We start from the raw sequence: 57,671 nt of genomic DNA on the forward strand, positions 1-57,671 counted from the left end.
CAGGCTCAACAACTGGTTCAGGCTCAACAACTGGTTCAGGCTCAACAACTGGTTCAGGCTCAACAACTGGTTCAGGCATAGCACTAGTCATTGACTGTGCTAAATTGTCATTATAATCAATACCGCTTTGCAGCTCATCGTGACTTGGTGTCTGATAATCAGCATTATAAAGCTCTGGCGGCGGTGCTGACGCTTCATGTGCAACAGCATCTGGAGCTGATGTAGAAGATACTGGTTCTATAGCTGGTACTTTGGTAGCAGACCCATCACTATCATAAGTATTGCTCAAGACTTCATCGACTGGTAATGGACGAAACGCCAGTAAACGCAAAATGCACATCTCAAGCGCTTGCATCGGTGTACTTGCCAACTTAACACCTTCACGGGCTTGTACAACAATCTCATAATACAGCTGCAGGACATCAGGGCTAATATGCTGAGCTAGCGTATAAATATCTTTTGCTTGCGCCTCATTGACATTGAGAGCCACCTCAGGCAACAGTTGGGTCAATGCCAACTGATGTAACAGCTCAGCGAGCCCATCAAACATACTAGTCGCATCGACCATTTGCGCGCGCATTTGTTCAATATGAGCAGCAACCGCCGACTTATCATGATTATAAATATCTGTGATTAGACGCACTAAGTCAGCGGCATCAATGAGGCCAAGCATTGCGTTGACAGTCGCATCATCCAGTGCGCCTTGACCAAAAGCAATGGCTTGATCGGTCAATGATAGCGCATCACGTACAGAACCCTTGGCTGCACTTGCCAACTGCCAAATGGCTGGCTGAGTATAGCCTACCTGCTCTTTGGTCAAGATATTTGCCAAGTGCTCGCTAAGTAACGTTTGAGGTAATGGTCGCAGTACAAACTGCAAGCAGCGCGAAATAATCGTAATTGGTAGCTTTTGTGGATCAGTCGTCGCTAATAAAAACTTCACATGTTCAGGTGGCTCTTCTAACGTTTTTAATAGCGCGTTAAAGCTGTGCGTAGACAGCATATGTACTTCATCAATCAGATAGACCTTATAACGCCCTTGGCTTGGCGCATAAGGCACATTGTCTAATAGCTCACGCGTGTCTTCGACCTTGGTACGAGATGCGGCATCAATCTCGATAAGATCAATGAAACGCCCCTGATCAATAGCAACGCAGTTATCACATACACCGCAAGGAGTACTAGTAATACCAGTATCACAGTTCAAGCATTTAGATAAAATACGCGCAATCGTTGTCTTACCCACACCGCGCGTACCTGTAAACAGATAGGCATGATGCAAACGATTATAATCAATCGCATTAATTAGCGCTTGAGACACATGCGTCTGCCCAATCAGCTCGTGAAAGTTTTTTGGTCGGTATTTGCGAGCTAAAACTTGATATTGCTGCGTCATAAGAAATGCCAATGTAAATAATACAAATATAAAGGAAGCGTCGGGTTAGTGAATCGTACTATGTTTAGGTTATAACTGAGCTTGAAGTTGAGCCAAACGGTCATATAAGCGTTGAGTGCTTTCATCAATCAATGAGCCTGCTTGATGAAATATATCCAGATAAACCTCAGTATTTACACTGTTTTCGCATGGCCTAAACTCTACGCCCAGTAAAAACAAATCATCCATTACTGGCTCTTGTAACTGGACATTGATATCTGACAATAAATCTTTATAAGAGAGCCGAACATTCTCTGCGCTTAGCGAACTGCTATCGTCTTGCGCATAAAACACCATGAGATAATGGCGTCCAAATACATGATAAGAATGCTCATGACGGACATAACCATTCCAGCGCGAGTCTTGATCCATGGTTCTATAAGCTAAGATTTTTTCTACTAGACATGCATAGGTATACATTGACTCATCTACCAAAATATCAATCTGCTTATTTGGTAAAGGTCTACCCGCTTCATAATAACGCTCAAGCACACTGTTGAATAGCTTGAACCACATTCCAGTATTTTTTTGCATCTCAGCCATTAAGGCATCGGCATACACGGTCTGATTCGGCTCTACTGCTTTAAGTAAGCGTAATTCAACTTGCTCAATTAACTCGTTATCAATTAGCTGTTCTTGTACCCTAATCGCTCTTTGGTGAAAGTCAGGTGATTGTAGAAACTGTTTAAGCAATGTCGATTCGTTTTGAAATGATGCAAAGCTAGATAGTTGACGACGATGGAAGTCTAAAAAGGTTGTCAAATCACTTGGAGTAACCAACTGATTGAGGATATCAACGAAGTTTTGATGACTAAAGACTTGTAAGATATTTTGCTCATCATCTAAGTCTAAAACACAATCCTCTGCAAAAAACCGACTGCCATATTCGTAGCCAACTGCATAAGATGAATGGCCCGACTGATCGTCTTGATGATTAATAGACAATGACGTCAAGCCAATAAAATAAACTGCTTTATCAGTTGTCGCGGCACTTCTATCTACAACTAGGCTATCGTTTTTTTGATAAATCTGAGCGTGGCGTTTGATGAGTTGGTTAACAACTTCTTTTCTCCACTCACGAACTCTAGGATTATCCACTTCTTGTCTATTCGCTTGCATCACAACCGTATTGACGAGCAGATAAATAGTAGCGCCAGAAAACTCAAAAACAAAATCATGACCCTGAAAATGATCAGAGTCAGTGATTTTGTCATCAGGCAACTCATACAATGATAAAAAACATTGCTGAATCATTTTTTGCCATGGCGCATGTGATGCTTGCTGAATATCCATAATACCTCTATAAACGATATTTCACAAAAAAGCTGATACCCATTCTGTGAAAATGAGCAAAAGCTTTTTATGCTGAGTTAAGTATCAGTTTGGATTTATAGCAAGCAAATCCACCTTAGCTATCTTGTTTGCGGCGCATATGCGGGAACAAGATCACATCACGGATACTAGCAGAGTCGGTAAATAGCATTACTAGACGGTCAATACCAATACCCTCACCGGCTGTCGGTGGCAAACCATAAGACAATGCTTCGATATACTCTTCATCGAAATGCATAGCTTCATCATCGCCCGCGTCTTTTTCAGCAACCTGACCACGGAAACGCTCGGCTTGGTCTGCTGGGTCATTAAGCTCACTGAAGCCATTAGCCAACTCACGACCACCAACGAACAGCTCAAAGCGATCGGTAATCTCAGGATTGTCATCACTACGACGCGCTAGTGGCGAGGTCTCAGCTGGGTACTCAGTGATGAACGTTGGCTGACGTAATTGATGCTCAGCCGTTTCTTCAAAGATAATCGTTTGTAGTTTACCCACACCGAACACATCTTTGACTTGTTGCTTAAGTGTCGTAGATGCATATTCTGCTAGGTATTCACGATCATTGATACGTGTCATGTCAAAGTTTTCAGCATATTTTGCAATCGCATCAGACATTGATAGACGAGCAAATGGTGCTTTTAGGCTAATGGCTTCCTCTTGATAAGTCAGCTCTGTTGTACCCAACACATCTATTGCTAACTGATTAAACAGACGCTCAGTCAAATCCATCAGGTCATGATAATCAGCGTAGGCTTGATAGAACTCAATCATGGTAAATTCTGGGTTATGACGGGTTGAAACCCCTTCATTACGGAAACTACGGTTAATCTCAAATACGCGCTCGAACCCGCCAACGACCAGACGCTTAAGATAAAGCTCAGGCGCGATACGTAGATATAAAGGCATGTCTAATGCATTATGATGTGTCTCAAACGGACGAGCTACTGCGCCGCCTGGTATCGGATGCATCATTGGCGTTTCAACTTCCATAAAACGTTCATTAAGCATAAATTGACGAATACCACTAACGATCTGACTACGAACCATAAAGGTATTGCGAGTCGTCTCATTGGTCATCAAATCAAGATGACGATTACGATAGCGCGCTTCGACATCAGCCAAACCATGGAACTTGTTTGGCATTGGACGTAGTGATTTGGTCAGTAGCGTAATTTCTTCAATATGCACATACAAATCGCCTTTACCTGAGCGACCGATATAGCCTGATACACCAACGATGTCACCCAAATCTAGTGATTTGATGCTCGCACGCGTTTCCTCATCAAGCTCTTTACGTGCTACATATAACTGAATACGGCCTGTCATGTCTTGGATCACGATAAACGAACCACGGTTAAGCATGACTCGACCTGCCACGTTGACCTGTGTTTTTTCACCATTCGCTGCTTTTTCTTCAATTTCCTGCTTTGAGACACCATCAAAAGCCGTCTGTAAGTCTTGCGCATAATCAGTGCGTTTGAACGTATTAGGATACGGCTGTTTACCTGAAGCACTGATATCATCTAGCTTGGCTTGCAGTTGTGCGATTAGCTCGTTAGCATCTTCTACGACTGGGGTTTGATCTTGGTTCTGATTATTGTGCTTTGACATAACACTCTCAATATTTTTAGGTAATTAAATGGATAAACGAAAACAGAAAAATTAAATCAATACTTATTATTATAAGAACAGACATGGTGATAAAAACGATAAAACTACTGGTACTCTTAAAGACTAGCTACTAGTCATTGCCACCGATACTGGCCATCAAATCAGCCTGATGCTCACGCAGTAGTGCATCAAGAATCTCGTCCAAGTCGCCTTCCATAATGGAATCAAGCTTGTATAAGGTAAGGTTGATACGGTGATCGGTCATACGACCTTGTGGAAAATTATAGGTACGGATACGCTCAGAGCGATCGCCACTACCGACCAAGTCACGACGTATAGAGTCCGCCACATCGACCTGTGCTTGCACTTTGGCTTGTTGAATTTTAGAGACCAGCATTTTCATAGCATGCGCACGGTTTTTGTGTTGGCTACGCTCTTGCTGACACTCTACCACGGTACCTGTCGGAATGTGTGTCAAACGTACGGCAGAGTCAGTCGTGTTCACGTGCTGACCACCAGCGCCGCTTGAGCGGAAAGTATCCATTTTGATATCAGCAGGATTGATATCGACGGTATCATCAATCTCAACTTCCGGCATGACCGCAACCGTACAAGCTGACGTATGCACACGACCTTGGCTCTCGGTTTCAGGGACACGCTGTACGCGGTGAGCGCCTGATTCAAACTTTAGACGACCATATACACTATTGCCAGATACACGAGTGATGATTTCTTTATAACCGCCATGCTCACCTTCATTTGCAGAGAGCACTTCTAGTGTCCAGCCTTGGCTCTGCGCGTATTTTTGGTACATACGGAACAAGTCACCAGAGAAAATCGCTGCTTCATCGCCACCTGTCCCTGCACGAATCTCTAAAAATGCTGGTACTTTATCGTTAGGATCTTTTGGTAGCATCATCAGATTAAGCGCTTCTTCCATCTCTACGATGGTATCACGCGCACTCTCAATCTCATCGATCATCATCTCTTTCATGTCAGGATCTGTTGCATCGGCTAGCATCGCTTCTGCATCAGCCTGATCCGTTTCTGCACCCACGTAGTTTTGCCACAGCGTCGTGATCTCCATCAAGTCGCTGTGCTCAACAGACAATTCACGGAACTTATTATTATCACTAATGACACTAGGATCTGATAATAAAGCGGTGACCTCTTCATAACGGTCTACCATCTGGTCTAAACGCAGGCGTAAGGATTCTTTCATAAAAGGACTTTTAATTAGATAAGAGGAATAAGCTCGTGATTATAGCAAATTTTTTGGGGTAAATTAAAACCTCTAATCATTCTTGTTGATATTGTCGGTAATCTCGATGTTATCTTCTCCAACATCTCTGTTTATATTTAGATGTCACAGCTTAATTTCAATAGCAAAAACAACAGACAAAAAAATAGCTAAGAATATTCTTAGCTATTTTTATCAAAACAAGTAGTCAAAGTATTAGACCTTGCGAACTAAGACCGATCCAATAGAGTAACCTGCACCAAATGAGCAAATAACGCCCAGATCGCCTGATACTAAGTCATCTTTGTGGCGATGGAATACAATCATAGGACTCGCTGAGCTAGTATTGGCAAATTCAGCAATAACACTCGGAGCAATCGATTTATCGGCATCTTTACCAACCACGGTACGTAGAATCAAATCCAACATATTGGCATTGGCTTGATGCAACCACATCATCTTAACATCAGATGTTGGGATGTCGTTTTCTTGCAAGTGCTCAGTGATAATCTCTGACACTTTCGGACAGACTTCACGGAATACTTTACGACCGTTTTGCAAAAACAGCTTGTCAGTGACCGGTGCTTTGATATCTGGATACATTTCAGTCTGTGCTGCTAGATACTCTGAGCGATCCATAAAGCCATATTCGTTTTTAATGTTGGTCGAAAACTGAGTAAATAGCTTAGAGTTTAGAATCTCATAACCTTTTGGCGTATCTAATTCTTCAACGATAGAAGCAGTCGCTACATCACCGAAGATAAAGTGGCTGTCACGGTTGCGCCAGTTTAGATGCGCTGAGGTAATCTCAACGTTGACCACAGCAATACGCTTGGCCAAACCAGAGATGATAGAACCATGTGCTTGTGACAGACCAAACGTCGCCGCACTACACGCAACGTTCATATCATAAGCAAAGCCGCCAATCATACCAATTTCGTTTTGGATTTCGATAGCAACCGCAGGATAAGTACGTTGGAAGTTTGAGCAAGCAAGGATGATACCATCTAAGTCGTTGGCCTCAAGTCCAGCATCAGCCAAAGCGTCTCTCAGTGCTGCTGCACCCATTTCGGCCATGACTGACAACTCTTCGCCCAAGTTGCGGTAAGGGATAACTGGCGCCATGATTTCAGTATTTAAGATACCTTCTTTTTCCATCACATAACGTGATTTGATACCAGATACTTTTTCGATGAAAGCAGCTGAAGAAGGCTCAAGTGCCGTCACTGTCTCTGCAGCTATCTCTTCAGCATGTTCGGTATTATAGTTTTCAACATACTGGTTAAATGACTCAACTAGCTCTTCGTTACTAATGCTGTAAGGTGGGATATAAAGACCAGTGCCTGTGATACAAGTCGTCATGATAAGCTTCCTTGTCTACTACTGTGGTGCTTGGAATAAGCATAAAAGTGGAAAAATAATAGCCATTCAAATTCAGTGAATAACTGTAAACTTAAAATCAGTGTGTTTATTATGCCTGAATATTATAATTTTTCTAATACTTTGTTACAAATAATCTGTTTCTTGCCATAAATTAGCAAAGACTGCCGTCCTTTTTCGATAGCTACGTTATAATTAGCATCATTTTGGTCTGTACTATTCATCGAACTATCTTGATTATTCAGAATATTGATACGCGCTCATATTTAGGAATACTAATGGCAGAACTTCTCAACTGGTTATTTGGTCAATACGCTGACTACTCTACAATATTCATCATTCTTGAACTGATTGCCGTTGTCTTCGGCGTAGCAAGTGTCTTACTCGCCAGCAAAACCAATATTTTAGTCTTCCCTATCGGTCTGGTCAGCACTGCTATATTTGTGTACCTACTGTGGAAGTGGCAGCTGTTTGGCGATATGTTCATCAATGCTTACTATACCGTGATGAGCTTGTATGGCTGGATTAACTGGTCAAAGAATAAGAAAAACCAGTCTGTTGAGCACAAGCAGTCAAATGCCAATAATGTCCGTATTGAGCATTTGCATGCAGGTGACATCCCGATACTATCTGCTTTGGCAGCAGGAACGATAGCTTTTGTAGGATTGGTTTATTACTTCCGTCCAGTGATTAATAATGGCTTCAGTTTCGATGGTGCGGTACTTGGAATCCATCTATTTACTTGGGTCGATTATACTGACATGCTCACTACTGCTTTATTTTTGATGGCAATGTGGCTCATGGCACGGCGCAAAATCGAGCATTGGATACTCTGGATCATCGCTGATGCGATATCGGTACCACTATACTTCTATAAAGGTTTTACTTTTACCGCGCTACAATATGTAGTCTTCACTCTTATCGCAATCTGGGCATACTATGAATGGCAACGACGCTACCGTGTACAACCTCGAGCAGCATACGCCTAAATCTGTCATCAACGTCGCGGTTTTAGGGGCAGAAAGTACGGGTAAGACGACCTTATGTCGTGATTTGGCCGAGCATTTTGATACTCCTTGGGTGTCAGAATACATGCGCACCTACTTACAGGCAAAGTGGGATGATGAGCAGCTGACTTGTACGTGGGAAGATCTGCTCCCTATCGCACAGGGGCAGGTTACACTAGAGAATACCTTAGCCAAACAAGTCGCTCAGTCGTCTAATGCCAGTCATTATTTGTTTTGCGATACCAGTTTGTTTGAGCTGATGGTTTATTCTTATTGGTATTATGGCGACTGCCCTACGACCCTTGAGCAAGCAGCGTTGGCGCATCACTATGATTTGATATTATTGACTGAGGTTGATACGCCATGGGTGGCTGATGACCTGCGAGACAGTCCACACCAACGCGATGAGATAAGCGACTATTTCGCCAGTCAATTAAGCAAGCATCAAAAACCATTTCAACGCATTAGTGGCGATAGAAAAGCGCGCGTTCAGCAAGTAGTAGCGCAGCTCGCTAATATAGATAATATATCGCCTGACTAAAGCTAAATAGCTATACCCAAAAAATTATTCATATTTGTGTCTTTAAGACGTTCTTGTCTTTAAAACTTTTTTGTATTTGAAACCTAAGAGATACCCATGCTAAAGAAGTTTGAGCTTTATTTAGAAAAAACCATATTTAATAGCCGCTGGATACTGGCGCCTTTTTATCTAGGATTAGTGCTAGGCATTATTTTATTATTTATTAAGTTTGTCCAAAAACTATGGCACATGTTTGCTGACATTCTGACGGCTTCTGAAGCCAGTGTGATTGTAGATATATTGGTATTGGTTGATATCTCTCTAGTTGCCAGTTTACTGCTTATCATTATATTCAGTGGCTATGAGATTTTTGTCTCAAAAATCGATACTGGCACCCATGATGATCGTCCTAGCTGGATGGGCAAAGTGGACTTTTCGGGTCTAAAGCTCAAAGTCATCGGAGCGATCGTCGCTATCTCGGCAATTGACCTTTTGAAATCCTTTATGGATATCTCTAGCGGAATGAGTGAACTTGATGCCGACAAACTCATGTGGAAGGTTATTATTCATATGACCTTTGTATTGTCTGGCTTGTTATTCGCTATTATGGATAAAGTCGTTGGCGATACAAAAAAGCATTAACACTTGAAAGTAGTTATCCGAAAATATCAACTTTCGCCCTTTCACTGTTTTTCCATATTTCCTGCACATCTTCTCGTTATGCCCTCTCTATGATGTCTTTTAAAACCACGGTCTGCTATTTCGGCAGCTGTGGATTAAAGGCACTTAGGAGGCGACAACATGCAAAAAACATTATTGACTAAGTTATCCATCATTGTAGGACTTTGTATTGTCTTTTCAATCGGGCTCACTATGATTAGCGATATCATATACGAGAGGCAATACTACGCAGAATCAGTGATAAAAGAAATCACACAGCAGCATGTCAATCCACAAGAAGTGATTAATCCATTTATCGCTATTCCCACGACAGTCACACCGGCATGTCAGTCAAATGCATCTGATACACCAAATATAAAGAGCAAATGCGAACCGTCATACTCGAAAATTGAGACGATTTTTGCCTCTCAGACGCAAGCTGCACAAGACCTAAAAGTGAACACAGACACTTATAAACGCGGTATTTATAGCGCTACTAGCTATGATGGTCAGCTGACATTCGATCAGAGTTATACCTTTGCTGAGACTTTAGAAAATTTAGATCAGATTGGCACTACAATTGACAATGATACAGATAAGACACAGCTAGCCAAAACCATTACCCACTGGAACAAGGCAAAACTTATCATTCCTGTGTCTGATTTGCGCGGTGTCGCCACCCTGCCTACTGTCACAATTAATCAAAAGTCGATTGCAGCAAACTATCCGCAGATACCAATGATAGAGAACTTAAGCTATGTCGAAGTAGATATTCCTGAAGACGTATTGGAGCAATTAATCAATCCTACTAGCCAGCAGAATAAAGAACCTCGTGTTGTCGCAGGCTCAAAGGATACAAATTTAGATAAATCAGGGGTAAGTAGCCAGTTACCCAACCTTAAAGACAATCAAGCACTCAATATTGTGATCGACTTGCCGTTAGCTGGCATTAGCGATTTAACGACTGTCCCAACTGGGCAGAACTTTACTCTATCTATGCACAGTGACTGGCAGACACCAAACTTTATCGGTAAAGCATTACCAAACACTAAGAACATTATGAATAAAGGATTCGATGCCAGTTGGCAAAATCAGTATTTAACCGTTGCAAATAATCAGTACCTCTCTCAATGTCTCAGCGTGCCTAACCATCAATGTACTGTCATAAGTGAATCAACGCTCAATATCGATAGTCATTCGTACAATCCTGATTCGCTTGAGGCATCAAGAGGTCTGACGACAGACAGTACAGCAGTAGCTGGTAGTAATCAAAGTGTTCTGCTAAACAGCTTTGGCGTTAGTTTTGCAAGCCCCAACGATGTCTATCTACAAACTGAAAGAGCCATGAAGTACGCCTTGTTATTAATGTTGGTATCGTTTGGCACTTTCTTTTTATTTGAAGTGCTCAAATCAAGTCGTATTCACCCTATTCAGTATCTGCTCGTCGGCTGCGCACTATTTGTCTTTTATGTCTTATTACTACCACTTGCAGAACAAATCGCATTTTGGCAAGCCTATATGGTAGCGGCCAGTGCTTGTGTTGGGCTTATTGGCTGGTATAGCTATTATGTATTTGGCGGTTTAAAACGGGCAGTAATCTTTACCGCGACACTTGCTGGGCTATATGCTGCGTTTTTCGGTATTTTAAGTACAGAAGATCTCAATCTATTACTGGGTGCGATATTCTGCTTTGTGATACTTGCCTGCGTGATGGTGATGACTCGCAAACTTGACTGGTACAAAGTGACATAAATGATGAGAGCCATGCGCTGTATAAAGAAAGTCAGACAAACTGTCAGTAAATGAGAGGTTTTTATCTGATAATTTGAAAAAAATTGGCTGCCTTAGCTTATTAACTGAGCTAAGGCAGCCAAGTAGTCATATTATTTGACGATATGATTGTTTAACGCTTTAGCCCAATTATTGCAATTATCCTCGCAGCGCGGGCAACACTGATTGGGGTCAGAGATTTCATCAACGTAACCGCAATACATACAAGCATAATAAACACCTGCTTCTACTTGCTCGACCGGTCGGTATTGCTTGGGGAAAAGCGGCATCCCGTAGTCTGTTTTTTCAGAGGTGTGCAATAAAATACTAAAATTGCCATCAGCTTCGAGCAAACCAGTACGCACTTGACCTAAATGCTCAACCCCTTGTTGGCGCATTTCAGCAAAAAACTCATCGTGTGACATTTCACCTTTTTTGATTTTATCAAGCACCAGCATGCCATCTTCTACAATATACATTGAGCGCCCCTCTAGCAGGTCTTCAAAAGGCTGAAATTTCATCATCGCCCAAGTACAAAGCCTATAGAGCGAAATGACAGTACCCATGATTAATACCGCTTGAATGATGGGCAGGTCTTCGGTGAACATGGGATCACCTGCGATAGAGCCTAACGATAAAATGATGGTTAACTCAAAAATAGAAAGCTGACGAACGCCGCGCTTACCAGTGAATCGCAAAAATGTGATAATTAATACAAACATTACAGTGACACGTATTAAAATTTCTACGGCAAACCACCAAGTTGTGTCATGAATAAAAATACTTGCCCAATTCATACTATCTTTCCTATTTATTTATCTAATTATTGTGTTTCATGAGTGTTGTTCTAATAGTTCATTTGACGCGAAGCACATCATCCCTATTTTTAGACCTTATCGTCAATACAACTATCGTTATTCTGATTTAAAAGAGACTTTTTGCCATAAGTACGACAAAATATCCTGTCTTGTGAAATGGCTATAGATTAGATTAATCAGTTATAAATCTATTATCTTTGCTAAGAATAAACGTTCGTTATAACAGCGTATCTTAAGACCTAAAACTAAAATCCTATGTTTGCCTGTTTTGTGCCATTTATTCATTGTAGGAATTACTTTTGAAAGCCACGATTTATACCATTATTGCGTTAATCGCCTTTGCCGCAAACTCTCTGTTTTGCCGAATGGCATTGGCAGAAGGCTATATCGACGCTTGGAGCTTTACCATCATCAGGCTAGTGAGTGCGACGGCCTGTCTAGGCATTATCATGGCTATACATGCTTACAGACTGCGACGCCAAACGTCTAATCATGACGAATCTACTGTCCACGCTATATTAAATGACAAAGGCAGTTGGTTAAGTAGTCTCAGCTTGGTGATTTATGCGCTGTGCTTTTCAATTGCGTATGTAGAGCTGGATACTAGCACTGGGGCATTGATTTTGTTTTCAGCGGTTCAGCTGACGATGATTGGCTGGGGTATCTATAAAAAAGAACAGCTCAGCGCGCTACAATGGTTAGCGTTTGTCGTTGCAGTGGCGGGGTTTGTATATCTGATGTTGCCATCCGCTGCCATACCGTCACCATTGGCTGCAGCGTTAATGGCTATGAGCGGCATAGCTTGGGGAGTATATAGTATACGCGGCAAATCATGTGTCTCACCGCTGCGAGCGACAGGGTTTAATTTTGTGCGTAGTTTAGTCGCTGTGCCTATACTACTACTGGTAGGTATGACGTATCTAGATGACTTAGGTTTGAAAAATATCAATTTGGATGGTATTACCATTGAAGGTGTACTACTCGCCTGTGCATCCGGAGCGATCGCCTCAGGGTTGGGCTATAGTATCTGGTATACAGCGATGCCACTATTGAAAAACACACAAGCCGCTATCGTTCAGCTATGTGTCCCTGTGATTGCTGCGTTGCTAGGTGTGATATTTTTATCTGAGCAGTTAACTATGCCCTTTATTATCGCAAGTACGGTCATTTTGGGTGCGGTCTTGGTGTTTACCTTAAATAAAAAAGTAACGGTATAAAATAATGCTATTAACAACCTATCATTAGCTAAACTGCTCAGAAAAAGTTCCAGCTTATGATTCTACCAGACAACATAAAACGCCCCGACTCTTATAAATCGAGGCGTTTTATATTCGAGTTATTATTTTAATATTGCTAGTCTACGGTCAACAGTCGTTGAACAACAGCATTTAAGCAACAGTAACTTCTAGACGAGTATCGACATTGCCGCGAGTAGCATTAGAATACGGGCACACCTGATGCGTAGCTTCGATCAACTGCTGCGCCTGCGCTTCATCAATACCTGATACTTCTACAGACAGCTCTATCTCTAGGTTGTAGCTACCGTCAGCTTTCATACCGATACCTACTTGCGCAGAGGTTTTTGAAGCGGTAACAGGCAATTTCATGTGCTGTGCAGTCATGCTCAAAGCGCTATCAAAACAAGCCGCGTAACCCATGGCAAAAAGCTGTTCTGGATTCACGCCTTCTTTGTCTTGCTCTTGAAAAGATACCAAGTCAAATCCTAAAGAACCATCGTCTAATCCAGTATGGCCAGAACGTCCACCAGTAGCGGTTGCACGCGTTTTATAAAATATTTTCATGAGTAATTATTCCTTGTTTCATATTATTAGAGGTCGTACTTACGCTGTTGCGATGAGATTATTATAGAATCCTCTGCATTTATACGTTAGAACAAACCTCTATAACTCTTGCCTAATCCTACAAATATTTATACTATCAGGCAACTCTATAAAATAAGCACTCGTGATGAATCAAACGACTATTGACCAACTTTTAGCAGTACTACCTAGAAATAAAACCATCGAATCTGCTGTTTCAGGTTTGTTCTTTTACTGCGCGGACAAACCAAGCAAAGCCGTAAGCTATATTCAAGAGCCAAGTATTTGTATTGTACTGCAAGGTGAACGAGAGATTTACTTGGGTGCTGACTGTCAAAGGTTTGACAATAGTAACTTGATGTTCTGTCCCGTTAATATACCGCTAAGTATGCATATTAAACACGCTTCGATAAAAAACCCTGTCATTGTTTTATCAATGAAATTAGATTTAGCTATGATTAGAGACGTCTTATCACAAATACCCACGACACAACCAATGACAGGTAGTCATTTAGGGATAAAGTGGCACTTAGATGACACCATAATGGACGCATTTGAGCGATTGATACGCTTGCTTGATTATCCAAACGATATTAATTTTCTGTCTTCTTTAATTCAACAAGAAATATACTATCGCCTACTCTTGGCTGAACAAGGCAACAAACTTAAGCAATTGGTCGTTAGCGGTAGCCATACACACCGCATTGCCCAAGCGACTGACTGGATAAAGGCACATCTGGATGAACCTATCATGGTTGAGAGCTTGGCTAGTAGATGCGGCATGAGTGTCTCAGGGTTTCATCAGCACTTTAAAGAAATAACCCAGCTGAGTCCGCTACAGTATCAAAAAAGCTTACGTTTAATGGAAGCTAGGCGCTTAATTAAGATGCATGGGACGCAAATATCACAAGTAGCAATGCAAGTAGGCTACGAAAGCCCTAGTCAGTTCAGCCGAGAATATAAGCGATTTTTTGGTGTGAGCCCGAGTAGTGAGTTGTAGTTATAATTTTATTTTTTAATAAAAAAAATTTTTTGCTTAGGCTATTTACTATTATATTTACGAAAGCATTCCTTAAAAAATATCATTTTTAAGTTGAATAATTTGCGGAGTATTTTAAATAAATAGAAAAATTGGTTGACGTGACTATATATTCGTATTATAACATATTGTGTATATTTAAAATAATGAATGTATAGGAGCAGCTTTACTCTGCGTACGATCGATGTAAAGCGATCAATAGAAAGCTTAGGGAGGAGATAACATGATTCGTTTAAGCTACACTCTCAAATGCTGGGCACTTGGCATCACGTTTTTTACAGTGTTCTACTTTATGGTAGTCATGAGTGACCCTGGCTTTAGCAAGTACATTTATATGTTAGCTTTTAGCACCTTGCTATTCCCTATTGCTAAGCGTGCCGTCGATGTCATGACCGATTTTTTCGCACCAGATATTGAATTGTTCAATGGATTGCTACCATCACTTTTAATCAATATTGCGATTTGGATGCTTACTCCATTTATCGTCGCATTAACCGTGATTGCCTATGTACTTTATAGCATGGGTGTACTGACAGAAAAGATTAGCCATTAGATATTATACAAATAGAAAGGCTAGATTAGTGCTTGCTAACTTAAACTTTCTATTTGTGCATTAAAGTTCTAAACAAATACCTGATAAGATCTTTTATATCACGTCTCAATCCGCTCACTATATGTAATATGGATTTTTAAATGCTTACTTACTAACTTCATTTCCTCATATATTTCCCGTGTATGAGACTTTCTCTGTAATGTGTCTGAAGAGTTTTTTATAACGAGATAAGAAATCAAATTCAAACTACGGCAACCTTCAATAAGATTTGATTCGCTTGGCATTCTCAATATTTTTGCAAAAACACTATAAAGTAAAATAGCTTGTTTCTTTGCCAAAATCATTGAAGATAATCTTATAACTTCGTTTTGTACATCCTTGTTGACATTATCATTTATAAAGCCAGATTGTTCTCGAAGGAATAGAGATGAAACTTCTCCAAGTATTTCTTTTAACCCTACTATGGGTTCTAAAATCAACTTTAAAGTAAACTGACCTATGACAAAAATTGTGACACCTGCAATTATAGTTAGAAACATTTTATAAACCTCACAATTAAAGAGAATTATATACAACCTTCTAACTCACCTTGTCCCACATTTTGCTTAGACGCTTGGGCGACACTGCCATACGAGTTTTCATAGGCTGGGCAAACAATTGGATACGATATTCCTCCACCATCCAACGATACTCACTGATGGCTTCTTTGTCCGCACGTCCTGCTAGCCGCTCCATATGCAAGTCAAGCGCGTAGACGCCATCAAGGTCAGCGTCGAGGTTATGCTCCAGACGCTCTAGTCGAATCTGTAGCGCTTCAAGATAGCGTGGGTACTGTTGCCAGTGGCTATAGTCCATCCGATAGACAAAATCAGCCAAATGTAAGTCTTCTAGCTGATCTTCGATATCATCGATAGACTCACCAAATATCTCGCGATCTAGCATCAGTAGTCCTTGGCGAATACGTTGCCAACGAGTATAAACATTCTTAAGCGTTTTGATAACGCTTTGACCAGTTAATAAAAAGTTATTCACTACCACTTCGAGAGTCTGGGCATACTCTTCAGAGGTAAACGGTAGCTCTTCGCTCAATCCGACTGCAATATCATCGGCGCTTTCTGGTAAATTTTCAGCATGATCAAATAAGACGTAGTGCTCTTCGAGAGCCGCGTCTAACGCAGCATCTATAACGATCGTTTTGAGTTTATCCATGTCGCCAAGTGGCGCAAATGCCAGTTTAAATATACTGTCGATTTGGCTCGTTAACTGCTTTTTCTTTGCACCAAGTTTTCCTTTGATTAAAGTCAGCACCCCGATGCGATGTGCTTGAAGTGCTGCATTGACATCAGTGTATTGATGAATCGATACAGCTTCTCCCGCTTCATCAGCGACAAGCGCTGCAAACTGTTTCATCACCACACCTGCGCTATGATGATTTTTGCTAAAAGCAAAATGCTCAGGGAACTCAGTATGCACGCCTTGCTGCTCATTTACCGCTTGACTGGTTTCAGATGCATGACGAATCTGTAGAGTTTGCAGGTCACGGCCTTTTTCGATGATACGGTTTTTCTCATCGACCACGCAGATTTGTGGCTGCAAATAGCGATCAATCGTAGATGGATTGAAGTTCTCTGGCGTCACCGACATAATGCCGCGACGATGCAATGCCTGACACAGCTGCTTCAGCAATCCTTGTCCACCCTTTGGCTGCAACTCATCAAACAAACTGTCTGCGGTATTGGGTATCGGTACGATTTGACGACGTATCTCTTTTGGTAGCGACTTGAGCAGCTGCAATACCAATTCATAGCGCCAACCGGGCACGCCCCACAGTAGCTCAATAGCGTCGAGCTGCGGTAATGCGGCAAGCGGTACACGTATGGTCACACCATCATCATCGCTGGCTGGATCAAAGATATAGCGGAGTGGCAGCTTTAGATCGCCCAGCTTCCACACTTCTGGGAAGTCCCCTGTGGTCGGCGCTTGGCTATTAAGTACGTCTTCATCAGTAAAGAATAGATGCTTGGCATCATGTTTCTCCACTTCTGCACGCCAATCTTCAAACGCTTTGCGACTGGCAACGTGCTCAGGAATTTTCTTATCATAGAACTGATACAGCGTCTCTTCATCTACCAATAAATCGCGGCGACGCAGCTTGTCTTCGATACGCTCAACATGAGCAATCTTATCCATGTTATGTTGTAAAAATGGTGCATTGCGACCAAAGTTGCCCGTCACTAAGCCATCACGGATAAAGATCTCTCGTGATTCAACTAAATTAACTTGCTCATAGTTAGTCAGCTGCTTACTAATAATAATCAGCCCAAACAAACTAATCTGTGCGTAAGCTTTGACGCGTCCTGTTTTCTTGGACCAATGTGGTTCGAAATAGTGATATTTCAGCAAGTCACCTGCCGCTGAAATAATCCATTCTGGTTCGATTTTGGCAACAGTACGCATAAAGACTTGTGAAGTCTCCACCATTTCAAACGCCATCACCCAAGGGGGTATTTGTTTAAACACCGTACTGGCTGGGAATATCTTGGCCTTTTGCTGACGCGCAGCCAAATACTCACCGCGGCTTTCAGTCTTATGCGCGATGATAGACAACAAACCCGTCAATAACGCTCTATGCAGATTGGCATATTTGACCGCTTTTAGCTCTTCATCTTCGATCGCTGTCGGATCATTGACAGCCACATTTTTATCAGCAGCTTTTGATTCATTGACATCAGTTAATTTCAGCTCAGTGACCATTTGTACCAATTGACGGTGTGTCTGATGCCATTCACGTACACGTGGGAAGCTTAAATAGTTTTTCTTAGCAAACTGCTTACGCTGATTACCAGACAGTTTATTGCCGTCTTCATCTTTTTCAAACAGCGCCTTCCATAGGCTCAGATAAAACAAAAAGTCAGAGTCGTCTTGACGGAAGACCGCATGCTTTTGATCCGCTTGTGTACGTTTATTGGCAGGACGCTCGCGTGGATCCTGTACAGCAAGCGCGGCCACAACGATCAGCATTTCACGAATACAATCAAAATCAGAACCAGCCACCAGCATACGTGCCAGCCTTGGATCGATTGGCATACGTGCCATTTTCTGACCAGTCGCTGTCAAACGTAGGTGATCAAGCCCTTTTCTCGCTTTTGGCTTGTTAGCTTTGTCTTGAGCAGCAATGTCTTTCTTAGAAGTAATAGCGCCCAATTCATCTAGCAGTTTATGACCATCAGTAACCAATCGGCTATCAGGCGGCTCAATGAATTCAAAGTCATCCACACTACCTAGACGTAGATTGGCCATTTGCAGGATTACTGACGCTAAGTTAGTACGTAAAATCTCAGGCTCAGTAAACTCAGGGCGGCCACTAAAATCTTCTTCACTATAAAGACGAATACAAACACCTGGAGCAACACGCCCACAGCGACCTTTACGCTGATTGGCAGCTGCTTGTGAAATTGCTTCAATCGGTAAACGCTGTACGCGTGAGCGATATGAGTAACGCGAAATCCGCGCAAAACCCAAGTCAATAACATAACGAATACCCGGTACGGTTAATGCGGTCTCAGCAACGTTGGTCGCGATAACAATACGGCGACCTCGACCCGATGGTTGAAAGATACGCTGCTGCTCTTCATAAGTCTGCCGTGCAAACAATGGCAGTACTTCTGTATGGCGAGGGCCATGACGCTCAAGCACTTCCTGCGTCTCACGAATCTCAGCTTCAGTTGCAGCAAATATCAAAATATCAGCCTGATCGGCGTGACCTTTACTCTGCGCGTCGCTAAAGCACTCTTCGACCGCAGCAACCACAGCGCGCGGCAGGTTCTCTTCAAAATCATCGTAGCTGTCATCTTCTGAGCTGTTCACTGGCTCATCTGTCAACGGACGATAACGGACTTCTACTGGAAAGCTACGCCCTTCTACATTAAAAATAGGCGCAGGAACTTGCCGTTTGAGCTTATTGTCATAACGGCTGAAGTATTCACTAAAGCGCTTAGTATCGAGGGTAGCTGACGTAATAATGACTTTTAAATCTGGGCGCTTGGGCAGCATCTTTTTGAGATAACCCATAATAAAATCGATATTTAAGCTACGCTCATGCGCCTCATCGATAATAATCGTATCGTACTTACTCAAAAACCGATCATGACCCAACTCAGCGAGCAGAATACCGTCCGTCATGAGCTTTACAATAGATTGCGCTGTCCCTTGCTCATTAAAGCGAATCTTAAAACTGACCGTATTACCTAATGGCTCACCCAGCTCTTCTGCGATACGGTTTGCCACACTACGAGCAGCCAATCGTCTCGGCTGTGTATGCCCTATCTGCCCTGTAATACCGCGCCCTGCTAGCATTGCAAGCTTAGGCAACTGCGTCGTTTTACCAGAACCCGTCTCACCAGCAACGATAATAACTTGATTATCGATAATCGCTTGTACTAAGTCTTCTGCGCGTTGGCTAACAGGCAGATCCAGATTTAGCTTGGCAGGTAAATCACTTGGAATACTATTGATACGTGCCTGCACAGCTTTTTGAGAACGCATTTTTATTTTCTCGTACTGAGCACGTTTTTTAGCGAGTACATCATCTAGCTTCTTTTCTTGCTCAGAATCATGATTAGATTTTTTATTCTTAGGCACAGCAGCACGTGCCAGCTCACGTTCAAGACGGCTTAAGTAATAGCTATCCTTGGCAAGTACTGGTAGATCCGCCAGTGGTACTGCTGGCTTCTTAGTATCTTGAGTTTCATTTACAGTAGATGTATCTGAATCGCTGTTTTCAGGAATATTGGGCTTAGAAGTATTGGGCATATTTGCTTAGGCTATTTATTATGTAGAATTGGTTAGATTATGGGGGTAATTGGGGTATGATTCAAGTTAGTCGAGTCCTGATTGCTCTCGTAAGCTGTCCATTAGGTTTATTTAATCAAGCGTGTATTGAGTTACTTTTATGAAATTTAGATAAATCTATTATAGCGCCAATTTCTTTAAATTCTTGATGCTTAGATAGCCGACGTACTCTTTGTCTTCTTTAGCATTCAGCTCATCTGTATCACTAATAGGCTCAATCGAAAGCTGAACATTGGAGATAAGATCATTTACGTTATATATGTCATCTATATCTACTGCAAACTTATCATCAATATGAGAAGCTGCATTGAAAGGTGACGTTTTATCTTTAAAAGTAGATTGCTTATAAAAATCACTTTTTTTTGCTTGTTTGATCGCGTCAGCTTGGTTAGGTGCAACGATGAGTAGCTTATAATGGAATTCTTCAAAACTGTCCTGCTGATAGCCACCTAGATTGATAAAGAATAACTTTAAGTCAGCAGCAGCCTTTAATTGCTGACTTGGTTCAATTAACTTAATGGCATAACTACCCACTTTGGCAATCGCTCGATACGAATCAATATGCCATTTATTTTTTACCTCAGGCCAATGTTCATTGATATCTCCTATCAAGTCACTCACTTGACTGGCTGCACCAAAGAAAATATCGTGTTGCTCAATCAGACGGCCTTTAGGACGGCCGCCCAATTGAACCATATATAGTGTTAGCATTTTACGTAATCTCTATTAAATAAAAACCCATAGTTAATCTAAAGGTAATGCTGTCATTGCTAGGATAGAACGTTTTTAAGTACTGTCATACTGGAAACACTCTACCCGTCTTCAATGCAAATGCCCAATCTTCACGTCCGTTTCTTAGAGCCATATTTGCTGCTGCTTCATGGTCATAAGCGACCCTGACATGCTCAGTTTGCCAATGTTTACCTTGTTGAGTCTCAATACATTTGATAAGAGCATAATTAGCATGAGGCGAATAAGTTTGCATCTTATGAATAATAGGCAAATCGTCTTCGTAAGCTGGATAGCCAACGCTACCACTATTCACAATAGTTTGTCCTGACGACAGTACTACTGTACGCGGGATGTGTGTATGACCACATAAGATAACATCATTATCAATACCATCAAGTAACGCCAATATAGTCGCATCATTACGCACTATTGGTTGACCCGTTTCGATATCCTCTAGTAAATATATCATGTCATCGGTCGGCGAACCATGGCAGAGGTATACATCCTCACTGACATGAAAATAAAATGGCAAAGACCGCATCCATTCAATCGCTTTTTTAGAGAGATCTTTGATAATAAAACCCATGGTTGGATTATTAGCAATTTCTGCCGTAGTGGCTTCATAAATCTGCCTATCCTGATTGCCTCTAATGGTAATAATATCATCTCGATTTGCCATTAATAGCTCATAGGTAGCATGAGGTGCTATTGGCCCGTATAAAATATCACCAAGATTGACAATCTGATCAACATCTCGATATCTTATATCGGCAAGCACAGCTTCAAGAGCGTAGATATTACTATGAATATCTGAAATCGCAGCGATGGTTGTTATCTGTTTCTTTTCTAAGTTATCCATTTCCTGACTCACTAATTAAAAACTGCTTTACAACGTCAACGGTTGCTAACGGATCTTCTTCGTGCGGTACATGACCTAAGTTATCAAATATTTTAAGCTGACTATTACGTATATCTCTATGAAATAACGCGGCATTTCCTACAGGAATAAGATCATCTTTTGCACCCCATAAGATCAAAGTCGGCATGTCTAGCTGCTTTATTTGAGCTTGATCGCTCTCATCATCAGTTTCATTTAGGCGACGACTCAAAGCCTGCCGATTACCTTTACGTAGGGTCAATTCATAGTATCTATTAACTAAGGCATCGTTTACTTTGCTATTGTCTGCATACACACTTAAAACGCTTTTCTCAACAACACTTCTGGGTAGGATACGATTTAAAATTGGTGACATCATTGGATATTTAGCAAGTTTAAAACCAATAGGAACATGTTTTGGGGTTGCTGGATAACCAACTGAGTCTACCAATATCAATCGGTTGACACGCTCAGGATACAAAGCGGCGGTGCGCCACGCTACCTTACCTCCTAATGAATTACCAGCTAGCGTGACACGGTCCAGCTTCAAATGATTAAGTACTTCAATGACAAACGCCGCATAATTTTCGCTACTATATTGCGTGCTCTCGTCCACATAAGGACCTGTCAAACCAAACCCTGGCAAATCCATGCTCACGACACAGTATTGATCAGACAGCGCCTTAGTCCAACCTTCCCATGTATGCAAACTTGCCGATGTACCATGCAATAAAACGATTGTTTCGGGTCGGTTTTTTTCGGCTGCATCGCCACGGTGTGTATGACAATTAGCTGACTGCACTACATGCACCTGCATACCTTGTATGTCTATAAATTCGCTGTTGGGTAGTTGCCATTGTGTTAACTCAGCGACGGTACGATCAGGTGCCCAATATTTTGCTATAAATACTATTACCACAGCAATTGCGCCTAGTAATATCAGAACAGTCGCTTTTAATAAGTACTGTGTCATGTGATCAAATCCATTTAATAAGATGACGTTAATAATAAACATTCTATACCGCTAGCTCGTATGATAAGCGATAAAAAACCCCAACGTTCAATTTGTCTTGAACATTGGGGTTTCATTTATACTAAGCAGATATGACTAGGATTTTAATGACTACTTGATTATATCAAGAAAAAGTACGCCCATAGCCCGATAACGATAGTAGCAATGATGTTTAATATGATACCTGTACGAATCATTTCTGTTTGCTTGATCAAACCTGTACCAAACACAATAGCATTTGGCGGTGTGGCAACTGGCAACATAAACGCACACGATGCACCAATACCGATGACCAATACGAGCACCTCATGTGGCAAACCCATCTGTTCTGCAATAGCGGCAAATACAGGTACTAACAATGCTGCCGAGGCAGTATTGGAAGCAAATTCTGTCAAGAAAATAATAAATGCTGAGACTGCCATCATAACGATAATAAGTGGTGCAGAAGACAGCGCAGTTGCTACGGTTTCCCCTAGTACCAAAGACGCCCCAGATACTTTCAAAATTGTCGATAGCGCAATACCACCACCAAACAACATGAGCACACCCCAATCCGTATTGTCTGATACTTGCTTCCAAGATACCAATCCTAAGCTCACTACCGCAGCTGCTGCTGATAGTGCAACGATAGCATCAGTGTCCGTGATATCTAAAGCTGCTCCGATCTTTTTGGAAAATATCCAGCTCAATGCCGTAACGATAAAGACGATGATAGTGACGATGCGTGGCTTGTTCCAAGCAATCGGCGCATCGTCAACAAGGACAATGGTACGATTTAGGTTCGGCTTTAGGAACACATACATCGCACCCAACAATAATGGTAACAGTACCAGCATCATTGGAATACCAAACTTCATCCAGTCTACAAAGGCAATATCGAGCGCCTTTGCTGCAATAGCGTTTGGCGGCGAACCAACAATCGTACCCAAACCACCCAGACTTGCTGAATAAGCAATACCTAATAGTACAAAGACAAACGTACCGCGGTCTTTTTCACGATCGACTTGCGTCAAGATACCGAGTGCCAATGGGAGCATCATCGCAGCCGTAGCGGTATTCGATATCCACATCGATAAAAATGCCGTCACACCAAATATCAAAAATACTGCTGTACTCAGTTTGCCACCAGACATCGATAGAATCTTTAGTGCGATTTTTTTGTCTAGCTGCTGCACATGCAATGCTGCTGCCAAGGCAAAACCACCAAAGAATAGATAAATAGTAGGATTGGCAAAGCTTTGCAGACCGATTTCAGCATCGAAGTCTGGTATGCCAACCAAGGCACCGATTACTACGACAAGTAGCGCTGTTATGGTGACGTGCACAGCTTCTGTAAGCCAAAGCACCCCAATGAAAAACATGACTGCGAGACCTTTATTAGCATTGATATCGAACGGCAACACATTATAAATAATCAACGCAATAATCGCGGCAATAGCGACCACAATTAACCCTTTTCCTGTACCTTTTGGGAAGGTATCAGTAAATAAATATTCATTACCATCATTAGGAAGATGGCTATCTAGCTTTTGCTCTGACATAGAATGTCCTTATTGAATCAAAGACGGTGTAAGAAACCTAAAAATAAAAAATAAATTGTCGGTTAGTGTATTTTGATAATACACATGACCACTGAGGTAAATCTAATTATCTACAAATATCACTTAAAATATATAATTCGAAACTCGTCTTTTTACAACTTATGCTAGTAATTCGTAAACTTCGTCATTAGCCATGTAACTGGCTTCATTATTAGTTGCATCGTTAAGTGCAGCATCAGTTACACATAGTCACTAAACAAGTGTACTCTGTATATGTACAAGACTATGGTCACACTGCATACTAGGTAAGTTAAATAAAAGACAAGCGCTACTAAATACGAGCGTCAACAAATAAAGATTTAATTAAAACATCTCTATTAAGAGGTAAATAAAAATACTGGAGTACTTTATGACAGACTCAAATAAAACAGACTCAACGACCAAAATGGCACCAAAAGACATCAATCAAGATGGCCTAGCCAAAGAAGATCAACAACGTACTGACGACTCTATGCTCGATATGATGCAAGGGATGCATGAGCACGAAGATCATAAAGAATAAGACCAAAGCATGTTTTGATAGCTCGCTATTCTACACCTAAATAAACATGCAAAAACCAATACAGTTAATAATAGGCACGATAGGCGTTTATCACTATGATAAGCGCCTATCTTGTTTTGGTTCTCTCACCTCTGGCAGATGATCTGAGACATAGTTGTATACAAATGCTGCTGTCGATACAATGGCGATGGGAACAAACAAAGCATCATAGCTGACTTTTGCAAACAAGAAAGCGCCTACTGCGCTACCACCGCAGAAACAATACCAGATAATGGCTTGAAACCCTAAGGTTGGCTTACTAATAGAACGACCAGCAAGCCAATTACCAATTGCCGCCCCCATGTCTGAGGTCAGCCCTGTCAAGTGGGTGGTACGAATGACCGCCCCACTATAAGTTGCGACCATCGCATTTTGCAGTCCACATGCCATTGCTGCTGCTAATTGCCCTAAGTAATCATGCTGCTGATACAACCAATAGCTAACCAACAGTAGTGCTGCTTCTAGATATAGCGCTCGTCCATAACGACGACCGAGTTTCAATGATGTCTGTCCAATGACAAAGCCGCTTAGTATAGCCCCTGCCAAAAAGGACAGCAACAAGGTACCAATATATAAAATACTACGCGCGTCTGAATGAGCGATTGCCGCTGCAAACAAACTCACATTGCCCGTGACGTGCGACACTGATAAATTGGCAAACCCCATTAACGCCGTCGTATTCACGCAACCAGCACTAAATGCCAATACTGCCCCGCCCCATAGTATCCACTTTGGTAACTTGGTTATCATATCCCTCGTCCAAAGGCACGCAGCCAAAAAGCACGTAGCCAAAAAGACTCATAGTATAACTAGAAAAGACAGCCATTTGGCTGTCTTTTCTATTATCAAACGAATCATCTATAACAATTACTGTGCTGGTTCATCAAGCATCATCAACTGCTCGCTGATAGCAACTGTATTGAAACCCGCATCAACGAACATAATCTCACCTGTGATACCAGATGCCCACGGCGACAATAAGAATAACGCAGCGTTACCTACTTCTGTCTGTGTGATATTGCGTTGTAATGGCGCAATTTTTTCGCTGATATCGAGCATTTTACGGAAAGATTTGATACCACTAGCCGCTAGCGTGCGGATAGGACCTGCAGATATCGCATTAACACGGATACCTTCACCGCCCATAGACGTTGCTAAATAACGAACACTGGCTTCTAAACTGGCTTTTGCCATACCCATGACATTATAGTTTGGCAATACTGAAATGCTGCCTTCATAGGTCAATGTCAACATAGAACCATGGCGCATCGCTAGTAATTCACGAGCCGCTTTTGCCAATGCAACAAAGCTATAGCTAGAGATATCATGCGCAATGTGACTGCCTTCACGTGTGGTGGCATTCACAAAGTCACCATCTAGTTGATCCATCGGTGCAAAACCAATGGCATGTACCACACCATCAATACCGTCGCCCCAGTGAGCAGTCACTTGCTCAAAGCACGCAGCAATTGACTCATCAGATGCTACGTCACATTCTAGAACCAAATCTGCTTCAAACTTTTCAGCGGCCATATCGACGCGTTTTTTGATTTTGTCATTCGGGTAAGTCAGAATTAGTGAAGCCCCTTCGCGGTGCAGCGCTTCTGCGATAGCCCAAGCGATAGAGAGTTTACTTGCGATGCCAGTTACGACAAATCGTTGTCCTTGCAGTAGCATAAGATTTCCTTTTGAATCAATCGAGATGATTTAGAATAAGAATTTGTTTAGAGTAATTAGAAGATTGAGACTACTAAATAGTACAAATGAAAAGATGAGTTATTATACACGAATTAATTTAAGTAAACAGTCGTAAACTGTATTTGGTTCTTGTTATCGGATTGACTAATACAAACAACCGATAATGTCAAAATGACCAATAGCAGTTTATCACTTGAAGTAGTATCGACAGTGAGAGTTTTTCGCGAATTACTAGAATACATTTTAGCATCAACGCTTCACGATAAAATACTCAGACTATAGTAATTTGCTTATTTCATGAAAAAATCGTACTTTGAATATTAACACTACAACCGTTTACATTAAGTACTAAGCACCCCTTTATTGATTAAAGATTCAACTGCTAGCCACAGCAGTATGAAGTTCAGCAGATTTCGAGTATAATCACAGCCCTTCCCAGCTTGCACAATTTTTATAAGAATCCTCACATGATAGGATTCAACGTTAAGCTACACCCACATTTTGGATGGCTGCCAAACTTATGAGTAACACCCCAATAATAACCCCAGATTATAAAGAAAGTACCGAATCTTATCGCCAACTGATTGCTTCAACTGGCGAAGACTTAGATCGTCCGGGTTTGCTAGATACGCCTGTGCGTGCTGCAAAGGCCTTTGCCCATTTGACCCAAGGCTATCATCAAAGCATAGAAGAAGTGGTCAATGATGCTGTGTTTCCATCAGCCAATCGCGAGCTGGTACTGGTGCAGAACATTGAGTTTTATTCACTGTGTGAGCATCATATGCTACCGTTCCATGGTGTCGCTCATATCGGCTACTTACCTGACGGCCAAGTCTTGGGACTGTCAAAATTTGCCCGTATCGTCGATATGTTTGCCCGTCGTTTGCAAATACAAGAAAACCTGAGTGAACAGATTGCGCAGACCATTATGAATGTTACTGGCTGCCGCGGTGTAGCAGTCGTCATGGATGCATCGCATATGTGTATGATGATGCGCGGTGTTAGCAAACAACATTCAACCACGCGTAGTACCGCGATGCTTGGTGAATATCAACACAACAATCAAGCCCGTAATGAATTTTTGGGTGCGGTACCTAAACGTCAACCAGCGTTTTAAGTCGCTGTTAATTGATTAGGCTGTTGTGAATAACAACCAAATAAAAAGGACGCATATGATGCGTCCTTTTTATTTGACTGAGTGATGGAAAAATAGTACTAACCAATTGGTTTTACATCATCTATCCAATCGCCATAACCAGCAGCTTCCATATCTGCAAGCGGAATAAAGCGGAGCGCTGCTGAGTTCATGCAATAGCGCTTACCTGTCGGTGCTGGACCGTCATCAAATACATGGCCCACGTGTGAGTCCGCGTAACGGCTACGAATTTCAGTACGGGTTCCAAATATTCCTCGATCTGGCTTTTCAACCACTAAGCTCGTATCCAATGGGCGAGTAAAGCTCGGCCAACCTGTACCAGACTTATATTTATCACGCGAAGAATACAGTGGCTCACCAGATACGACGTCCACGTACAATCCAGGCTCTTTATTATCCCAGTACTCATTATCAAAGGCGCGCTCGGTACCTTCTTTTTGAGTGACTTTGTACTGAATATCACTAAGGGACTTCTTTAGCGCATCTTGTGAAGGTTTTACAAATGTATCTGGGTTAAAACCTTTGCTTACTTTGCTATCTGATGTGTTATTTGGCGTCACTTGCTGTGTGCTATCTGCTTCGGGCGTAAACTTACTAAAATCAAGCTCATAGTTTTTACCATAGACACTCTCGATAAATTGATAGCGACCAGAATTGAAGGTATAGGCTTTATAGCGTATCGGGTTCTTTTTATAGTAATCTTGATGATACTCTTCAGCAGGATAAAAAGTGCTAGCAGGTACAATCTCAATCACTACTGGCTTGTCATATACACCAGAGGCTTGCAGTGACTGCTTGGCTGCTTCTGCGATTTGCTTTTCTTGCGCATTGTTATAAAAAATCGCTGGACGGTACTGTGTGCCGCGGTCAACATACTGCCCTTTATCATCAGTAGGATCAGCGATTCTCCATAGCGCCTGTACTATACCATTGTAAGTAATCTTCTTAGGATCATAATACACCTGCGCCGCCTCGGTATGCCCAGTACCACCTGCTGACACCTGCTTGTAGGTTGGGTTTTCAGCGGTGCCACCCGTATAGCCAGACACTACTTCTACCACGCCAGGGATTTTTTCATAACCTGCTTCAACACACCAAAAACACCCACCCGCTACTGTGGCTACTGCCAATCCTGGCGTAGTCGGTGCATATGGGTTAGCGGCAGTTGTGTTCTTTACAGTAGAGCTGTTCTCAGTGGATGCGCAGCCTGCGTAAATCGCACTACTCGCTATGATAACTAACCCTATAATTCTAGATGGTAATATGCGGTTCATGAAAATCTCCTAAGCGTAATATCCTTTAAATATCCTTTAAATATCCTAACGCTTTTGTATCACTGAAACATTCCTATACTGTTATATATTTACAGTTTATTAAGATATTTTTTAGCAACTGGGTGCAATCACAAGATAAATTAAACGATCATTTGATAACGATTATATACTTTAGTATGAGTTAACTATGGAAATAAGACGGAAACTTTATTAGCTCAATACATTAAAAAAGCCCATTCTCAAAAAAGTAATGGGCTTTTATTTATCGTAAGGTTATCAATGTAAACATAGAATTATGAAGATTTTTGGCTATCTTTATCAGCACGTTCGTCACTTGCCTGCTTAATCTTCATTAGAATTTCTTTCATTTCAGTTGCTGACAGATAGGTTGGCACGGCATAAGTATCACTGACTTCTTTTGCAGCTGCCTTTGCAATATCATTAAAGTCGCTGGTTTGCATACCATTGACAGTCGGATCAATATTTAGATCTGCAATCAAGTTTCTAACTTGCGTGATAAGGTGATCTGCTATCTCACTATCGCCATTGGCTGCTTGACCATCCTGTACCATACCGGTTCTTTTCGCCAATGCAGCCAGTCTTTTTTTGCTCGCTTTGCGATTGACGTCGAGCACATAAGGCAACACGATGGCATTAGCACGGCCATGCGGAATACTATAGTAAGCGCCTAACTGATGCGCGATAGCATGCACATAACCCAGACCTGCTTTATTAAAAGCAATCCCGCCATAATGAGCAGCGATACCCATCTCTTCTCTTGCTTTTAGATTGCCACCGTCTTTATAAGCTAGTGGTAGATAATGCATGACAGACTTTACGGCAGAGGCTGCATAGTAATCTGTCTCTACGCTGGCATTGGCACTCATCCATGCTTCTAGTGCATGGGTCAATACATCAATACCAGTATCTGCTGTAATATGGGCTGGCATGCCTTTCATGATAACTGGATCAATCGCTGCGGCTAGCGGTACCATTCTTGGGTCGATAGACAATGCTTTTTGATGCGTTTTGTCATCAGACACTACTGCACCAAGTGTCGCTTCTGAACCCGTGCCAGCTGTCGTTGGTACGCAGTATAGCGGCGTTGCAGGCTTTCTCGCTTTAAGAATACCGATTAGCTGCTTTGGCTTGCACTTATTGCCTTGAGACATTGCTATCATTTTGGCCGCATCGATCACTGAGCCGCCACCAATAGCTATGATAGAGTCACAATTGGCCTCTATAGACTGACGTAGTCCTTCTTCAACTACTTTAAAAGTAGGATCTGGCGTAACACCGTCATAGATGTGGTAACTGATATTTTTCGCATCTAGATAATCGGTAACTTTTGCAGGTATGCCCAGTTTGTTGAGCACTGTATCCGTGACAATAAACACATTGGTATTGCCTTCATTAATCAGCATATCGCACAGCTCATCACAGGCTGTCTCACCGACAAATAACATTGGTCTTCTAATAGGTATCACGTAAGAGACGGCTTTTAATACCTTTGCCCGAGTCTTAGCGACAGCCAAATAACCAGCATGCTGCAAGCTGTTGTTCTTTACCAATTTAGTAATACTGTTTTGTGTTTTCATGAGCACAAAAATCCTTTTTAATGATGGTTTTAACTGCAATAAAGACCGTTTTGGGCAGCCAGTTAAATATTACTAATTTACGAGCGCCAGAATGTATAAAGATACGTATCACAGCATTATAAAATGGGCAGCTCTCTAAAATTATTGTACCACTGCTTTTTTCAATATGTCGCTATTATTATGAACTGCGATGTGTCAATTTTATACCAAGCCGCTTATTTTAGTCGCTTAGTTTGATTGTTTAATCTGAGTGGCTACAGTAAGTCGATTAAACTAGTCAGTACTTGCCTTTAACAGTTGCTGAGTGTAAGTATGTTGTGGGTGATTAAAGAGATCTTCGGTACGTCCAGATTCCACACAGATTCCTTCTTTTAATACCATAATATGCTGACACAGTGCGCGTACTACTTTGAGATCATGACTGATAAAGACATAACTGATTTCTAGCCTTTCTTGTATTTCACGTAATAAACTAACTACTGTGACCTGTGTGGTACTGTCGAGCGCAGAGGTCGGTTCATCTAATATAAGTAAGCTTGGTTTCATAATGAGTGCACGCGCCAGTGCCACGCGTTGACGCTGACCACCTGAAAGCTCATGAGGATAACGCTGCGCAAATGCTAAAGGTAAATGTACCGTAGCAAGACTATCTAGCACCGCTTGCTGACGAGCGGCCTTATCCACGCCTTGTACTAACAATCCTTCTTCCACGATTTGCATGACCGTCATACGCGGATTAATACTGGCAAATGGATCTTGAAATACCATCTGTATCTGCGAGCGGAAGTTACGTAGCGCTTTTTTGGACAATGCTGAGATATCTTGGTCATTGACCACTATCTGCCCATTCACACGTGCTTGGTTGCTCAGTAGTTGGCTAAGCGCCAACGCAATGGTGGTTTTACCGGAGCCAGACTCACCGACGATACCCAATGCCTGACCTTTTTGTAGTGTCATATCGACATCTTTGACCGCATCGAACCAGCGCTTGGTACCACCAAACAGACCTTTTTCAATTGGGAACTGTACGTTAAGACGCTGCACTTCTAATAAGCTTGATTGTTTATCTGCGTTATCGTCTTCTATGGTTAATTCTTGCCCAAAGTTTTGCTTGATAAGTGTGCGAGTATAATCGGCCTTAGGCTGATCAAATACTGAAGATGTTTTACCCTGTTCAATCGTTTGACCTTGGCGCATAACGATGACCTCATCACTATAGCGCCTGACCAGATTGAGATCATGACTGATTAATATCATCGCCATATTATGCTGACGTTTGAGATCATCTAGTAGCGCCAAAATTTCATGCTGCAAGGTAACATCAAGCGCAGTCGTCGGTTCATCAGCAATTAGAATATCAGGCTGCTGAGCCAATGCCATCGCAATCATTACTCGCTGACGCTGACCACCTGATAACTCATGTGGGTAACGGTTCAATTTGTCAGCAGGATCTGCAATATTGACATCATTTAGCAAAGCGATACTGGTTTCTCGCCATTGTTTCTTAGGTACGCCGCTTAGACGCAACGATTCAACAATTTGTTTAGCAACCGTATGTAAAGGATTTAATGCGGTCATTGGTTCTTGAAATACCATACCGATACACTGTCCACGAATAGACCGCAGTGCAGCATTACGCGCCTTATCATTCGCTATAGGCAAAGTAGACATGCCTGTCGTACCAGCCAGCTGCACTGCACCCGTGATGGTCAAACTATCAGGTAAAAGCCCTAATAGCGCAAGACTAGCAATTGATTTACCAGACCCTGACTCACCAACGATAGCCAAAGTTTGCCCTTGTCTTAGCTCATAAAACAGCGCATCGACCAACTGGATACCTGTAGTCGTCGTGATAGTGAGCTTATCTACGGTTAGCATAAGCTTATCTTGTGCATGATTCAGACATTCATCTGGCGCGTTGTGTTGCTCGGTGGCGATAATATTTTCAGTCATATTAAGAGCGCCTCGGATCAAATGCATCACGCAGCGCTTCGCCGACGAAGATGAGCAATGACAAAATAAAGGTCAAACTAAAGAATCCTGACAAAGCAAGCCACGGTGCATCAAGGTTGTTTTTCCCTTGTACCATTAGCTCACCAAGAGACGGCGAGCCAGGCGGCAATCCATATCCCAAGAAATCCAGCGCGGTTAAGGCGATAATATTAGCCGTTAAAATAAATGGTAGTTGCGATAAGCTAGAAGCTAATGCATTGGGTAAGACATGTCTGAGCATGATTTGGCTGTCCGAAACGCCTAAATTGCGTGCAGCTCGCACATAGTCAAAGTTGCGGGCTCGCAAAAACTCTGCCCGTACCAAACCGACCAGTCCCATCCAGCCGAACAACAGCATCATGGCGAATAGCATAATAATACTGGGACTAAACATACTGACCAAAATAATGATCATAAACAGCTGAGGCATACCGCCCCATACTTCCATAAATCGCTGCCCTGCCAGATCTACCCAGCCGCCATAATAACCTTGTACCGCACCAACGATAATCCCAATCAGTGCGCCCGCAAGCGTCAAAGCCAAACCAAACAGTAACGACACTCGCATACCATAAAGTATCCGTGCCAGCACATCACGCCCCATATCATCAGTACCAAGCCAGTTTTGGGCATTGGGTGCTGCTGGATAAGGCAGACCAAGCTCGACATTCGGTGTCTGATCGGCAAACGGGATAGGCGGCATTATATAAAACCCTTGCTCATCAATCAGCGACTGCACTGCAGGGTCTTTATAATTGGTTTCGGTCTCAAATACACCGCCAAACGTCGTTTCAGGATAGGCCTTTAATACAGGAAAGTAATAATCGCCTTGATATTGCACTAATAAGGGTTTGTCATTGGCAATAACATTAGCCGCCATGCATATGATAAATATCACTGCGAAGACAAACAGTGATATCACCCCAAGTCGATTTTGACGAAAGCGATTGAGTCGTGCTTGCCATATAGGGTTCAAGCGTTGCTTTGTTGTGGTAGATAGCTGCTCAGGCATTGGCGCTTTATCTGGTTCGCTATTAATAGGACTGCTCTTTGATAAAGGTTGATTATTTGACATTAGCGCCCCTCAAAATCAATACGAGGATCAATTAAGTGATAACTTAAATCACTGATTAATTGCAGTAGCAGCCCCACTAACGTAAAGATAAATAGCGTGCCAAATATCACTGGATAATCACGTTGTTGAATGGCTTCAAAACCTAGCAAACCGAGGCCATCAAGTTTAAAGATAATCTCAATCAAAAAGTTACCCGCAAAGAAGATACCAACGATAGCGGCTGGGATACCTGCAATGATAATCAACATTGCATTGCGAAACACATGGCCATATAGCACCTGACGCTCACCTAAGCCTTTAGCGCGAGCGGTCAGTACATACTGCTTGCCCAATTCCTCTAAAAAGCTGAATTTGGTCAGATAGGTCAAACCTGCAAAACCGCCTACAGTACTTGCCAGCAGCGGTAACGCCAAATGCCAAAAATAATCTTTTACTTTACCAAGCGCGCTTAGCTGATCAAAATTTTCGGACGTCAGTCCCTGTAATGGAAAGATATTCCAATAGCTGCCACCTGCAAAGAAAACTAATAAAATCACAGCAAAGACAAACACCGGTATCGCATGTCCGATCGCCAGCAGCATAGCCGTGGCTTTATCAATACCTGAGCCGTGATGCATCGCTTTATACACCCCCAATGGAATAGCTATCATATAGATGAGCAGCGTACTCCATAGACCAAGCGATATTGAGACTGGTAACTTCTCTACGATAAGATCGGTCACCGACTGCCCTTTAAAAAAAGACTCACCAAAATCTAGCTGAGCGTAGTTCTTTAGCATGAGCCAAAATCGCTCTGGAGCAGATTTATCAAAGCCATATTGGGCATTGATTGCGGCGACCATCTCCTCAGAGAGACCACGCGTGCCTTGATAAGTACTGTCATTACCACCTGCACTGCCCGCACCAATATTACCACCAAGCGCATTTTCTTTTGCACCCTGTTCGATAAGTGCCAGCTGCTGCTCAACAGGCCCGCCAGGTGCTGCTTGCACGATTACAAAGTTGGCAAGCAATATCAAAAATAGCGTCGGTAATATCAGTAGTAGTCTTTTTAAGATATAACGACCCATAATGGCGACTTCCTAAATAAAGAGAGAGGACAATGACGTTCAGCAGCGAATTGCGGTGTGTTAAAGAAGTGCTGGAAAGCAAAATATTTGTTAAAAACTTGCTTTAAAAGTTATTCTTTAGCTCACGTAACGCTGCAAATACCGTCAATGACTTCTCATCATCGATAGGCATTTTGGATTTAACTCCTGCGATTACACTCGGCTCTTGTGTACGTAAAAACACATTTACCGCGCGTTCATGTTCTAATGTCACTGGTAGCGTTGCCATGCCTTGCTCAGTTTGCACCTCTGCTCGTGCTAATGCTTGCTGCATCGCCTCATTGTCAGGTTCAATAGACAAGCCAAAACGCAAGTTACTGGCTGTATATTCATGCGCCGGATACAGTAGCGCCTCATGAGGCAAGCTGTTCAAACGCTTAAAGCTCTCATGCAGTTGCTCAATCGTACCAGTAAAGACACGTCCGCAACCTGCACTAAACAACGTATCACCGCAGAAGCAGTGCTTTTGCCCATCGATATCTAAGATATAGGCCATGTGGCTAGCGGTATGCCCTGACACATCCCAGACTTGCGCAGAGCAGCCCCATGCGCTTACCGTGCTACCGTCTTTGATAGTTTGATCTTCATCAACGCCATGCTCACTATGCGCAACCAGATGAGTCATCGGATACGACTCCTGTAACTCTGCGACGCCGCCGATATGATCATGATGATGGTGAGTCGTCCAAATCGATGTTAGTTCGAGCTCATGCGTCTCTAGATAATCAATGACCGGCTGGGCTTGACCTGGATCAATGACAATCGCCTGCTTATTATTTTCATTAATCAATGTCCAGATATAGTTATCGCTAAATGCTTTGATTGGGTGAATACGAATACTCATATTAAATCCTTACCGGTAGTTATTTTTGTTACGTGTTATTTTAAATTATTTAATTTAACTGTTATTTGATAGCAATAACATATATTTAATAAAACAACATATAGGCTCAGCTGTCCGTTGTTATCGGGTCAAGCTTTATAGTAAATACTGTTTATTGTTTTAAATATTTATTGATACGCCCTTCTGCCTCTTTATCCACCCACCAGTAATCGATACCAACAGCATTGGTCGGTAGTTTTTCAGTATGGCGATACTGATCCCAATAGGCGACATTGGTGCCAGATTTGCCGTATAGCGGTACGACATAATGACCTGCGCGCAACAACCGATCTAACACCTGTGTATACAGTACAATCTCGTCACGATTTTTGGCATTACCAAGGGCAGCAACGACCTTATCGACGGCAGCATTTTTGATACCAGCACTATTATGATTGCCAGGCTCGTCAGCAGCAGCGCTACCCCAAAATGCCGCTTGCTCAGCACCAGGAGATAGGCTTTGAGCAAATACGTCCACGACCATGTCATAGTCAAAACGGCGCATACGCTCATAATATTGCGGCCCATCGACTTGACGCAAGGTTGCATCAAATCCCAAGCGTTTTAGATTGCGAATATAAGGCAACAATACACGGCCCATGGTCTCGCCTGTCATCAAAATCTCAATCTGAGCAAGCGACCCATCAGGTTGATATAGTTTCATATCCTCATAATAAAACCCAGCCTCTAATAGAAGCTGGCGCGCCTCTAATAATCCTTGACGATTAAAGCCATTACCATCGCTGGTGGGTAGCTGCCATTCTGCTAATGTTGCTTGGTGCTGTTTCGGTTCGAGCTCAGACAATAACGGTGTCAATACCTGCATCTCTGCATCAGATGGCGTACCCGTTGCGGCAAGTTCTGAGCCATGAAAAAAGCTTTGCAAACGCTCATATTGCCCATGAAATAGGGTTTTATTCATCCATTCAAAATCATAAGCAGCTGTCAGTGCTTGGCGAACTTTGATATCTTGAAAGATTGGGCGACGCATATTCATCACCAATGCCTGCATCGGTACTGGATTTTGGCTGGTTATCGTCTCTTTTTGGATAAGCCCTGCTTTGACTGCAGGGAAATTATACCCAGTTACCCAGTTAGATGCTTTATTTTCGGGACGAAAACGGTATTGACCGGATTTAAAACCTTCAAAGGCAATCTCATCACTTTGATAATAAACAAACTTGATCATATCAAAATTGTAGCGGCCACGATTGACCATCAAATCACGCCCCCAATAATTGGGATCACGTATATAACTTACCGAACGCCCTGCATCAACTCGCCCCAATTTATAAGGACCACTACCCATCAATGGTGACAGACTGATTTTCTCAAAATCGGCATCAATGGAAGACTTGGCAAATATAGGGAACTGGCCAACAGTCAGTAAAATCTCTTTGTTTTCAGCAGAGGCAAAGACAAACTTTACTTGTTGATCATTAATGATTTGAATGTCTTTGATATCGCTAAGATAACTGCGAATATACATGGGGCCTTTGTTCAATATCGCCTCAAAAGTCGCTTTTACATCACGACTGGTCACACCAGACCCATCCCAAAAACGAGCATTAGGGTTGAGGTGATATATAATCCAGCTTGTATCATCTGGGTCATATGTCACTTTACTTGCCAGCTGTGGATACATGGTAAATGCTTCATTTAATGAGCCAGTCATCAAAGTATCATACAGATAGTCTGTGCCAATCATCGCGACGCCTGTGGTCATCCATTTATTGGCGCTATTAAACGTACCGCGAGCATCTAGAGACAGCATACCTCCTGATGGCGCTTTTGGATTGGCATAAGGTAAGTAAGGTGCATCGATGTACTTAGTAGGACTATTGTGACCAAGCGCGGTCGTCGTGATAGGTGCAGCGATACTGCTCGGTATCAAACTGACGGTGATGGTTAGCAATACAGCTTTTAACAGGGCGTTTTTTATTATCATGACGTTATAATAAACCTCTATGCTAACCAATATAAATATCAAAACGTAAAGCCTGACAGCAAAACAGCGTTATAGCAAAATTTTATCATAACAAACTTAGGTTTTTTAACACTTCAGCGCAGAATTTCCCTACTTCTAAAGTAGTGGGATGAATGCATTGTTGGTAGTAACTATTTCTACATGTGGTATTATTAATAATAAATATAGCACGAAATATAAGCACCGTCTGTATGCCCACTCAAATTCTAAACGCCCATAAAGTTAGGATATATCCTAATGCCGATCAGCAAGTATTCTTTGCTAAATCATTCGGTTGTACGCGCTTTATTTGGAATAAAATGCTTGGTGATAAGATTGATCATTACAAAGCTACTAAAACCACCCTAAACAACACCCCAGCTCAGTACAAAAAAGAGTTTGAATGGCTCAAAGAAGTGGATAGCCTGGCATTGGCTAACGTACAGCAACAGCTAAGAGCTGCCTATAGCAAGTTTTTCAAACAAGGCTCAGGTTTTCCTAAATTCAAGAAAAAAGGCATTAAAGACAGCTACACCACCAACAATCAAAAGGGAACGGTAGCCGTCACAAAAAACACCGTTAAACTGCCTAAAATAGGCCACATCAACGCCAAATTCCCCAGTAAAATAAACGGCTTAATAAAAAGTGCCACCATAAGCAAAACCCCATCAGACAAGTATTACGTCAGCCTATTGGTTGAAACGGTCGTTGAGCCACTACCAAAGACTCACTCTAATATCGGCATTGATTTAGGACTGACCCACTTCATCGTCTTATCAAATGGATGCAGAGTTGCCAATCCTAAGTTTCTGGCAAAGTTGCAAGATAAACTGGCGCGAGAACAAAAGATTTTAGCCAAACGTAGAGCTGTGGCCAAAGCGGATCAACGTAAACTATCAGAAAGCGGTAACTACCAAAAGCAAAAACTTAAAGTTGCTAAAGTCTACGAGAAAATAACCAATAGCCGCAAAGACTTTCTACATAAGCTCTCATTCAATATCATCAAAAACCACGATGTTATTGCTATTGAGGATTTGAATGTAAAGGGTATGGTTAAGAACAGGAAACTTGCCAAAGCCATATCGGACAGCGCTTGGTCGGTCTTTACCACCATGCTGGCATATAAAGCGGAATGGTACGGTAAAACGCTTGTTAAAATAGACCGGTGGTATCCATCCTCTAAAACGTGCTCAGGATGCAGTCACTTGCTAACGAAAGCTGAATTACCGCTGTCGTTAAGATCTTGGAATTGTCCAAGTTGCCTGCAAGAAAATGACCGAGACCTCAACGCCAGTATTAACATCTTAAATCAAGGATTGCTACTGGCTAAACACTCAAAAACTGTCGGTGCGACAGGGTTAGCTTAGTCAATTCGCTTAACCGCTGATACAGAATATCGTGTCAAGTATGAGCGTTACCTAAGAAACCCCTACCTCTAAGGTAGTGGGTAGTTCATCCTAATGGTTTGCCGTGTTACGCGGCATCAGTGCGACATCTATCAGTACGACATCATTGATATTAGATATAATGGCGGCAGATATTAAACGCTTCTTCCTAAAACTGCGCATCGACAAATATACTCATAAAAAAAGACGCAACTTGTAAAAGCAGCGTCTTTTATTTTAAAGGCTATTATGACTTATGCATACTTTTTTTCAAAAGCAATCATAAAGTCAACCAGCTGCTGTACCCACTCAATTGGTACGGCATTGTAGATGCTGGCTCGCATACCGCCTACGTCACGATGACCTTTTAGATTTAACAAGCCAGCTTTTTCTGACTCTTCTAAGAATACTTTATCAAGGCTGCTGTCTGCTAAAGTAAATGGCACGTTCATGATAGAACGATACTTAGAATCTACTGGATTATTATAAAAACTGCTGTCATCGATTGTCTTATAAAGTAAGTCAGCTTTTTGCTGATTGATTTTACCGATAGCAGCTACACCTCCCTGCTCTTCCAACCAATCAAACACCAGCCCTGCTAAGTACCAAGAATACGTCGCTGGCGTGTTAGACATAGACTCTTTGTCAGCTTGATGCTCATAGTTCAACAGCATAGGACACCATTCACTTGCTTGCCCCATCAAATCGTCACGGATAATGACAATGACTAGACCTGCAGGACCGATGTTTTTCTGGGCGCCCGCGTAGATCATGCCAAATTTAGACACATCTATCGGCTGCGACAAGATACAAGATGACATATCAGCAATGATTGGCGCATCTACTTGTGGCGGCTCAAATATCTGTAGGCCATGAATTGTTTCATTAGCACAGTAATGAAAATAAACGGCGTCTTTACTGATATTCCAATCGCTTTGCGCTGGTACGTCAGTAAAGTTATTCTCTTTGCCAGTCGCAACTAAATTAATCTCGCCCAAACCCAATGCTTCATAGCGCTTAGCTTCTTTGATTGCTTTACCTGACCACGCTCCTGTCGTCAAATAGTCACCGCGTCCGCCATTTAACAGATTCAATGGAATCGCAGAAAACTGCAAACTTGCGCCACCTTGCAAAAACAGCACTTTATAGTTATCTGGTATTTCCATAAGCGTGCGTAGCTTAGCTTCCGCCTTGTCAGTAATGGCCATATACTCTTTACTACGATGGCTGACTTCCATGACCGACAGGCCGCGACCTTGCCAATCAAGCAGTTCGCTCTGCGCGCGCTCTAATACGGCTGTTGGCATAGTAGCAGGACCAGCACAAAAATTTGGCAGGCGACGCGGTGTGGCAGTTGCTGTAGACGTTGGGGTTGTAGGCATAATCACAGTCCTAGGTATGATGAAATAAAAGGATGTTTTTTATTTCAGTTTGTTGATAAAGGCAATGGTATCGATGTTAGTTTTTATACAACTCAATGAGATATCTGCTCCCACAACTGACGTTTAGCATCACTGTCTGCGAGCATTGCTTCTAATGTCGGCACAGTGGTCAGATTGGGATGTTGGAGGCCGTTAGGCAGCGCTGTCAGTGCAGCAACTTGTATCTCTTCACTCCGGCCAATTCGAAAGATATATCCTGCAAGACTGGCATTGGCAAGCTCAGCAGTATCCATACCGTCGCAAATCGGGAATGATGTTGTCTCGCAAGTGATTGATAGCGCTTGAATGATGTTTTGCCATAGTTTCTGACTGTCACTATTTAGCGCTTTGATATCAACCACTATTACCCAGTCACCATAGCGGCCACCTTGCAAGTCAAATGGTGCTACTTTTTTTAAGCTATCATCATTTATGCTGTCATCACTAGCACTCTGTGGAAAACTACTTTGCGGAAAACTACTTTGCGGAAAATTATTCTGCGCAAATTGAGGTTGCTCAATAGGTGCATTCGTAGAGGTTACAGCAGTTTGGTTCGATGTAGTACTTGGGATGTCATGATAGATAGACCCAGTACTTGAACTAACAGTAGTTGAATCAACGGAATCAAAACTATAAATAACAGGGCTTTGCTCGCTAGCCGTCTGCTCAGCGGTAGCTTGCAAATCAGGATCATACTCATCGGCAACATAGCCCTTAGCATTGTAATCATTGATATCATAACCATCAGTCGATCGATCAACTGTGCCTAAAATTCCAACGCTCACTACTTCATTGTTACTAGACTCAATATCAGTGGAAACAATATTTGACTGCTCAACCGAAGCTGTCGTAATGTCAGCCATATTGATGGTTTCTGACTCAGGCTGCACCCACTGATTGATACCCATCATCGCTAGAATTTGGCGTTGCTGCACACGGCGCTGTAATACAGTTAGCGGGTCTTGGGTATCACTCATTCGACTCTACTATCCTACTCATTTTGTTTATATCATTTATAGATGTTTTTATGGTTTTGGCAGCTCTCATTAAGCATGCGCTATACTATCAATTAAGTAATAAATACATGCCCATCAAAACAGCTGTCGAATACCGAGCCAACGCTCTGATATTGCCAACAAACAATCGTATTCATCTTGGCTGATTATCGTATCGTGTAACATCACCGTATGCAACGTACTTAGCCATTGGCGATACTCATTATGAGTAGGCTGGCTCATTTCACTTTCATTATAATCTATTTGACTACCATCCTGTTGCTTCTCTCGATAATTATCAGCATTCGGATCACCTACCAAGCGCTTGATAAAGTGATTGGCAGAGACAGGAACCGCAGAAATAATCGCCAATAACTGAATGCTATTCAAGTGCTGTGCGGTCAATAATAGCCACTGTAAATTAACATCGCTTACTGTCATAAGATCAATATCAATCAAGCGCGCATGCCGTCTCAAATCTATAATATAATGCGCCACACTGTCAGTACCCTCACTCAATAACGATCGGTCATGCAGTGAGATCATCTGGCCTTTGGCATCTTTTGATAGTCGATAAGCCAATAAGACAACAACTGATACTTCTGATTTATTAAGTCCTGTAAACACCTGACCTGAAGGGTCCAATTGCGCCCTTACGTCTTCCATACCAGTCTTCAGTATTTGCGGCCATAGAATCTGCGAGTCCGTATCTTGTAAAACTTCAGACAATATCGGTAGCAACTGCTGCAAATGCAACGCTTGCCATAATGATGATATTGGCGATTTTTGATGTGCTAAAGCTAACGAATTATTCAGAGTAATCGCAACCGCATGAGCGTTATCACTAGCTATATTTTTATCTGACGAATCATAATCTAAGCTTTTGGTTAAGTCAGATGTCAGCTGTTGGTTAAACAGCTCAAATATGCCCTGCTGATAACGCAACAACATCGTACGGCATTTCTCTTGTTTTTTATAGTACTGATGACTGTCGTGACTATGATCGTTTTTACTTTTGAGCTTTAGATCTTCAATACATAGTTCAGATAAATCCTGTTGACGCAATTGGGTTAAGGCGAGCTCAATCAAAGCGCTGTCTAAACGCCTGTCCAAACTGGCTACTACTGTCATCAGCTTACCATCTACCGTATGTGACAATATTTGCTCATGGGAAGTCGAGTCAGTCGCAACAGAGAAGCCATCATTCCAAATATCATTCAAACTATAAGTGGCAGTCGTTGATAATGATTGATGCTGATGACAAAGCAAGACAGCTTCGATTAATGCTAGCGCACCTAGAGGATGATGACTATGGTTGAGTATATACTGAGGTAGCGATACCTTTTGAATATCATTAAATCCAATTAGTGTGTTTTCTGGTAGGTCAGCATCAGGTTTGGACTGCCACGGTTTTAACAGCTGATGAGTACCAACGTCTTCGGCCTGTACTTGAAGCCGCCCATCAATTACCACATCAGCTTCTACGGCAAACTCTAAACCGTCATCAATCCCTGATTCGCTACTATCCGTATTACGACCGTCGCTTATAGACTCAGCAAGGACTTTTGTGTCACTTGTCTGTTTAGTGTCACCTATATTAATCGTTGCGGCTGTTTGAGATCCAAGTACTGACGAATGCTGCAAGTTTTTGTCTGGCAAATATTCGCTTAGGCTATTTTCTTTTGTTGCCCCCCAATCACCTAAGCGTCGTTGCCTATATATTTCTTTAACCTTTTGCTGATTTATTCGCTTTTCTTTGGCGACTTGTACCGCGAACTGATGATAAGCATCCGCATTAATAGCGCTCATACGCTCAGTTAAGCTTGGATGGGTGGCAAACCATGACACATCCCCTAAGTCTGCCCCACTACTAGCAAAGAAAAAATGGCTGAGTCCATTGATATCGGCGATGCCAGACAAACGCGAGCCGAGCGAGTCTTGATGAATGGCTTTTAAGGTTTCTATAATCGCAGGCGTACGTGTCAATTGAACACTAGTGGCATCAGCAAGTAGCTCACGCTCACGATTAAAACTGTGCTTAATCAACTGCGCGCTTGCCATACTAGAGAAGCTTAAACCATGCAGTAGCAATGTCCAGACGCTACGTGGGGCTTGACGATCTATTATAGGTGGTGTTTGCACCCATTTAGACTGGCGCTTGGCTGAGGACTGCTGTTGTTGTGATTGCTGCTGCCAGTAGGCAACCCATTCACTATGCGTGGTGAAATTGGCCGTTTGCGCTTCTGTATTGCGTGCTAGCATATCAACCTGTCTCTGTGATAGAGACTTTTGGGAAATACTATCGCTATCAAAGTGACTATAATTAAAGAGGCGATTAGAGATATGATTGGATATTGGGTCACTCCAGTCATACAGTATCTGCAAGCCTGCCAATACGACCATCAGCTGTAGATTGAACGTAGCATCACCGTGCAATATATGACCATATTCATGACCGATGAGTCCGTATAGCGCCTCGTCAGACAGTTTATCTAGCGCACCTTGGGTAACGACGAGTACCATATCTTGGCTATGGCGACCAGCGACGAAACCATTGATACCCTGCTCGTCAGGTAGCACGTACAAAATGGGGGTTTGCAAACCTGCCGCAATGGCCAGTTGTTGAGCAATTTCATAGTAGCGACGATAGACGGGCGGAAAATCGCGCTCATCACGTACTGCTATATGACACGAACTATAGCGAACCTTTTCTTCGGCTTCGTGTTGATGAGCAACTCCTTGACTGTGCTCCCATGCTTCTTGACTGTTATCAATGAATAGCCTAACTGCTCCTACTCGCTGAGCAATAGCGCGGCCACCTGCTCGCAGGCGTCGATACTCTAAAAAACTACCACCAACGAAACTGCCTAACGTCAAGACAATGACCAGAACCAATACCCAATGATATATACCGCCTGTAAATACAGTCAGCAGTATAGACATGACAGCTAGTCCTACAGCCATATGAGCAAGTACAATCAAGAAAAACAGTCCATAAAATAATAGACTGCGACGTGTACGTATCCGCTGTTCACCAAAAAAATCCATCAGATTAGGCTGCCTAGAGTTCGCCAAAATTATCTAAACCTTAGCCCATGTTGACAATCGGTGCCTGAGCAATCGCTTCTCTATCTTCAAATACCAACTGACTGAGTGGACGAAAGCCAAAAGTCGTACTAACGAGGTTATTGGGGAATACTTCGCGATCATTATTATAAAACATCACGCTATCATTATAATGCTGACGCGCAAATCCGATGCGATTTTCCGTATTGGTTAGTTCGTCCATGAGCTCCTTAATCATACTATCGGCTTTGAGCTCTGGGTAGGCTTCGACGACAGCAGAGAACTGACTCAATGCTTTGGACAACATACCTTCTGCTTTTGCAAACAGTGCCATATGCTCTAGCGAGTCTGGCTGATGCTTATTAGAGTCTTGTAGATCTTGAGCATGATTACGCGCGCTAATGACGCGAGTGAGTGTTTCTTCTTCATGACTCAAATAACGCTTGGCAGTTTCGACCAAGTTTGGAATCAGATCATGACGACGCTTTAGTTGCACATCTATTTGAGCAAAGCCGTTCTTTGCTTGGTTACGTGCGCGTACCAATCTATTAAAAATAGATACCCCAAACACAACTACCAACACCAAAAATGCAATGAATAGCCAAACAAACATCTTCATAATCAAACTCCAAGGTGTCTAGAATGTTAATAAAAAGTTAATACATTGTATTTTAACTCATATTAATCAATAAAACCTTAGAACTAGATCGGAACTATAAAGGAAATCGAACAGGAAATTAAATTGAAAACTACATAAGCAATTAGCTAACCATCAGACAAAAATTTGACCCAAAAAAAGCCCTTTACAATGAAGGGCTTAATACATTACAAATATGTCTTTGATACTTTATAAATATAATTATCAAATTTTAGGCAAAAAAAAAGCGACTCCATCAGCACATCCTCGGCACACACTATAACTATTACCGTTGCTACCTTCCGGTCCTGGCGGGATTCATAGAACAATGTTGCGAGGCTACCAATGGAGCCACCAGTCGCAAATTATACAAGAAATTTTTAATTTTACAACCCCTATCTTAAAACTGTTTGCTTTAGGCCCTAAATAGCACTGTCATTTAGTTCATTAGCTCAGGTCCGCAATGTATGAGCACAAATTATATCAGTAACTTAGGTCACAAAATTCTCACAGCAACTTATATGAATTTTGCTATTTTAGTGAATGAAGTTGCACCCATGTCGATTTCTAGAGAACAATAGGGACAACTTTTCATGTATGAATGAGCGTTGATAATTGTCATTTATATATTATTAGAATCAACTTAGGAGATAATAATGAAAAATACTTTATTGAATAAAGCAGCACTAGCTTCTGGTACGGTTTGTCTCATGACAGCGATGATGGGTAGCGCCCATGCAGAGCCAACAGGCTATGATCAACTGACATTTCAGACAGAAATAAAAGAAGAGATTCAGAACGATGAAGTACGAGCCAGCTTGTACAAGAAAGCACAAGCAACTGACTCTAAGACTTTAGCCACAATGCTTAACACCTCAATCAACAATGCCATGAAAATTGCCAAGCGCTACCCTAGCGTGACCGTGAGCACAGGGCAACAGCGCACCTATCCACGCTATGACAAAAACGATAAAATCATCGGCTGGACAGGTCAAGCAAACATAGATTTAAAAAGTACAGACTTTTCAGCGACTAGCCAGCTTATTGCTGATTTGCAAGAAACCTTGGTGATGGACAATCTTAACTTTGGTGTATCAGATACCAAAAAGGATGCTCTAGAGCAAAAGCTAATGACCGAAGCTTCTCGCGCTTTTCAACAGCAAGCTAAGAGCCTTACCCGCGCTTGGGATGCTCGTGGCTACCGCGTCGTCAATGTTAACCTGAACACGGGTAGCAACTATCCACGTCCAATGTATAGCGCTATGAGCATGAAAGCAGATTCGCTTGAATCCTCTGTACCAAGCCAAAGCTTTGAGTCTGGTAATAGCACTATTTCGGTGACTGCTAACGGTACCATCGAGTTAACTAAATAAGATAGCTTATAGTTAAAATAAATGATTTATATTAAAAAAGGCAAGCATCGTTAACGGTGCTTGCCTTTTTGTTCTACTAGCGATGCCTATTAATTATGTTCAATCATTATTGAGACCATTATTGTGACTGAGCAACTTCCTGTTGGCGCAGCTTTAGCATCAATTTTTGATACCAAGCTAGCTTTTGATAAGCTAACAGCTGCTCTGCCTTTCTTTTGTTGTCTTGCAATGTGGTCGTGTTTTGAATCACGTATACGGTACGTGTGATTTGCTCAAGTGTTTGGCCAGTTTCGCTTTGTATAACAGCCTTGATTGTATGAGCACCTGGCAAAACATCAACAGTAGCAATAGATGCGCTTAAACCTTGTGCAACCTCTTTGTCATCAAAATAAATACGGGCACTATCCCCTACCTGTAACGCAGGCCGAATCTGTACATTAACATCGATATTCTGTACCGGACGACGATAAGCTCTTTCTTCGCTAGGTTCAGTAATGGCTAACTGATAGTTTACTGGCGTGGTCACCTTAGTATTTATCGCAGGCGACTCATTAGTAGTCGCCTGCGACGTATTTGATGATTGGCGACTTGTACTAGAATTGGTTGTCGTATTCAGACTAGCTGACCTGCTCGTATCATTACCTGTCGTAATAGCCATCTGACTGACTTGTTTGCCAGCTTGCTGCTCATAATCCTGTGGACGGTCAGTAAAGGTGACTTGGCCGGTTTGCTCATCGACCACTTTATAAATAGGTGCAGCATTGATAAGAGGTGCACAAAGACTAGCGAGAGCAACCGTAGTCCATAGCGCAACTCTAATCTTACCCTTCAAGAAACTCGGTTTTGCTAATAAAGTCATAATCCATCAACCTAAATAGTGTCTACTATTAATATAATTTTATAAAACTATTATGCGTGAGTTTTGACATGAAATCAGCAGCAATTTCAAAGAAAATTCAGCAATTGGACTGATGTACTTTGTTGATACCCATAAAAAAAACCAGCTAAGAATAACTTAGCTGGTTTTTATGACTCAAAATAAATGAGTGTTTTAGCGACTAATTAGCAGCTATAGTACATGTCAAATTCGACAGGGTGTACAGTTACGTTCAGACGTTGTACTTCTTCTTCTTTCAAAGCGATAAACGCTTCTAGCATGTCCTCAGTGAATACATCGCCTTTTAATAAGAAGTCATGATCGTCACGCAGTGCTTGTAGTGCAACGTCTAAGCTCTCTGCAACCGTTGGGATTTGTGCTTCTTCTTCTGGTGGCAAGTCATACAAGTTTTTGTCAGCAGCTTCGCCTGGATGCATTTTGTTTTGGATACCGTCAAGGCCAGCCATCAATAGTGCAGCAAACGCTAGGTATGGGTTAGCCGTTGGATCAGGGAAACGTGCTTCTACACGTACCGCTTTCGGGCTGCTTACATGTGGAATACGGATAGATGCTGAACGGTTAGATGCTGAATAAGCAAGTTTGATAGGCGCTTCGTAATGTGGTACTAGACGCTTATAGCTGTTCGTTGATGGGTTAGTAATCGCATTCAACGCACGAGCATGCTTGATAATACCGCCAATGAAGTACAATGCTGTTTCAGACAGACCAGCATACTCATCACCAGAGAATGTATTTACGCCGTCTTTTGAGATTGACATATGTACGTGCATACCTGAACCGTTATCACCAACGATTGGTTTAGGCATAAAGGTCGCTGTTTTGCCAAACTGATGCGCAACGTTATGAACAACATATTTCAATTGCTGAACTTCATCCGCTTTACGTACCATCGTGTTGAATGCAACACCGATTTCAGACTGGCAAGAAGCAACTTCATGGTGATGAACTTCAACCGAACCTTCACCAACGATTTCTTCGATGCGTTCACACATAACAGCACGCATATCATGTGAGCTATCGATTGGTGGTACTGGGAAATAGCCGCCTTTCACACGTGGGCGATGCGCCATGTTGCCCCACTCGTAAGTCTCGTTAGTCGACCATGCTGCTTCTTCAGCCGTGATTTTATGACTAACGCCAGACATATCAACTGACCATTTAACATCGTCAAATACAAAGAACTCAGGCTCTGGACCGAAGTAAGCAGTATCACCGATACCAGTAGACTTTAAATACTCTTCAGCGCGACGTGCGATAGAACGTGGGTCACGGTCATAACCTTGTAGCGTTGATGGCTCGATGATATCGCAAGTCACTACCACAGTCACCGCGTCAAAGAACGGGTCAACAAAAGCAGTTTCTGGATCAGGACGCAAGATCATATCTGACGCTTCGATACCTTTCCAACCGGCGATTGATGAGCCATCAAACATTTTGCCATCTTCCATGACATCTTCATCAACGGTATGCGCTGGGAAGCTGATGTGCTGCTCTTTGCCGCGTGTATCAGTAAAGCGAAAATCAACCCATTTAGCATTAGAGGATTGGATAAGATCTAATAGTTTATTCGACATGAATAGTCTCCGTTGTGTTGATCACGTAATTGCGATTTAAAATTATTAATATGATGTTCTTGTCCAAGAATGTCAGATGTGCTCTCAATACTAAAACAGCGCATTCGATATTATGCTTATTATCAGCACTATTTTACGTATTAGTCAAGATGCTCATCTAAAGCGTTTACTCAATCAGACCAATATTTGTGCACATGGTCCAACATACGCCAATTCAATCCTAACGACATTCTAGCAATATATAACTCATAATGCTGAACTCTTCGGGCTCTTGTTAATAATTATTTTTAGACCAGTTTTTTGGCTTTAAAAATAATCATAACAGCAATAATGCAAAGGCTATGCCAATGTATTAACACTCTGATAACAGATATAGTTATAAATAGATTTAATTATCAATATTTACAGTGATTTATACGATTAATATCGTTATATATTCATTAATTCCCATCAAATTAATTTTTAGAATAGCACTTAATTAGAGCACCAGTTGAGAACCAAAGGCACTTAATTGGTGCAAATACAAATATATTTATTATTGAAATGCTATTTTATAGTGCAATGTTAATAGCTGAATTTATAACATTGTCTCTGACTACATTATTTTATGCGTCAAAAAAATAATAAAAAATATGTTTTTACTTGGTGCTTACTTAGATAGCCCGTACCGTTCCAAAAATCTTACTCAAACTTAGTCGATATTAACTAGGTTTGACGTTTTCTTTCTGCTTAATTGTCATGCGCTATTTCTCGTTTGAGATTTAGACTGACCACGACTCCACAGACTTTTTTAATTGGCGATGGAACTCACCGTCCAATAAACAGGATTATGCGGCTGTTAAAATAACGGTCGCATTATTTAAAATATTGATGCTGGCGTTGAGGTCACGGTCATGAGAAACCTGACAGTTAGGGCACAACCACTCACGCATTTTCAATGTTAGCTCATCTTTACTAAGGATATGATTGCAGTTTGAGCAAGTTTTTGAGCTTGGGTAAAAACGCCCAACCGATTTCACAACCTTGCCTTGTTCGTTGGCTTTGTAGATAAGCTGACGCTTAAATTCGAAGAAACCCAAATCACTGATTGCTCTTGATAATCGCCTGTTCTTAACCATACCTTTAACGTTCAAATCCTCAATCGCAATCACATCGAACGTTTTAACCAAATCAGAGGTTATTTTGTGCAAAGAGTCCTGCCTGATACATCTGATTTTATAGTGCAAACGAGAGAGCTTGGTTTTCGCTTTTTCTCTGTTTTTACTGCCTTTTTTAGTGCGACTGAGCGCTTTATTTAGCGTTCTTAGTTTTTTAAGGTTTGTCTTGAGCGGTTTTGGTGCTTTAATTTTGGTGCCGTCCGATAAAACTAACAAGTCGGTAATGCCAAGGTCGATACCAACGCTTTTACCTGTCTTTTTAGTAGGAAGTACAGCTTTTTGTATTTCAACAGCCACACTAACAAACCACTTACCACCACGTTTAGAAATGGTGGCTGACATGATCTTGCCTTCAAATCGCAAAGCTTCTTTTAAGCGAACCCAGCCCAAGTTTGGTATACGAATGGATTTACCTTTGATGGCAAATTGGTCGTTGGATAAACTAAATCTGTCGTCACGGCCTTTTTTACGAGCGGTTGGATATTTCGCTAAGCCTTTAAAGAAGTTGTTATAAGCATCACCCAATTGCATGATTGCCGCTTGCGGAGCACATTTGGTGACCTCTAGCATATAAGGAAATAATTCACGCTTAATGGCGTTCAATTCGCGCCTGAGCTTCGCTTGTGAGGGTGTGTTTAGCTTTTTGGTATCAATTTCAACGCCTGTGACCAAACACGCATCACGGTACGCCTTGTCAAGCGCATACTGCCGTTGCCACTCATGCAAAGCCCAGTTGTAGGCTTTTCTCGCCACGCCACAAGCACGAGCAAGATGATTTGCCTGTACGTTGTTAGGTTTGAGTTCGATTGAGTGACCACGGATCATAATGCTTTTTTAACCGCCTCTATTAATTGTTGGTTTTTCTTGCTACGAGAGCCGTAGAGTCTTGCTGAAAATACGGTGATAATCTCCAATACATCTTGTGCTAATTCTTGCTCAAAACTAAGCTCCTCACCCTCATTGATTATTACCACTTCAACGTCACAAGCCTCACACAACATGAAAATCAGTTCAGCACCAAATCGCAAAAGCCTGTCTTTATGAGTGATCACCAGCCGTTCAACTTTATTGTCCAGTATGTCGTCAAGCAGGTTTTTTAAGCCTTTCTTTTTATAATTCATTCCACTACCAAGATCGGTAATCGTCTCAAAAGTCCAGCCTTGCTTGGCGCAATAAAGTTCCAAAACTTGAGATTAGCGAAGTAAGTCGTCTTTTTGATCACGACTCGATACACGAGCATAAGCAATGGTTTTTCTGTCTAATTTAGGTGGTGTATTCAAAGAATGTGGTCTGATTTCACTTAAATCATATCGCCTATGCCCGTTTTCGGTTCGCTTGTCGACTAACGTACCATCCTCATCCCAACGTCTTAATGTGGATTGAGCAACCCCGAAATGTTTGGCAGCCTCCCCAATACTAACCAGCTTTCCCCTGAGCTTATCTCTATCTTATAATAGAATCTGTATATTATAGGTATAAATGTTTATAACTAGCTATATTGTAGGTAACTGTTCATAACCCTACATTTGATAGAAAACAAAATAGTGGTAAGATAACCGCGCGCAATAACCTCCTCTGTTATAGTCAGAGCTGCTTGTGTTCGGCAATCAAGTGACTCGATAACAGTGAGAACAAATTTCATGTTAAAAATATAATAAAACTGATAAGTTGAAGCCTTAATGATTTTGATGATCGATAATTACGATAGCTTTACGTACAATATCGTACAGTACTTCGGTGAGCTAAAGCAGGACATCACTGTCTGGCGTAATGATCAGGTCAGCATTGAGCAGATTAAAACCCTTGCACCTGATGTGATTGTGATTGGCCCAGGTCCGTGCGATCCTGACCGTGCAGGTATTTCGCTGCAAGCCATTGAGACATTTAAAGGAATTATTCCTATACTGGGTATTTGCTTGGGTCATCAAGCTATCGGTCAAGCCTTTGGCGGTCAAGTGGTCAAAGCTGGCGAAGTCATGCATGGCCGCTTATCAGCTATCTATCACAACGAGCAAGGTGTGTTTGCTGGATTACCTAACCCGTCACAGGTTACGCGCTATCATTCACTCGTCATTGATAAGACGAGCTTGCCAGACTGCCTTGAACTCACCGCATGGACACAGAATGCTGATGGTAGTATTGAAGAAATCATGGGTATTCGCCATAAGGCGTTTGCTGTAGAAGGTGTTCAGTTCCATCCTGAGTCGATATTGAGCGAAGCCGGTTATCAATTGCTCAATAACTTTTTACAGACTCATGGCTTGGCTACTCTGACATCCGATGAGCTACCACAAGTTGGCTAGATTTGACTAAAAGCACCTTGGTAAAAAATGCTGCTTTCATAAGCCTATGCCAAATTTCACACAGATTCATATAAAAAATAATAGTAAGCGAGACCATAATGAGTACGAAAAAAATAGAAGAAACGCACACGCCAGAGAGTATTACAAAATTGTCTGACGAGCAAACACATCAACTGTTAACCACAGCTTTGGGCAGAATATTTCAACACATCGATTTAACTTTTGATGAGATGTATCAAGTGATGCTGATTATCATGCAAGGTAGATGTAGCGACGCTATGATGGGCGCTATCTTGACGGGACTACGTATGAAGGGCGAATCCATTGACGAGATTACTGCTTCAGCCAGCGCCATGCGTGCACTAGCCGCCAATATTGAACCAAAGAACTGTGATTACTTGGTAGATATCGTTGGTACTGGCGGTGATGGTGCTAATCTGTTCAATGTCTCGACTGCATCGGCATTGGTTGTTGCGGCAGCTGGTGCACAAGTTGCTAAGCACGGCAATCGCGGCGTCTCAACCAAATCTGGTAGCTCAGACTTACTTGAGCAAGCAGGTATCAGTCTTGCGCTCACTCCAGAGCAAGCAAAAGACTGTATCGAAAACCAAGGTATCGGGTTTTTATTTGCACCCAATCATCACAGCGCCATGCGTTATGCCAACCCTGTACGCCGTGAATTAAAAGCACGTACCATCTTTAATATTTTGGGCCCATTGACCAACCCTGCTGGCACGCCAAACTTAGTCATCGGTGTATTTACCGCGCAGTTATGTGAGCCGATTGCTAAGGTGATGAAAAACTTAGGCGCACGTCATGTCATGGTAGTAGGCGCAAAAGATGGTCTTGATGAAATCAGTCTTGCGACTTCGACCACAGTCGCTGAGCTAAAAGATGGCGAGATATCAGTCTATGATATGATGCCAGAAGATGCGGGTATCGAGTCCCAAACTCTTATCGGCCTAGATGTCGACTCTCCAGCACAAAGTTTAGATCTGATTCGTGCTGCGCTATCTGGAGCCGACACTCATGACCGTGCCGTACTTAAAGCACGTGATATGATTGCGCTAAATGCAGGTGCCGCGATATACACTGCAGGACTTGCCAGCAACTACCCTAACGGTGTTAGCCGAGCACAAAAAATCATTCAAAATGGTGATGCTTTACTCAAACTTGAGTCTTTAGCCAACTATACCCAACAGCTAGTCGCTCAAGGTTAACTTATAAGCACTTATATACTGTCTATAGTCAAAAAAATCTAAAACGGATACAAGGCAGCCGACCACAGATTGTACAATTCGTACATCTAAGGAGGACAACGCCGTAGCCGCTTAGTAGTTATTAATAGTTTTCTTACTATATTTACATTTAACGATATTCGGATACCAGTATGACCACAACCCATTCAGACATACCGTCAGTGCTACAGCGCATTGTCGCCACCAAAGTAGAAGAAGTAAAAGCCGCTCGCGAAGCATTGTCTCTAGAGGACTTGCAAGCACAGGTCGCAGCTGATGATAAACCGCGTCGAGGTTTTGCCGCGGCATTACGTGCTGCCGGCACTAAAGAAAATGGTATCGGTATCATTGCTGAGATTAAAAAAGCCTCACCGTCTAAAGGCATTATCAATCATAACTTTACCCCTGCTCTATTTGCACAGCAGTATGAGCAAGCGGGCACTAGTTGTCTGTCTGTATTGACCGATCGTGATTACTTTCAGGGCGATGACATCTACCTTATTCAGGCGGCTAATACCTCAAGTCTACCGATATTACGTAAAGACTTTATGATTGATATCTATCAAATCTATCAATCTTACCTAATGGGCGCTGACTGCATCCTACTTATTATGGCTTGCCTAGACGATGCCCAAGTACAAGAGTTACATGCACTCAGTATTGAGCTTGGTATGGACGTATTGATAGAAGTGCATACCCAATCTGAGCTTGAGCGTGCGCTACAATTGCCACGCTCAGAGCACAATATTTATGGTATCAATAACCGTGATTTGAATACCTTTGATGTGGACCTGCAAACCACGCTTGATCTTAAGAATATTTTAAACGACGCACTCGCTGCTGATGCTAATAGCACTGAGCAAAAACCACTTATCGTGACCGAAAGTGGTATTCATAGCAGTGATGATATTCGTCTCATGTTAAATAATGAGATTCAGCACTTTCTAATCGGTGAGCAATTTATGAAAACTGATCATCCAGGGCAAGCGTTACAATCCTTACTTGCGGGCGTCGCAGCAGACGGGTAAAGTAACTCAATAATTTATGTTTCAATAAATGCTCGATAGCTTGAACAATGTCTGCGCTATATACATAGTTCAATCAACCATTCATCAATCAACGATACGTTAACTTTTATGTCAAACTCTCTGTTTTCAAAAGAAATGCAAGACCAGCTTAAAGAACTCAAAGGCCAGCTGAGCAAAGGCCGTGATACTAATTCACCTGAAGGTGAGAACCAAAAGCCAACTGAGCCGGTGTCGCTACCGACTCAAAAGCAAGTAAAAAAGACAGTTAAGCAGCTAGATAGTGAACATATCGATGACGATAAAGTTCTATTTATGCAAGCCATGCACGGTGTCAATCAGCTAGAAGACAAAAATGTCCGCTCACCTGCCAGCGCAACTAGAGCAGGCAAACCTGATGCAGCGACACTATCAAAACGTGCGGCGGCTCAAGGTAGTGAAGCCAGTGATCTAGGCGCAGGCTTGTCAGATATGCAAGCACTACTAAACCCAGTAGCTGCTGAAGCTTATTTGTCTTATAAGCAGCCTACACTGCAAAATAAAATCTTTGATCAGCTCAAAAAAGGCAAGCTACGTTGGTATGATGCGGTAGATATCCATGGCTGTACGATAGAAGAAGCACGTGAAGCGATGACTCAACTGTTGAGCCAAGCCAAGCAGAAAAACGAGACTATGGTAAAAATCGTCCATGGTAAAGGTAGCGAAGCGATTCTAAAAACTTGTATTAACGGCTGGTTACGTCAATTGCCAGAAGTATTAGCTTTTTGCTCTGCTCCACCAAAAGATGGTGGTAACGGTGCTGTACTAGTACTACTTAAAAAACCTAAAGCAGATGGCGAATAGGTCTATTGTTAGTGATACGGTACTATATAAAAAGGACTGCTTATTCGCAGTCCTTTTTTTATCAATCACTTATGGACTAGACATGGACTGCAACAATGTTTCCTTTAATGAATACTCTCTTTAATGTACATTCCATTTAATGTGAGCTTCTCACTTTTTATTAATATATAGACTTGAGCACCTTCTACTTAGCAAAGCGAAAACACTATGAGCATACAGATTATTGAAAATACCAACGAGCTAGAACAGCAAATTGCTGCACTAATTGCCACTGAACCAAGGTTTGCTCCTGTGCATAAACAGGTTGGCACACCTAATCTTAGGCGTAATGCAGGTGGGTTTGAGCAGTTGATGAGAGCGATGGTTGGTCAGCAGTTATCAGTTGCCGCCGCTGCCAGCATTTGGAAACGGTTGGTTGATGCAGAATTGATCACCCCGCAAGCAATACGTGAAGCGACAGACGATACTTTGAAGACGCAAGGATTGTCTAAGCAAAAAACTCGTTATGTACGCTCTTTAGTGGATCATGATATAGACTTTTCAGCATTAGAAACTTTGCCAAATGAAGAAGTCATAACAACCTTGACAGCCGTGACAGGGATTGGACGTTGGACAGCTGAGATGTATTTATTATTTTCGCTAAAACGTACAGACATACTCGCTGTCGATGATTTGGCCATTAAAGTTGCAGCCATGGAGTTGTTAGGCTTAGCAGAGCGCCCAACACCCAAGCAGCTTAAAGATCTAACTCAGCACTGGTCACCTCATCGCAGTGCTGCCAGCCTATTGCTTTGGTCGTACTACGGCTCATTACGTGATAAAACCGCAGTACCTTTATAACTAATAGAGCAAAAAACATAGCTAGTGTTATTCACTACCATTCGTGAGCAAAAAGTCTCTTTTAAGGCTGGTTCCATATAGAAAAGCCAGATTTGTTTTTAGTGTGCTTAAACTTACTTTTTCTTAGCATATGACTTTTATGCTTTAGTGCCTTAAGCGCACCACTTCTGCTGACGGTCGCCATAGAGAATTTGTGGTGACTTGCAACATCATTTTTAGCCTTGTCACTATCTTTACGAATATCAACGCCATCGTCGTTGTAATCTTTCCTGTATACGCTTGTGTTTACTTCCTTGTTATCAGACACTTCATTATTAGCAGAGTTACTACTGTTGTCTGATTCATCTCCTTCTGCTGATTCATCAGTACTACTTCCCACATGATGTTCAAGTTCAGCTTGATTAACAATCAACTGCTGAGTCGGCAATGCATGTTCTACTTTATATTTCGCGACTTTCTTTAATATATCGACAAACAAAGCGTTTTGTTTGTCATAGAACTCAATGATACCAATAGCATTCACATAAGCTTGCAACTGAATAACATAGCAATCTTGGCGCAGCTCCAAAATATTGACCTGATTCCATTCTTGATTGGTCAAATCATGCTCTTTTATAAATTCATCCAAGTCATTAACCATTTTGAATATTACGTCAAGATCAGCGGTACGCTTAATATATAAGTAGTGGAAAAAACGAAACATATCGCGAGAGGTAAAGTTTTCGATCTGCATCGATGAAAAGTCACCATTTGGTACCGTAACAATCGTCCGCGACAAGGTCCGTACACGCGATGAGCGAATACCAATGTCGATAACTGTGCCTTCGTAAGTACCAAACTTACAATAGTCACCGATACGCACAGGTGAATCTGCGACGACGACGACACTACCAACTAAGTTTTCAATTGTCTTTTGCGCACCAAGAGCTAACGCCAAACCACCCACACCCAGTGCGGCAATACCAGTGGTCAAATCAAAACCCAAATTGCCAAAAATAACAATCACTGCAAATATCAGTAATAGCGCTTTGACGACCTTACGCAGCAGTCCCAAAATTGAGACACGCTCAGTATAGTTTTTCTTGTAGCTTAGATTTACCGCTCGGGTAAATATCGCATCGATCACTCGCAATAGTAGCCAAGTCAGCGCCAGCCAAGAAGCGATATCCGTAAAGCGATTGACTGGCTCACGTAGTGTCACCGATACGCCTGCATAAACCATCACTTCTGATAGTATCAATGCCATAATGACCACAGAGAGTGGCAATATTACTTTGTTAGGTAACGGCAATGGCGTACCACGCAAATACGGATAAACAATCCTTAATAAGTGGTATAGCAACCATACCGCGACATAAGTAA

The 57,671-nt window shown here is 42.1% G+C and carries 46 protein-coding genes, 1 other RNA gene and 1 pseudogene (1 of these 48 only partly in view); 16 read left to right on the forward strand and 32 right to left on the reverse strand.

All coding sequences use genetic code 11. The features are described 5' to 3' along the window. The 5 genes from dnaX to QO187_RS02915 form a co-directional block, all read right to left on the reverse strand. Positions 1–1,396 (reverse strand): DNA polymerase III subunit gamma/tau (dnaX, locus tag QO187_RS02895; protein ID WP_371547100.1); only part of this gene is annotated, 1,396 nt, incomplete at its 3' end. A gap of 69 nt (positions 1,397–1,465) precedes the next feature. Continuing rightward, on the reverse strand, positions 1,466–2,728 hold the full coding sequence (locus tag QO187_RS02900) for a hypothetical protein (RefSeq protein ID WP_102093030.1): 1,263 nt from the start codon (positions 2,726–2,728) through the stop codon (positions 1,466–1,468). 115 nt (positions 2,729–2,843) lie between these two features. After that, positions 2,844–4,382 (reverse strand): lysine--tRNA ligase, encoded by a 1,539-nt coding sequence (gene lysS, locus QO187_RS02905; RefSeq protein WP_102090341.1) that lies wholly within the window; start codon positions 4,380–4,382, stop codon positions 2,844–2,846. Positions 4,383–4,512: 130 nt separating this feature from the next. Next, positions 4,513–5,604, reverse strand: a complete 1,092-nt coding sequence (gene prfA, locus QO187_RS02910) for a peptide chain release factor 1 (RefSeq protein WP_057760300.1) — start codon at positions 5,602–5,604, stop codon at positions 4,513–4,515. A 234-nt stretch (positions 5,605–5,838) separates the two neighbouring features. Then, the gene (locus QO187_RS02915; RefSeq protein WP_057760302.1) at positions 5,839–6,984 is read right to left on the reverse strand and encodes a beta-ketoacyl-ACP synthase III; all 1,146 of its coding nucleotides are present in this window, start codon (positions 6,982–6,984) and stop codon (positions 5,839–5,841) included. A 296-nt stretch (positions 6,985–7,280) separates the two neighbouring features. Here QO187_RS02915 and pnuC point away from each other — a divergent pair, with 296 nt between their 5' ends. The 4 genes from pnuC to creD all read left to right on the forward strand — a co-directional run bounded on the left by pnuC (position 7,281) and on the right by creD (position 10,941). After that, positions 7,281–7,991, forward strand: a complete 711-nt coding sequence (gene pnuC / locus QO187_RS02920; RefSeq protein ID WP_102093029.1) for a nicotinamide riboside transporter PnuC — start codon at positions 7,281–7,283, stop codon at positions 7,989–7,991. Then, positions 7,963–8,550, forward strand: a complete 588-nt coding sequence (locus QO187_RS02925) for an AAA family ATPase (RefSeq protein ID WP_228153160.1) — start codon at positions 7,963–7,965, stop codon at positions 8,548–8,550. The genes pnuC and QO187_RS02925 overlap by 29 nt, the downstream gene beginning before the upstream one ends. A gap of 96 nt (positions 8,551–8,646) precedes the next feature. Then, positions 8,647–9,171 (forward strand): TIGR00645 family protein, encoded by a 525-nt coding sequence (locus QO187_RS02930; protein ID WP_102093027.1) that lies wholly within the window; start codon positions 8,647–8,649, stop codon positions 9,169–9,171. A 159-nt stretch (positions 9,172–9,330) separates the two neighbouring features. Further along, positions 9,331–10,941 (forward strand): cell envelope integrity protein CreD, encoded by a 1,611-nt coding sequence (creD, locus tag QO187_RS02935; protein WP_102093026.1) that lies wholly within the window; start codon positions 9,331–9,333, stop codon positions 10,939–10,941. Between the two features lie 131 nt (positions 10,942–11,072). Here the strand turns inward: creD and QO187_RS02940 are convergent, their stop codons facing one another. Then, the gene (locus QO187_RS02940; protein WP_102093025.1) at positions 11,073–11,756 is read right to left on the reverse strand and encodes a DUF421 domain-containing protein; all 684 of its coding nucleotides are present in this window, start codon (positions 11,754–11,756) and stop codon (positions 11,073–11,075) included. Positions 11,757–12,076: 320 nt separating this feature from the next. Between QO187_RS02940 and QO187_RS02945 the strand changes: the two genes are divergently transcribed. Beyond that, on the forward strand, positions 12,077–12,994 hold the full coding sequence (locus QO187_RS02945) for a DMT family transporter (RefSeq protein WP_371547109.1): 918 nt from the start codon (positions 12,077–12,079) through the stop codon (positions 12,992–12,994). A 171-nt stretch (positions 12,995–13,165) separates the two neighbouring features. On the opposite strand, the gene QO187_RS02950 is transcribed toward QO187_RS02945, so the two are convergent. Beyond that, positions 13,166–13,579 (reverse strand): organic hydroperoxide resistance protein, encoded by a 414-nt coding sequence (locus tag QO187_RS02950; protein WP_101204365.1) that lies wholly within the window; start codon positions 13,577–13,579, stop codon positions 13,166–13,168. Positions 13,580–13,745: 166 nt separating this feature from the next. Here QO187_RS02950 and QO187_RS02955 point away from each other — a divergent pair, with 166 nt between their 5' ends. Beyond that, entirely contained in the window at positions 13,746–14,597 is an 852-nt protein-coding gene (locus QO187_RS02955; RefSeq protein ID WP_371547112.1) for an AraC family transcriptional regulator N-terminal domain-containing protein, read from the forward strand. Positions 14,598–14,859: 262 nt separating this feature from the next. Further along, complete coding sequence (locus QO187_RS02960) at positions 14,860–15,189, forward strand: hypothetical protein (RefSeq protein ID WP_371547114.1); 330 nt, start codon at positions 14,860–14,862, stop codon at positions 15,187–15,189. 98 nt (positions 15,190–15,287) lie between these two features. Here the strand turns inward: QO187_RS02960 and QO187_RS02965 are convergent, their stop codons facing one another. The 6 genes from QO187_RS02965 to QO187_RS02990 all read right to left on the reverse strand — a co-directional run bounded on the left by QO187_RS02965 (position 15,288) and on the right by QO187_RS02990 (position 24,202). Beyond that, positions 15,288–15,728, reverse strand: a complete 441-nt coding sequence (locus QO187_RS02965; RefSeq protein WP_238052937.1) for a hypothetical protein — start codon at positions 15,726–15,728, stop codon at positions 15,288–15,290. Positions 15,729–15,768: 40 nt separating this feature from the next. Further along, the gene (gene hrpA / locus QO187_RS02970) at positions 15,769–20,001 is read right to left on the reverse strand and encodes an ATP-dependent RNA helicase HrpA (RefSeq protein WP_371547117.1); all 4,233 of its coding nucleotides are present in this window, start codon (positions 19,999–20,001) and stop codon (positions 15,769–15,771) included. 159 nt (positions 20,002–20,160) lie between these two features. Beyond that, positions 20,161–20,751, reverse strand: a complete 591-nt coding sequence (locus QO187_RS02975; RefSeq protein WP_102091714.1) for a DUF1543 domain-containing protein — start codon at positions 20,749–20,751, stop codon at positions 20,161–20,163. An 85-nt stretch (positions 20,752–20,836) separates the two neighbouring features. Continuing rightward, on the reverse strand, positions 20,837–21,631 hold the full coding sequence (locus QO187_RS02980) for a metallophosphoesterase (RefSeq protein WP_371547120.1): 795 nt from the start codon (positions 21,629–21,631) through the stop codon (positions 20,837–20,839). Continuing rightward, entirely contained in the window at positions 21,624–22,622 is a 999-nt protein-coding gene (locus QO187_RS02985) for an alpha/beta fold hydrolase (protein ID WP_371547123.1), read from the reverse strand. The genes QO187_RS02980 and QO187_RS02985 overlap by 8 nt, the downstream gene beginning before the upstream one ends. A 158-nt stretch (positions 22,623–22,780) precedes the next feature. Further along, the gene (locus QO187_RS02990; protein WP_371547125.1) at positions 22,781–24,202 is read right to left on the reverse strand and encodes a DASS family sodium-coupled anion symporter; all 1,422 of its coding nucleotides are present in this window, start codon (positions 24,200–24,202) and stop codon (positions 22,781–22,783) included. A gap of 409 nt (positions 24,203–24,611) precedes the next feature. On the opposite strand from QO187_RS02990, the gene QO187_RS02995 reads away from it, so the two are divergent. Beyond that, complete coding sequence (locus QO187_RS02995) at positions 24,612–24,764, forward strand: hypothetical protein (RefSeq protein WP_166739249.1); 153 nt, start codon at positions 24,612–24,614, stop codon at positions 24,762–24,764. 93 nt (positions 24,765–24,857) lie between these two features. Here the strand turns inward: QO187_RS02995 and QO187_RS03000 are convergent, their stop codons facing one another. Next, on the reverse strand, positions 24,858–25,553 hold the full coding sequence (locus QO187_RS03000) for a YoaK family protein (protein WP_371547130.1): 696 nt from the start codon (positions 25,551–25,553) through the stop codon (positions 24,858–24,860). 117 nt (positions 25,554–25,670) lie between these two features. After that, the gene (locus QO187_RS03005) at positions 25,671–26,480 is read right to left on the reverse strand and encodes an enoyl-ACP reductase (RefSeq protein ID WP_101205004.1); all 810 of its coding nucleotides are present in this window, start codon (positions 26,478–26,480) and stop codon (positions 25,671–25,673) included. Between the two features lie 541 nt (positions 26,481–27,021). Between QO187_RS03005 and folE the strand changes: the two genes are divergently transcribed. Continuing rightward, complete coding sequence (gene folE / locus QO187_RS03010; RefSeq protein WP_371547132.1) at positions 27,022–27,618, forward strand: GTP cyclohydrolase I FolE; 597 nt, start codon at positions 27,022–27,024, stop codon at positions 27,616–27,618. Between the two features lie 98 nt (positions 27,619–27,716). Here the strand turns inward: folE and msrB are convergent, their stop codons facing one another. The 7 genes from msrB to QO187_RS03045 form a co-directional block, all read right to left on the reverse strand. Beyond that, positions 27,717–28,931: a peptide-methionine (R)-S-oxide reductase MsrB gene (gene msrB / locus QO187_RS03015; RefSeq protein ID WP_371547135.1), complete on the reverse strand. Its 1,215-nt coding sequence runs from the start codon at positions 28,929–28,931 to the stop codon at positions 27,717–27,719. Positions 28,932–29,224: 293 nt separating this feature from the next. Continuing rightward, positions 29,225–30,529, reverse strand: coding sequence for an iron-containing alcohol dehydrogenase (locus QO187_RS03020; RefSeq protein WP_371547137.1), 1,305 nt, complete (start codon positions 30,527–30,529; stop codon positions 29,225–29,227). A gap of 273 nt (positions 30,530–30,802) precedes the next feature. Beyond that, a complete protein-coding gene (locus tag QO187_RS03025) occupies positions 30,803–32,482 on the reverse strand; it encodes an ABC transporter ATP-binding protein (RefSeq protein WP_371547140.1) in 1,680 nt (559 codons plus the stop codon). A gap of 1 nt (position 32,483) precedes the next feature. Continuing rightward, a complete protein-coding gene (locus tag QO187_RS03030; protein WP_371547188.1) occupies positions 32,484–33,533 on the reverse strand; it encodes an ABC transporter permease in 1,050 nt (349 codons plus the stop codon). Positions 33,534–33,595: 62 nt separating this feature from the next. Continuing rightward, positions 33,596–34,666 carry a microcin C ABC transporter permease YejB gene (locus QO187_RS03035; protein WP_371547143.1) on the reverse strand — a complete coding sequence of 357 codons (1,071 nt, stop codon included), beginning with the start codon at positions 34,664–34,666 and terminating at the stop codon, positions 33,596–33,598. Between the two features lie 103 nt (positions 34,667–34,769). After that, on the reverse strand, positions 34,770–35,549 hold the full coding sequence (gloB, locus tag QO187_RS03040) for a hydroxyacylglutathione hydrolase (protein WP_371547145.1): 780 nt from the start codon (positions 35,547–35,549) through the stop codon (positions 34,770–34,772). A 151-nt stretch (positions 35,550–35,700) separates the two neighbouring features. Further along, positions 35,701–37,533, reverse strand: coding sequence for an extracellular solute-binding protein (locus tag QO187_RS03045; RefSeq protein WP_371547190.1), 1,833 nt, complete (start codon positions 37,531–37,533; stop codon positions 35,701–35,703). Positions 37,534–37,766: 233 nt separating this feature from the next. On the opposite strand from QO187_RS03045, the gene tnpB reads away from it, so the two are divergent. Next, entirely contained in the window at positions 37,767–38,921 is a 1,155-nt protein-coding gene (gene tnpB, locus QO187_RS03050) for an IS200/IS605 family element RNA-guided endonuclease TnpB (RefSeq protein WP_371547147.1), read from the forward strand. A gap of 272 nt (positions 38,922–39,193) precedes the next feature. Here the strand turns inward: tnpB and serC are convergent, their stop codons facing one another. From serC to ffs, 5 genes are all read right to left on the reverse strand, one after another. Beyond that, positions 39,194–40,321, reverse strand: a complete 1,128-nt coding sequence (serC, locus tag QO187_RS03055; RefSeq protein ID WP_371547149.1) for a 3-phosphoserine/phosphohydroxythreonine transaminase — start codon at positions 40,319–40,321, stop codon at positions 39,194–39,196. A 92-nt stretch (positions 40,322–40,413) separates the two neighbouring features. Further along, positions 40,414–41,337 (reverse strand): DNA polymerase III subunit psi, encoded by a 924-nt coding sequence (locus QO187_RS03060; RefSeq protein WP_371547152.1) that lies wholly within the window; start codon positions 41,335–41,337, stop codon positions 40,414–40,416. Between the two features lie 114 nt (positions 41,338–41,451). Continuing rightward, positions 41,452–44,430, reverse strand: coding sequence for a M48 family metalloprotease (locus QO187_RS03065; protein ID WP_371547155.1), 2,979 nt, complete (start codon positions 44,428–44,430; stop codon positions 41,452–41,454). A 13-nt stretch (positions 44,431–44,443) separates the two neighbouring features. Then, positions 44,444–45,040: a LemA family protein gene (locus tag QO187_RS03070; RefSeq protein WP_371547158.1), complete on the reverse strand. Its 597-nt coding sequence runs from the start codon at positions 45,038–45,040 to the stop codon at positions 44,444–44,446. Positions 45,041–45,309: 269 nt separating this feature from the next. Continuing rightward, positions 45,310–45,406, reverse strand: an RNA gene (gene ffs / locus QO187_RS03075) — signal recognition particle sRNA small type. Positions 45,407–45,714: 308 nt separating this feature from the next. Between ffs and QO187_RS03080 the strand changes: the two genes are divergently transcribed. Beyond that, positions 45,715–46,431: an SIMPL domain-containing protein gene (locus tag QO187_RS03080; protein WP_371547160.1), complete on the forward strand. Its 717-nt coding sequence runs from the start codon at positions 45,715–45,717 to the stop codon at positions 46,429–46,431. 118 nt (positions 46,432–46,549) lie between these two features. Here the strand turns inward: QO187_RS03080 and QO187_RS03085 are convergent, their stop codons facing one another. The 4 genes and pseudogenes from QO187_RS03085 to QO187_RS03100 all read right to left on the reverse strand — a co-directional run bounded on the left by QO187_RS03085 (position 46,550) and on the right by QO187_RS03100 (position 51,484). Continuing rightward, a complete protein-coding gene (locus tag QO187_RS03085) occupies positions 46,550–47,290 on the reverse strand; it encodes a DUF4124 domain-containing protein (RefSeq protein WP_371547163.1) in 741 nt (246 codons plus the stop codon). A gap of 203 nt (positions 47,291–47,493) precedes the next feature. Beyond that, on the reverse strand, positions 47,494–48,903 hold the full coding sequence (gene glnA / locus QO187_RS03090) for a type I glutamate--ammonia ligase (protein WP_057760355.1): 1,410 nt from the start codon (positions 48,901–48,903) through the stop codon (positions 47,494–47,496). An 827-nt stretch (positions 48,904–49,730) separates the two neighbouring features. Continuing rightward, on the reverse strand, positions 49,731–50,885 hold the full coding sequence (locus tag QO187_RS03095) for an RNA-guided endonuclease InsQ/TnpB family protein (RefSeq protein ID WP_371547166.1): 1,155 nt from the start codon (positions 50,883–50,885) through the stop codon (positions 49,731–49,733). Continuing rightward, a pseudogene (locus QO187_RS03100) lies at positions 50,882–51,484 on the reverse strand (IS607 family transposase). Before QO187_RS03100 ends, QO187_RS03095 begins: the two are co-directional and overlap by 4 nt. Positions 51,485–51,739: 255 nt before the next feature. Here QO187_RS03100 and QO187_RS03105 point away from each other — a divergent pair. From QO187_RS03105 to QO187_RS03125, 5 genes are all read left to right on the forward strand, one after another. After that, on the forward strand, positions 51,740–52,363 hold the full coding sequence (locus QO187_RS03105; RefSeq protein WP_191113661.1) for an aminodeoxychorismate/anthranilate synthase component II: 624 nt from the start codon (positions 51,740–51,742) through the stop codon (positions 52,361–52,363). 98 nt (positions 52,364–52,461) lie between these two features. After that, complete coding sequence (gene trpD / locus QO187_RS03110; protein ID WP_371547169.1) at positions 52,462–53,583, forward strand: anthranilate phosphoribosyltransferase; 1,122 nt, start codon at positions 52,462–52,464, stop codon at positions 53,581–53,583. Between the two features lie 170 nt (positions 53,584–53,753). Continuing rightward, on the forward strand, positions 53,754–54,629 hold the full coding sequence (gene trpC, locus QO187_RS03115; RefSeq protein ID WP_371547172.1) for an indole-3-glycerol phosphate synthase TrpC: 876 nt from the start codon (positions 53,754–53,756) through the stop codon (positions 54,627–54,629). Between the two features lie 108 nt (positions 54,630–54,737). Then, positions 54,738–55,469: a Smr/MutS family protein gene (locus tag QO187_RS03120; protein ID WP_102093003.1), complete on the forward strand. Its 732-nt coding sequence runs from the start codon at positions 54,738–54,740 to the stop codon at positions 55,467–55,469. Positions 55,470–55,676: 207 nt separating this feature from the next. Next, positions 55,677–56,309 (forward strand): DNA-3-methyladenine glycosylase, encoded by a 633-nt coding sequence (locus QO187_RS03125; RefSeq protein WP_102093002.1) that lies wholly within the window; start codon positions 55,677–55,679, stop codon positions 56,307–56,309. Positions 56,310–56,370: 61 nt separating this feature from the next. Here QO187_RS03125 and QO187_RS03130 read toward each other — a convergent pair whose 3' ends face one another. Next, on the reverse strand, positions 56,371–57,671 hold the 3' portion of the coding sequence (locus tag QO187_RS03130; protein ID WP_371547192.1) for a mechanosensitive ion channel family protein. 625 nt of this gene lie beyond the right edge of the window; only the last 1,301 of its 1,926 coding nucleotides appear in the window; its start codon lies off the right edge, out of view; its stop codon occupies positions 56,371–56,373.

It is taken from the genome of Psychrobacter sp. Arc9 (genome assembly GCF_041431295.1).
In the GTDB taxonomy this organism is placed as follows: Bacteria; Pseudomonadota; Gammaproteobacteria; order Pseudomonadales; family Moraxellaceae; genus Psychrobacter.

Excerpts from the sequence above, each read along its gene's own strand:
- QO187_RS02900 (WP_102093030.1), bottom strand. The coding sequence starts at position 2,728 with ATGGATATTCAGCAAGCATCACATGCGCCATGGCAAAAAATGATTCAG.
- lysS (WP_102090341.1), bottom strand. The coding sequence starts at position 4,382 with ATGTCAAAGCACAATAATCAGAACCAAGATCAAACCCCAGTCGTAGAA.
- prfA (WP_057760300.1), bottom strand. The coding sequence starts at position 5,604 with ATGAAAGAATCCTTACGCCTGCGTTTAGACCAGATGGTAGACCGTTAT.
- QO187_RS02915 (WP_057760302.1), bottom strand. The coding sequence starts at position 6,984 with ATGACGACTTGTATCACAGGCACTGGTCTTTATATCCCACCTTACAGC.
- pnuC (WP_102093029.1), top strand. The coding sequence starts at position 7,281 with ATGGCAGAACTTCTCAACTGGTTATTTGGTCAATACGCTGACTACTCT.
- QO187_RS02930 (WP_102093027.1), top strand. The coding sequence starts at position 8,647 with ATGCTAAAGAAGTTTGAGCTTTATTTAGAAAAAACCATATTTAATAGC.
- creD (WP_102093026.1), top strand. The coding sequence starts at position 9,331 with ATGCAAAAAACATTATTGACTAAGTTATCCATCATTGTAGGACTTTGT.
- QO187_RS02940 (WP_102093025.1), bottom strand. The coding sequence starts at position 11,756 with ATGAATTGGGCAAGTATTTTTATTCATGACACAACTTGGTGGTTTGCC.
- QO187_RS02950 (WP_101204365.1), bottom strand. The coding sequence starts at position 13,579 with ATGAAAATATTTTATAAAACGCGTGCAACCGCTACTGGTGGACGTTCT.
- QO187_RS02955 (WP_371547112.1), top strand. The coding sequence starts at position 13,746 with ATGAATCAAACGACTATTGACCAACTTTTAGCAGTACTACCTAGAAAT.
- QO187_RS02960 (WP_371547114.1), top strand. The coding sequence starts at position 14,860 with ATGATTCGTTTAAGCTACACTCTCAAATGCTGGGCACTTGGCATCACG.
- QO187_RS02965 (WP_238052937.1), bottom strand. The coding sequence starts at position 15,728 with ATGTTTCTAACTATAATTGCAGGTGTCACAATTTTTGTCATAGGTCAG.
- hrpA (WP_371547117.1), bottom strand. The coding sequence starts at position 20,001 with ATGCCCAATACTTCTAAGCCCAATATTCCTGAAAACAGCGATTCAGAT.
- QO187_RS02975 (WP_102091714.1), bottom strand. The coding sequence starts at position 20,751 with ATGCTAACACTATATATGGTTCAATTGGGCGGCCGTCCTAAAGGCCGT.
- QO187_RS02980 (WP_371547120.1), bottom strand. The coding sequence starts at position 21,631 with ATGGATAACTTAGAAAAGAAACAGATAACAACCATCGCTGCGATTTCA.
- QO187_RS02985 (WP_371547123.1), bottom strand. The coding sequence starts at position 22,622 with ATGACACAGTACTTATTAAAAGCGACTGTTCTGATATTACTAGGCGCA.
- QO187_RS02990 (WP_371547125.1), bottom strand. The coding sequence starts at position 24,202 with ATGTCAGAGCAAAAGCTAGATAGCCATCTTCCTAATGATGGTAATGAA.
- QO187_RS02995 (WP_166739249.1), top strand. The coding sequence starts at position 24,612 with ATGACAGACTCAAATAAAACAGACTCAACGACCAAAATGGCACCAAAA.
- QO187_RS03000 (WP_371547130.1), bottom strand. The coding sequence starts at position 25,553 with ATGATAACCAAGTTACCAAAGTGGATACTATGGGGCGGGGCAGTATTG.
- QO187_RS03005 (WP_101205004.1), bottom strand. The coding sequence starts at position 26,480 with ATGCTACTGCAAGGACAACGATTTGTCGTAACTGGCATCGCAAGTAAA.
- folE (WP_371547132.1), top strand. The coding sequence starts at position 27,022 with ATGAGTAACACCCCAATAATAACCCCAGATTATAAAGAAAGTACCGAA.
- msrB (WP_371547135.1), bottom strand. The coding sequence starts at position 28,931 with ATGAACCGCATATTACCATCTAGAATTATAGGGTTAGTTATCATAGCG.
- QO187_RS03020 (WP_371547137.1), bottom strand. The coding sequence starts at position 30,529 with ATGAAAACACAAAACAGTATTACTAAATTGGTAAAGAACAACAGCTTG.
- QO187_RS03025 (WP_371547140.1), bottom strand. The coding sequence starts at position 32,482 with ATGACTGAAAATATTATCGCCACCGAGCAACACAACGCGCCAGATGAA.
- QO187_RS03030 (WP_371547188.1), bottom strand. The coding sequence starts at position 33,533 with ATGCCTGAGCAGCTATCTACCACAACAAAGCAACGCTTGAACCCTATA.
- QO187_RS03035 (WP_371547143.1), bottom strand. The coding sequence starts at position 34,666 with ATGGGTCGTTATATCTTAAAAAGACTACTACTGATATTACCGACGCTA.
- gloB (WP_371547145.1), bottom strand. The coding sequence starts at position 35,549 with ATGAGTATTCGTATTCACCCAATCAAAGCATTTAGCGATAACTATATC.
- tnpB (WP_371547147.1), top strand. The coding sequence starts at position 37,767 with ATGCCCACTCAAATTCTAAACGCCCATAAAGTTAGGATATATCCTAAT.
- serC (WP_371547149.1), bottom strand. The coding sequence starts at position 40,321 with ATGCCTACAACCCCAACGTCTACAGCAACTGCCACACCGCGTCGCCTG.
- QO187_RS03060 (WP_371547152.1), bottom strand. The coding sequence starts at position 41,337 with ATGAGTGATACCCAAGACCCGCTAACTGTATTACAGCGCCGTGTGCAG.
- QO187_RS03070 (WP_371547158.1), bottom strand. The coding sequence starts at position 45,040 with ATGAAGATGTTTGTTTGGCTATTCATTGCATTTTTGGTGTTGGTAGTT.
- QO187_RS03080 (WP_371547160.1), top strand. The coding sequence starts at position 45,715 with ATGAAAAATACTTTATTGAATAAAGCAGCACTAGCTTCTGGTACGGTT.
- QO187_RS03085 (WP_371547163.1), bottom strand. The coding sequence starts at position 47,290 with ATGACTTTATTAGCAAAACCGAGTTTCTTGAAGGGTAAGATTAGAGTT.
- glnA (WP_057760355.1), bottom strand. The coding sequence starts at position 48,903 with ATGTCGAATAAACTATTAGATCTTATCCAATCCTCTAATGCTAAATGG.
- QO187_RS03095 (WP_371547166.1), bottom strand. The coding sequence starts at position 50,885 with ATGATCCGTGGTCACTCAATCGAACTCAAACCTAACAACGTACAGGCA.
- QO187_RS03105 (WP_191113661.1), top strand. The coding sequence starts at position 51,740 with ATGATTTTGATGATCGATAATTACGATAGCTTTACGTACAATATCGTA.
- trpD (WP_371547169.1), top strand. The coding sequence starts at position 52,462 with ATGAGTACGAAAAAAATAGAAGAAACGCACACGCCAGAGAGTATTACA.
- trpC (WP_371547172.1), top strand. The coding sequence starts at position 53,754 with ATGACCACAACCCATTCAGACATACCGTCAGTGCTACAGCGCATTGTC.
- QO187_RS03120 (WP_102093003.1), top strand. The coding sequence starts at position 54,738 with ATGTCAAACTCTCTGTTTTCAAAAGAAATGCAAGACCAGCTTAAAGAA.
- QO187_RS03125 (WP_102093002.1), top strand. The coding sequence starts at position 55,677 with ATGAGCATACAGATTATTGAAAATACCAACGAGCTAGAACAGCAAATT.